Annotated in this window: 50 protein-coding genes (1 of these 50 only partly in view); 41 read left to right on the plus strand and 9 right to left on the minus strand. The window is 66.6% G+C overall.

The annotated features are described in order from the left end of the window. Positions 1-113 precede the first annotated feature (113 nt). Genes AC1RQG_RS21495 through AC1RQG_RS21505 form a run of 3 tightly spaced genes read left to right on the plus strand, consistent with a single transcriptional unit; the run spans position 114 to position 1,623 of the window. Positions 114-452, plus strand: a complete 339-nt coding sequence (locus tag AC1RQG_RS21495) for a type II toxin-antitoxin system CcdA family antitoxin (RefSeq protein WP_493134399.1) — start codon at positions 114-116, stop codon at positions 450-452. Beyond that, the gene (locus AC1RQG_RS21500; protein ID WP_493134400.1) at positions 439-747 is read left to right on the plus strand and encodes a CcdB family protein; all 309 of its coding nucleotides are present in this window, start codon (positions 439-441) and stop codon (positions 745-747) included. The genes AC1RQG_RS21495 and AC1RQG_RS21500 overlap by 14 nt, the downstream gene beginning before the upstream one ends. A gap of 51 nt (positions 748-798) precedes the next feature. Further along, positions 799-1,623 (plus strand): AraC family transcriptional regulator, encoded by an 825-nt coding sequence (locus AC1RQG_RS21505; RefSeq protein ID WP_493134401.1) that lies wholly within the window; start codon positions 799-801, stop codon positions 1,621-1,623. On the opposite strand, the gene AC1RQG_RS21510 is transcribed toward AC1RQG_RS21505, so the two are convergent. Both AC1RQG_RS21510 and AC1RQG_RS21515 read right to left on the minus strand, forming a co-directional pair. Then, positions 1,580-2,203 (minus strand): LysE family translocator, encoded by a 624-nt coding sequence (locus AC1RQG_RS21510; protein ID WP_493134403.1) that lies wholly within the window; start codon positions 2,201-2,203, stop codon positions 1,580-1,582. The genes AC1RQG_RS21505 and AC1RQG_RS21510 overlap by 44 nt on opposite strands. A 163-nt stretch (positions 2,204-2,366) precedes the next feature. Next, complete coding sequence (locus AC1RQG_RS21515) at positions 2,367-4,715, minus strand: Tex family protein (protein WP_493134404.1); 2,349 nt, start codon at positions 4,713-4,715, stop codon at positions 2,367-2,369. 197 nt (positions 4,716-4,912) lie between these two features. Here AC1RQG_RS21515 and AC1RQG_RS21520 point away from each other — a divergent pair, with 197 nt between their 5' ends. From AC1RQG_RS21520 to tatC, 31 genes are all read left to right on the plus strand, one after another. After that, positions 4,913-8,029: a DEAD/DEAH box helicase gene (locus tag AC1RQG_RS21520; protein WP_493134405.1), complete on the plus strand. Its 3,117-nt coding sequence runs from the start codon at positions 4,913-4,915 to the stop codon at positions 8,027-8,029. A gap of 50 nt (positions 8,030-8,079) precedes the next feature. Continuing rightward, complete coding sequence (locus tag AC1RQG_RS21525; protein ID WP_493134406.1) at positions 8,080-9,234, plus strand: PAS domain-containing sensor histidine kinase; 1,155 nt, start codon at positions 8,080-8,082, stop codon at positions 9,232-9,234. 37 nt (positions 9,235-9,271) lie between these two features. Then, on the plus strand, positions 9,272-9,952 hold the full coding sequence (locus tag AC1RQG_RS21530) for a response regulator transcription factor (protein ID WP_493134408.1): 681 nt from the start codon (positions 9,272-9,274) through the stop codon (positions 9,950-9,952). 154 nt (positions 9,953-10,106) lie between these two features. After that, positions 10,107-11,753, plus strand: coding sequence for a methyl-accepting chemotaxis protein (locus AC1RQG_RS21535; protein ID WP_493134410.1), 1,647 nt, complete (start codon positions 10,107-10,109; stop codon positions 11,751-11,753). Positions 11,754-11,878: 125 nt separating this feature from the next. Next, a complete protein-coding gene (locus AC1RQG_RS21540) occupies positions 11,879-12,610 on the plus strand; it encodes a transposase (RefSeq protein ID WP_493134412.1) in 732 nt (243 codons plus the stop codon). A gap of 227 nt (positions 12,611-12,837) precedes the next feature. After that, positions 12,838-17,562 (plus strand): glutamate synthase-related protein, encoded by a 4,725-nt coding sequence (locus AC1RQG_RS21545; RefSeq protein WP_493134414.1) that lies wholly within the window; start codon positions 12,838-12,840, stop codon positions 17,560-17,562. A 72-nt stretch (positions 17,563-17,634) separates the two neighbouring features. Beyond that, positions 17,635-19,098: a glutamate synthase subunit beta gene (locus tag AC1RQG_RS21550; RefSeq protein ID WP_493134416.1), complete on the plus strand. Its 1,464-nt coding sequence runs from the start codon at positions 17,635-17,637 to the stop codon at positions 19,096-19,098. 238 nt (positions 19,099-19,336) lie between these two features. Continuing rightward, entirely contained in the window at positions 19,337-20,140 is an 804-nt protein-coding gene (locus tag AC1RQG_RS21555) for an ABC transporter ATP-binding protein (RefSeq protein WP_493134418.1), read from the plus strand. Further along, complete coding sequence (gene mlaE, locus AC1RQG_RS21560) at positions 20,137-20,922, plus strand: lipid asymmetry maintenance ABC transporter permease subunit MlaE (protein ID WP_493134420.1); 786 nt, start codon at positions 20,137-20,139, stop codon at positions 20,920-20,922. Before AC1RQG_RS21555 ends, mlaE begins: the two co-directional genes overlap by 4 nt. Positions 20,923-21,002: 80 nt before the next feature. After that, entirely contained in the window at positions 21,003-21,473 is a 471-nt protein-coding gene (gene mlaD / locus AC1RQG_RS21565; RefSeq protein ID WP_493134422.1) for an outer membrane lipid asymmetry maintenance protein MlaD, read from the plus strand. After that, positions 21,470-22,306 (plus strand): MlaA family lipoprotein, encoded by an 837-nt coding sequence (locus AC1RQG_RS21570; RefSeq protein ID WP_493134424.1) that lies wholly within the window; start codon positions 21,470-21,472, stop codon positions 22,304-22,306. Before mlaD ends, AC1RQG_RS21570 begins: the two co-directional genes overlap by 4 nt. Before the next feature lie 33 nt (positions 22,307-22,339). Next, positions 22,340-22,999: an MlaC/ttg2D family ABC transporter substrate-binding protein gene (locus AC1RQG_RS21575; RefSeq protein ID WP_493134426.1), complete on the plus strand. Its 660-nt coding sequence runs from the start codon at positions 22,340-22,342 to the stop codon at positions 22,997-22,999. Positions 23,000-23,013: 14 nt separating this feature from the next. Then, positions 23,014-23,376 carry an STAS domain-containing protein gene (locus tag AC1RQG_RS21580; RefSeq protein WP_493134427.1) on the plus strand — a complete coding sequence of 121 codons (363 nt, stop codon included), beginning with the start codon at positions 23,014-23,016 and terminating at the stop codon, positions 23,374-23,376. 168 nt (positions 23,377-23,544) lie between these two features. Next, positions 23,545-24,453 carry an ABC transporter ATP-binding protein gene (locus AC1RQG_RS21585; protein ID WP_493134429.1) on the plus strand — a complete coding sequence of 303 codons (909 nt, stop codon included), beginning with the start codon at positions 23,545-23,547 and terminating at the stop codon, positions 24,451-24,453. Continuing rightward, positions 24,450-25,217, plus strand: a complete 768-nt coding sequence (locus AC1RQG_RS21590; RefSeq protein WP_493134430.1) for an ABC transporter permease — start codon at positions 24,450-24,452, stop codon at positions 25,215-25,217. Before AC1RQG_RS21585 ends, AC1RQG_RS21590 begins: the two co-directional genes overlap by 4 nt. A gap of 46 nt (positions 25,218-25,263) precedes the next feature. Then, entirely contained in the window at positions 25,264-25,500 is a 237-nt protein-coding gene (locus AC1RQG_RS21595; protein ID WP_493134431.1) for a BolA family protein, read from the plus strand. A gap of 2 nt (positions 25,501-25,502) precedes the next feature. Then, complete coding sequence (gene murA, locus AC1RQG_RS21600; RefSeq protein ID WP_493134433.1) at positions 25,503-26,753, plus strand: UDP-N-acetylglucosamine 1-carboxyvinyltransferase; 1,251 nt, start codon at positions 25,503-25,505, stop codon at positions 26,751-26,753. Positions 26,754-26,764: 11 nt separating this feature from the next. Further along, the gene (gene hisG, locus AC1RQG_RS21605; protein ID WP_182160946.1) at positions 26,765-27,442 is read left to right on the plus strand and encodes an ATP phosphoribosyltransferase; all 678 of its coding nucleotides are present in this window, start codon (positions 26,765-26,767) and stop codon (positions 27,440-27,442) included. A 22-nt stretch (positions 27,443-27,464) separates the two neighbouring features. Then, complete coding sequence (hisD, locus tag AC1RQG_RS21610; RefSeq protein ID WP_493134434.1) at positions 27,465-28,790, plus strand: histidinol dehydrogenase; 1,326 nt, start codon at positions 27,465-27,467, stop codon at positions 28,788-28,790. A 1-nt stretch (position 28,791) separates the two neighbouring features. Further along, positions 28,792-29,565 (plus strand): DNA-methyltransferase, encoded by a 774-nt coding sequence (locus AC1RQG_RS21615; RefSeq protein WP_493134436.1) that lies wholly within the window; start codon positions 28,792-28,794, stop codon positions 29,563-29,565. A 29-nt stretch (positions 29,566-29,594) separates the two neighbouring features. Further along, a complete protein-coding gene (gene hisC, locus AC1RQG_RS21620; protein ID WP_493134437.1) occupies positions 29,595-30,689 on the plus strand; it encodes a histidinol-phosphate transaminase in 1,095 nt (364 codons plus the stop codon). 19 nt (positions 30,690-30,708) lie between these two features. Then, positions 30,709-31,299 carry an imidazoleglycerol-phosphate dehydratase HisB gene (hisB, locus tag AC1RQG_RS21625; protein WP_493134438.1) on the plus strand — a complete coding sequence of 197 codons (591 nt, stop codon included), beginning with the start codon at positions 30,709-30,711 and terminating at the stop codon, positions 31,297-31,299. Between the two features lie 51 nt (positions 31,300-31,350). Then, on the plus strand, positions 31,351-31,989 hold the full coding sequence (gene hisH / locus AC1RQG_RS21630) for an imidazole glycerol phosphate synthase subunit HisH (RefSeq protein ID WP_493134440.1): 639 nt from the start codon (positions 31,351-31,353) through the stop codon (positions 31,987-31,989). Positions 31,990-32,025: 36 nt separating this feature from the next. Further along, positions 32,026-32,802: a 1-(5-phosphoribosyl)-5-[(5-phosphoribosylamino)methylideneamino]imidazole-4-carboxamide isomerase gene (gene hisA / locus AC1RQG_RS21635; protein WP_493134441.1), complete on the plus strand. Its 777-nt coding sequence runs from the start codon at positions 32,026-32,028 to the stop codon at positions 32,800-32,802. Between the two features lie 47 nt (positions 32,803-32,849). Continuing rightward, on the plus strand, positions 32,850-33,611 hold the full coding sequence (gene hisF / locus AC1RQG_RS21640; protein ID WP_493134443.1) for an imidazole glycerol phosphate synthase subunit HisF: 762 nt from the start codon (positions 32,850-32,852) through the stop codon (positions 33,609-33,611). Positions 33,612-33,625: 14 nt separating this feature from the next. Further along, on the plus strand, positions 33,626-34,108 hold the full coding sequence (gene hisI, locus AC1RQG_RS21645; protein WP_493134445.1) for a phosphoribosyl-AMP cyclohydrolase: 483 nt from the start codon (positions 33,626-33,628) through the stop codon (positions 34,106-34,108). Continuing rightward, complete coding sequence (locus AC1RQG_RS21650) at positions 34,105-34,461, plus strand: phosphoribosyl-ATP diphosphatase (protein WP_493134447.1); 357 nt, start codon at positions 34,105-34,107, stop codon at positions 34,459-34,461. The genes hisI and AC1RQG_RS21650 overlap by 4 nt, the downstream gene beginning before the upstream one ends. A 36-nt stretch (positions 34,462-34,497) precedes the next feature. Then, the gene (locus AC1RQG_RS21655; protein WP_493134449.1) at positions 34,498-34,869 is read left to right on the plus strand and encodes a histidine triad nucleotide-binding protein; all 372 of its coding nucleotides are present in this window, start codon (positions 34,498-34,500) and stop codon (positions 34,867-34,869) included. A gap of 143 nt (positions 34,870-35,012) precedes the next feature. Continuing rightward, positions 35,013-35,219 (plus strand): Sec-independent protein translocase subunit TatA, encoded by a 207-nt coding sequence (gene tatA / locus AC1RQG_RS21660; protein WP_493134450.1) that lies wholly within the window; start codon positions 35,013-35,015, stop codon positions 35,217-35,219. Positions 35,220-35,261: 42 nt separating this feature from the next. Beyond that, on the plus strand, positions 35,262-35,756 hold the full coding sequence (gene tatB / locus AC1RQG_RS21665) for a Sec-independent protein translocase protein TatB (protein ID WP_493134451.1): 495 nt from the start codon (positions 35,262-35,264) through the stop codon (positions 35,754-35,756). Beyond that, the gene (gene tatC, locus AC1RQG_RS21670; protein WP_493134453.1) at positions 35,757-36,512 is read left to right on the plus strand and encodes a twin-arginine translocase subunit TatC; all 756 of its coding nucleotides are present in this window, start codon (positions 35,757-35,759) and stop codon (positions 36,510-36,512) included. A gap of 47 nt (positions 36,513-36,559) precedes the next feature. Here the strand turns inward: tatC and AC1RQG_RS21675 are convergent, their stop codons facing one another. The 4 genes from AC1RQG_RS21675 to AC1RQG_RS21690 form a co-directional block, all read right to left on the minus strand. Next, a complete protein-coding gene (locus AC1RQG_RS21675) occupies positions 36,560-36,718 on the minus strand; it encodes a hypothetical protein (RefSeq protein ID WP_493134455.1) in 159 nt (52 codons plus the stop codon). A 287-nt stretch (positions 36,719-37,005) separates the two neighbouring features. Then, positions 37,006-38,973, minus strand: a complete 1,968-nt coding sequence (locus AC1RQG_RS21680; protein WP_493134457.1) for a DUF885 domain-containing protein — start codon at positions 38,971-38,973, stop codon at positions 37,006-37,008. Positions 38,974-39,120: 147 nt separating this feature from the next. Then, positions 39,121-43,284 carry an SNF2-related protein gene (locus AC1RQG_RS21685; protein WP_493134459.1) on the minus strand — a complete coding sequence of 1,388 codons (4,164 nt, stop codon included), beginning with the start codon at positions 43,282-43,284 and terminating at the stop codon, positions 39,121-39,123. Further along, positions 43,281-45,230: a dipeptidyl-peptidase 5 gene (locus AC1RQG_RS21690; protein WP_493134460.1), complete on the minus strand. Its 1,950-nt coding sequence runs from the start codon at positions 45,228-45,230 to the stop codon at positions 43,281-43,283. The genes AC1RQG_RS21685 and AC1RQG_RS21690 overlap by 4 nt, the downstream gene beginning before the upstream one ends. Positions 45,231-45,435: 205 nt before the next feature. Between AC1RQG_RS21690 and hemE the strand changes: the two genes are divergently transcribed. After that, positions 45,436-46,515: a uroporphyrinogen decarboxylase gene (gene hemE / locus AC1RQG_RS21695; protein WP_493134461.1), complete on the plus strand. Its 1,080-nt coding sequence runs from the start codon at positions 45,436-45,438 to the stop codon at positions 46,513-46,515. Between the two features lie 798 nt (positions 46,516-47,313). After that, the gene (locus tag AC1RQG_RS21700) at positions 47,314-49,353 is read left to right on the plus strand and encodes a primosomal protein N' (protein WP_493134463.1); all 2,040 of its coding nucleotides are present in this window, start codon (positions 47,314-47,316) and stop codon (positions 49,351-49,353) included. 19 nt (positions 49,354-49,372) lie between these two features. Here the strand turns inward: AC1RQG_RS21700 and AC1RQG_RS21705 are convergent, their stop codons facing one another. Continuing rightward, on the minus strand, positions 49,373-50,272 hold the full coding sequence (locus AC1RQG_RS21705) for an ArgP/LysG family DNA-binding transcriptional regulator (protein ID WP_493134464.1): 900 nt from the start codon (positions 50,270-50,272) through the stop codon (positions 49,373-49,375). A 155-nt stretch (positions 50,273-50,427) separates the two neighbouring features. Here AC1RQG_RS21705 and AC1RQG_RS21710 point away from each other — a divergent pair, with 155 nt between their 5' ends. Next, positions 50,428-51,870, plus strand: coding sequence for a dihydrolipoyl dehydrogenase (locus AC1RQG_RS21710; protein WP_493134498.1), 1,443 nt, complete (start codon positions 50,428-50,430; stop codon positions 51,868-51,870). Between the two features lie 221 nt (positions 51,871-52,091). Further along, positions 52,092-53,228 (plus strand): HD-GYP domain-containing protein, encoded by a 1,137-nt coding sequence (locus AC1RQG_RS21715; protein ID WP_493134466.1) that lies wholly within the window; start codon positions 52,092-52,094, stop codon positions 53,226-53,228. Positions 53,229-53,282: 54 nt separating this feature from the next. Here the strand turns inward: AC1RQG_RS21715 and AC1RQG_RS21720 are convergent, their stop codons facing one another. Continuing rightward, positions 53,283-53,765: an SRPBCC family protein gene (locus AC1RQG_RS21720; protein ID WP_493134468.1), complete on the minus strand. Its 483-nt coding sequence runs from the start codon at positions 53,763-53,765 to the stop codon at positions 53,283-53,285. Positions 53,766-53,909: 144 nt separating this feature from the next. Here AC1RQG_RS21720 and AC1RQG_RS21725 point away from each other — a divergent pair, with 144 nt between their 5' ends. From AC1RQG_RS21725 to AC1RQG_RS21735, 3 genes are all read left to right on the plus strand, one after another. After that, positions 53,910-55,970, plus strand: a complete 2,061-nt coding sequence (locus tag AC1RQG_RS21725; protein ID WP_493134469.1) for a UvrD-helicase domain-containing protein — start codon at positions 53,910-53,912, stop codon at positions 55,968-55,970. Positions 55,971-56,093: 123 nt separating this feature from the next. After that, on the plus strand, positions 56,094-56,558 hold the full coding sequence (locus AC1RQG_RS21730) for a cache domain-containing protein (protein WP_493134470.1): 465 nt from the start codon (positions 56,094-56,096) through the stop codon (positions 56,556-56,558). A 43-nt stretch (positions 56,559-56,601) separates the two neighbouring features. Next, complete coding sequence (locus tag AC1RQG_RS21735) at positions 56,602-56,808, plus strand: SlyX family protein (protein ID WP_493134471.1); 207 nt, start codon at positions 56,602-56,604, stop codon at positions 56,806-56,808. Positions 56,809-56,866: 58 nt separating this feature from the next. On the opposite strand, the gene AC1RQG_RS21740 is transcribed toward AC1RQG_RS21735, so the two are convergent. Further along, positions 56,867-57,347: the 3' portion of an NADP-dependent isocitrate dehydrogenase gene (locus AC1RQG_RS21740; RefSeq protein WP_493134473.1), read on the minus strand. 1,751 nt of this gene lie beyond the right edge of the window; the window shows 481 of its 2,232 coding nt (coding positions 1,752-2,232); its start codon lies off the right edge, out of view; the stop codon is at positions 56,867-56,869.

Below are 57,347 nucleotides of genomic sequence, written 5' to 3' on the forward strand. Positions count from 1 at the left end.
GTTGGCATCAGGCAGCTGGATCCGAAGGATAAGCAGGTTCCTGGGGTAACGGGGGGCATGGGTTGACACCCGTTTAATCGTGCAGCATGATCGCATGAAGATGTGGAGGCTGTATGTTGAAGGAAGTCGGCGCCAGCGGCCAAATATCGCTGGGCAAGAAATTCGCCGGACGGCTGTTCGACGTCATTCATCATCCTGGCGACAGGTTCGAGCTGATCCCAGTTCGCGTCGTTGCGACCGCGCCCCCCCAGGCGCCGCAAATCGTTCAGGCGCCTGACGGATGGGTACCGCCCGGTGGTTACGACGGGTGCACGCAATGGGCGCTGGACAACCGCGATGCGCTGGAACATTACGCACGTCAGGTCGAGGAAGCGGGAACTGCCGCCGAACAACTGCAGCGGTTTCTGGCTGAGCATCCGGAACTGACGACGGATGACCATGGCGAGATTTGATATTTTCGTTAATCCGAACCAGGCCGCCACGCATCGCCTGTATGTCGATGTTCAAAGTGATTTTGTTCGCCTCAGCACCAGGTGGTGTATCCCACTATCCCGCTACTTACCGCCCAGGCCTGTCGTGCAGGGGGCGCAAGCTCTGATTGAAGTCGATCAGCAACAATATGTCATGGACACGCCCAACCTTCTGGCTGTGCCGGCGAGCCTGCTGCGCCAGCGGGCCGGCCGACTGTCGTCGGGCGACCAGCTGGTCGCGGAGTCGTGCATGGAATTTATGTTGCGCGGCTATTGAACGTCGTGGTGTGCCTGCTTGCCCGTTGCCGCTTTCGGGTATCCTAGCCGTATGTCGCCTCCCCATTCCCACACCGGTCACCAGTTCTGGCGCGATGCCAGCCTGCCGTTCATCGAGGCGCGCGCCATCATTGACGGGCGCAAGGTGCGCTACGCCAAGCATTCGCACGACACGTTTTCAATCGGCGTCATCCGTTCCGGACGGGCCGACTATATCAACCAGGCCACGCGCCAGTGCGCCGGCCCCGGCAGCGTCGTCGTGATGAACCCCGGCGATGTGCACGGCTGCAATCCGATCGCCGACGAGCCTTGGTCGTACCGGATGTTGTATGTCGATCACGCCTGGCTGGGCCGGCTGCAGCAATCGTGGGGCGCCGGTGCCGATCAGGCATTCCGCCCCTTTGCGGCGACCATGAGCACGTCGCCGGCGCTGTACGCGGGCTTCAACCGTTTTTTCGACGTGTTGACGGACGCTACGGCCGACCCGTTATTGAAGCAGTGCGCGTCGGTGGCGTTTTTCGAGCAAGTGCAGTCCAGTTTCGCTCCCGCGACGCGCATTGAGCCTGACGCCAACCACAAGCTCGCCCGGGCGGCCGAGTACATCAGCGACAACTGCACCGCCGCGCTGAAGCTGGACGACATTTGCGCCGCCGCCGACCTGTCGCCGTCCTACCTGATCCGTGCTTTCCGCAAGCACTATGGCATGACGCCGCACACTTACCTGTTGAACCGCCGCGTGCAGCGCGCGCGTGGCTTGCTCCAGGGTGGCGCGGCGATCGCCGATGTGGCGCTGGCGACGGGATTCGCCGACCAGGCCCATTTCCAGCGCATCTTCAAACACTTCCTGGCCGCGACGCCGGGCCAATATCGCCGCTGAGCAGCAGGTAGATCGCGCTGGCCGCCAGCAGCAGCGCCATCGCGCGGTTGAACAGCCGCAGGCCAGCCGGATCGGCCAGCCGGCGCTGCAGGAAGGTGCCGGCCCAGGCCCAGCAGGCGATCGACACATAGCACACCACGCCATACAAGGCGGCGAAGCGCCATACGAGCGCCGCGTCGCCGTTGGCGGCGAACGCGCCCACGCCGGCCACGGCCGCCACCCAGGCTTTGGGATTGAGCCATTGCATCGCCGCGCCCGCCAGCAGTGACGGGCCCTTGCCGTCGCTGGTGAGCGCGAGCTTGCCGTCGTCGCTGGCGAGTTTCCACGCCATCCACAGCAGGAAGGCGGCGCCGGCCAGCTGGGTCGCCCGAGTCAGGGCCGGCGCGCGCCCCAGCAGGGCTTGCAGGCCCGCGCCGGTCAGCAGCAACAGCAGGGTGAAACCGACCGTGGCGCCGGTGACATGGCGCATGCTGGCCCGCAGGCCATGGCGCGCGCCGCTGCTGAGCGCGACGATGTTGACCGGGCCGGGGGAAATCGAGGAGGCCAGCGCGAAGGCGGCCATGGAAAGGACGATGCTCATAGATAGTCTCCGATGTCATAACGCTACCGGAGCGGACGATACGCGGGGCGGGCCAGGCTGTATTGAAGAAAATGATCCTGGCGCAAAGGGCCGTCGCCTGGCGGGAAAAGCAAAAAAGCCACCCCCAGGTGGCTTTTTTGCTTGTTGCGCGCCCGCCTGGCGCCTAGCCGCGCAGCTTGGCGAACGCCGCCGCCATGCTGCCGCCGATCGGCTCCGCGCGGGCCGTTTGCTTCTGGTGCTGGCCCAGGCTCTTGCGGTCGTTGCGGTCGCCGCGCTGCTGCGGGTTGGCGCCGGCCTGCGGCGCGCTGTCGGTCAGGCGCATGGTGAGGGCGATGCGCTTGCGCTTCTCGTCCACCTCCAGCACCTTCACCTTCACCACCTGGCCCGCCTTGACCACCGTGTGCGGGTCCTTGACGTAGTTGCTGGACAAGGCCGAGATGTGCACCAGCCCATCCTGGTGCACGCCGATGTCGACGAAGGCGCCGAACGCGGCCACGTTGGTGACCACGCCCTCCAGGATCATGTCCGGGCGCAGGTCGCGGATGTCCTCCACGCCCTCCTTGAAGGTGGCGGTGCTGAATTCGGGCCGCGGGTCGCGCCCCGGCTTCTCCAGCTCCTTCAGGATGTCGGTCACGGTCGGCACGCCGAACTTGTCGTCGGCGTACTTGGCCGGGCTCAGCGTCTTGATCAGGGCCGTCTCGCCGATCACGGCGCGGATGTCCTTTTTGATATCGCCGAGGATCTTCTCCACCAGCGGGTACGATTCCGGGTGCACGGCCGAGGCGTCGAGCGGGTTCTCGCCGCCCATCACGCGCAGGAAGCCGGCCGCCTGCTCGAAGGTCTTGTCGCCCAGGCGCGGCACGGCTTTGAGCGCCGCGCGCGACGGGAACGCGCCCTTCAGGTCGCGGTAGCTGACGATGGACTGGGCCACCGAGGCCGACAGGCCCGACACGCGCGCCAGCAGCGGCGCCGAGGCCGTGTTCACGTCCACCCCGACCGCGTTCACGCAATCCTCGACCACCGCGTCGAGCGAGCGGGCCAGCTGGGTTTGCGACACGTCGTGCTGGTACTGGCCCACGCCGATCGATTTGGGGTCGATCTTGACCAGTTCGGCCAGCGGGTCCTGCAGCCGGCGCGCGATCGAGACGGCGCCGCGCAGCGACACGTCCATGTCGGGCAGCTCGCGCGAGGCGAACTCGGAGGCCGAGTACACCGACGCGCCCGCCTCGGAGACGACGATCTTGGTCAGCTTCTGCTCCGGATGGCGCTTGATCAGGTCCTGGGCCAGCTTGTCCGTCTCGCGCGAGCCGGTGCCGTTGCCGATCGAGATCAGCGACACGTTGTGCTGGGCGGCCAGCCGGCCCAGCGTGTGCAGCGCGCCGTCCCAGTCGTTCTTGGGCTGGTGCGGGTAGATGACGGCCGTGTCGACCACCTTGCCGGTGGCGTCCACCACGGCCACCTTGACGCCCGTGCGCAGGCCGGGGTCCAGGCCCATGGTGGCGCGCTGGCCGGCCGGCGCGGCCAGCAGCAGCGCCTTCAGGTTGGTGGCGAAGATGTTGATCGCGTCCTGCTCGGCCCGCTCGCGCAGCGCGCCCATCAGTTCCGTCTCCAGGTGCATGAAGCTCTTCACGCGCCAGGTCCAGCGCGCCGTGTCGGCCAGCCACTTGTCGGCCGCGCGGCCGGCCTGCCGGATGCCGAAGCGGGCCGCGATGCGGCTCTCGCACGGGTTGTGGGGCGCGTCCCACTTCGGCTTTTCCGCCTCCGTGTCGAGCCGCAGCGTCACGTCCAGGATGCCTTCGCGGCGTCCGCGCAACAGGGCCAGCGCGCGGTGCGACGGCACCGTGCCCAGGGTTTCCGAATAATCGAAGTAGTCGGCGAACTTTTCGCCTTCTTCTTGCTTTCCTTCAACGACCTTCGATTCCACCACGCCATGATCGAGCACGTATTCGCGCAGCGATTGCAGCAGCGTGGCGTCCTCGGCGAAGCGTTCCATCAGGATCTGGCGCGCACCGTCGAGGGCGGCCTTGGTGTCGGGCACGCCGGCATTGTTGCCGTCGGCCGTGGTGAACGGTTCGCGCAGGAACTTGTTGGCTTCCATCTCGGGCGTCAGGTCCGGGTTGGCCAGCAGGGCGTCGGCCAGCGGCGCCAGGCCGGCCTCGATGGCGATCTGGGCCTTGGTGCGGCGTTTTTGCTTGTAGGGAAGATACAAGTCTTCCAGCCGGGTCTTGTCTTCCGCGTGCATGACTGCATCTAATAACTCGGGCGTCATCTTGTTCTGCTCGGTGATCGAGGCGACGATGGCGGCGCGGCGCTCTTCCAGCTCGCGCAGGTAGCGCAGCCGTTCCTCGAGCAGGCGCAACTGGATGTCGTCCAGCCCGCCGGTGGCTTCCTTGCGGTAGCGGGCGATGAAGGGCACGGTGGCGCCTTCGTCCAGCAGGGCGATGGCGGCGGCGACCTGGACGGGCTTGGCGGCCAGTTCCAGGGCAAGACGTTGTTCGATGGAAGGCAACATGGGAGGTGGTTCCTAAGCGGTCAAGCCCGGAATGATACGCAATCGTGGCGAATGCGCCAGTCTTGACAGTCCAATTGGACTGTGCCCGCCCCGCGCGCCGTGAAGCTTGCTGAAGATTGCGCAAACACGAAGCCGCGTATCGCGGATAATATTGCCTGTTGCCGTTTTTGAACCGTCTCTGACCAACAATGCGCCCTATGGATATCACCCGCGACGACGCCACCGATGCCCCAGCCGTACCGGCACGCCCCGCGCCGCCCGCGACCCAATTGTCGTACGCTGTCGCCACCTGGCTGCAGCGGGTGGATGCCGCCGCGCATCCCAAGGCCAAGCTGCCGGCCGTCCCGGTCGACGCCGATCCCAAGCAGCCGCAGTTCCGTTTGATCTATGTGATGGCGCCCACCAGCGGCGGGCGCCACGTGGCGCTGTGCCTGTACAAGGCGCGCCTGCGCCCCAACGGCGACGTGGCCGCCGCCAGCCCGGTGAGCGAGATCTTCTCGCTGCTGTCGGCCCCGCCGACCTTCCTGGCGCCCGGCGACGAGGACCTGATCCGCTTCTTCGTGGCCATGCGCAGCGGCGCCGCCTCGCAGACGGGCAGCGCCACCGAGCCGCGCGGCAAGATCGGCGCGGCCCTGCTGCAGATGCTGTCCGACCAGGAGAAATTGCTGTGGGCAAACTCCTGGGCCGACGTCGGCAACGGCCTGGTCTATCCGCTCAAGGCCGGGCCGTTGCGTCCGGCCAACCTCGTGTGGCGCGAGGAAGGCAAGGGCCTGCGCCTGGGCTGGCAGGTGGAGGCGCCCGAAGGCGCGCGCCACCACGGCGCCGACCAGATCGACTACATGCTGCCGACCGACCCGCCGTGGTATATCGACAACCTGTCGTGCGGCGTGTTGCAGCTGAACCAGGGCGGCGCCGCCATCCCGCTGGCCGAGTTGCAGGCGCTGGTGGCCCAGGCGCCGTTGCTGACGGCCAACGACAAGGTGCGCGTGTCGCAGCTGCTGCTGGCCCATGGCCTGCAGCAGCTGATGCCGCTGCCCCAGCCGCTGCCCCAGCGCGTGCGCGACGACGTGCGGCCGCGCCCCGTGCTGCTGCTGGACGCGGCCATGCTGGCCGATGGCAGCGTGCAGCGCTGGCATGACTTCGCCGTGCTGTCCTTCGATTACGACGGCGAGCGCGTGTCGTTCGACCCGTCCCAGCGCGTGGTGCGCCAGCGCGGCGAGGTGACGGAAATCATCCAGCGCGACATGGCGGCCGAGACGGCCGCGCTGGAATTGCTGCAGTCGATGGAATTCCGCAAGCCGGCGGCCCTGCCGTTGAGCAGCGTGAAGGGCGGCCAGCTGCTGCCCGGCCAGGCCGACTGGATCCGCTTCGCCGGCGACGGCCTGGCCGCGCTGCTGGCGCAGGGCTGGAAGGTGGAGAAAAGCCCGCGTTACCGCTACGACATGACGGCCGTGGACGACTGGTACGCGGACGTGACGCCCGACAGCGCCGACGGCGGCCACGCCTGGTTCGAACTGGAACTGGGCATCGTCGTCAACCAGCAGCGCGTGCCGCTGCTGCCGGTGCTGGTGCAGCTGATCCGCAACGCGCCGAACGATTTCAACCCGAAGACCATGGCCGCCTACGCCGCCCACGACCAGATGCTGGCCACGCTGCCCGACGGCGGCCGGGTGGCGCTGCCCTGGGGCCGGGTCCAGCCCATCCTCAACACCCTGGGCGAGTTGTATTTCAGCGACAAAATCAAGACCTCGCTGCGCATGGCCACGCTGGACGCGGCCCGCCTCGACGAACTGGCGCGCAACGTGGAACTGCGCTGGACGGGCGGCGAGGAATTGCGCCGGATGGGGGCGCGCCTGAACCAGTTCGGCGCCGTCAAGCGGGTGGCCACCCCGGCCGGCCTGCGGGCGACGCTGCGCGACTACCAGGCCGACGGCCTGGCCTGGATGCAATTCCTGCGCGAATACGATCTGGCCGGCATCCTGGCCGACGACATGGGCCTGGGCAAGACGGTGCAGACGCTGGCCCACATCCTGGTCGAGAAGGAGGCGGGCCGGCTGACGGCCCCCACGCTGGTGATCGCGCCCACCAGCCTGATGGGCAACTGGCAGGACGAGGCGGCCCGCTTCGCGCCCGGCCTGCGCGTGCTGTTGTTGCAAGGCAAGGACCGCATGGCCCAGTTCGACCAGATCGCCCAGGCCGACCTGGTGCTGACCACCTACGCGCTGCTGCCGCGCGACGAGGAGAAACTGCGCGAGCATGATTTCCACCTGGTCATCCTGGACGAGTCGCACTACATCAAGAACACGCGCAGCAAGGCGGCCCAGAGCGCCGGCCTGCTGCGCGCGCGGCACCGCCTGTGCCTGTCGGGCACGCCGCTCGAGAACCACCTGGGCGAGCTGTGGTCGCAATTCCACTTCCTGCTGCCCGGCCTGCTGGGCGACGAGAAGAGCTTCAACTCCCTGTTCCGCCACCCGATCGAACGCCAGGACGATCCGCTGCGGCGCGCCCTGCTGAACCGCCGCATCAAGCCGTTCCTGTTGCGCCGCACCAAGGACAGCGTGGCCAAGGAGCTGCCGCCCAAGACGGAGATGGTGCGCAAGGTGGAACTGACGGGCGCCCAGCGCGACCTGTACGAGACCGTGCGGCTGGCCATGGACCAGAAGGTGCGCGAGGAGATCGACCGCAAGGGCGTGGCGCGCAGCCAGATCGTGATCCTGGAGGCGCTGCTCAAGCTGCGCCAGGTGTGCTGCGACCCGCGCCTGGTCAAGTCGCTGCCGGCCAAGAAGCAGACGGCCGGCTCGGCCAAGCTGGCCGACCTGATGCAGATGGTCGAGGATCTGCTGGAGGAGGACCGCAAGATCCTCGTGTTCTCGCAGTTCACCTCGATGCTGGAGCTGATCGAGCAGGAACTGGAGGCGCGCGACATCCCGTACGCCCTGTTGACCGGCGACACCAAGGACCGCGGCGCCCAGGTGGCCGCGTTCCAGCAGGGCGCCGTGCCGGTCTTCCTGATCAGCCTGAAGGCCGGCGGCGTGGGCCTGAACCTGACGGCGGCCGACACGGTCATCCATTACGACCCGTGGTGGAACCCGGCGGCCGAGAACCAGGCCACCGACCGCGCCTGGCGCATCGGCCAGGACAAGCCCGTGTTCGTCTACAAGCTGATCGCCAAGGGCACGCTGGAGGAGAAGATCCAGGTCTTGCAGCAGAAGAAATCGGATCTGGCGCAATCGATCCTGGCCGAGGGCGAATCGCAGAAGATGGCGCTAACTCAAGAAGACCTGCAGCAGATCTTCGCCCCGCTGGTCGATTAGGACCGAGGGGGCTATACTCGCCATGTTGCTTTATAAATGTAGTTTCATCCATGCAAACAGCTCAGGAATGCGAAACAGCGCTGCGCGAGGCCCGTCTGAACGAGGCCCGCTACCGGCTGCTGCTCGACCATAGCAGCGAAGTGAGCTGGATGGTCGACTGCGCCAGCGGTCGGCTGACCTATCTGAGCCCGGCGGCCGAGCGCCAGTTCGGCTACCGGCTCGACACGGCGCAAGCGCTGGCGGCCCGTCTGCTGGCCGATTTGCCGGCCCGGCTGGCCCGGCTGGCGGCCGGCGACCTCGGCCGCATGCGCGTGCTGCGCCAGTCCGAGCAGCCGCACGCCGACGGCCACCTGGTGCCGGTCGAGATCGAATCGACGGTGGTGCTGGACGGCGACGGCCGGCCCGCCACGCTGGTGGGCGTGGTGCGCGACCTGAGCGCGCAGCGCGCGCTGGCCGAGCAGCAAAAGAAATTCGCCTCCATGGTGTCGCACGAATTCCGCACCCCGCTGGCCACCATCGACGGCGCCATCCAGCGCCTGGAGATGACGGGCGGCCACCACGACGAGGCCACGCGCAAGCGCTACCGCAAGATCCAGACGGCCGTGGACCGCCTGCTGGCCATGGTCGACGACTACCTGTCGCCCGAGCGGCTGGCCAGCATCGGCCGCGTCCGCCAACCCAATGAACTGTCGCCGCAGGCGTTGCTGGAGACGGCCGCCGCCCAGGCCCGCGCCCGGCGCGCCGCCATCACCGTGCAGTGCGGCGGCCTGCCGCAGTGGATACGGTGCGACCCGGATGGCTTGCGGCTGGCAATAGAAGTGTTGCTCGACAATGCAATTAAGTACACAAAGCCCGATACCGCGATAGAATTGATAGGTAAAAAGGCAATGGACGGCGGCATCGAGTTCGTGGTGCGCGACCATGGCGACGGCATCGCGGCGGCCGACCTGGCGCGCGTGTGCGACAAGTCGTTCCGTGGCGCCAACGCGGCCGGCATAGCCGGCTCGGGCCTGGGCCTGTACATGGCGCGGGCCGTGGTCGACGTGCACGGCGGCACCCTGGAGCTGAAGAATCTTCCTGAAAGCGGCGTGGAATGTCGGATTTGGTTGCCGGCCGCCGCCGCCGCCGGGAAAAACCTTGCACAAGCACTAGGCAGCAGTGATAATTCCCCGACGCAAGTTCACTCTGCCACGGGGCAGAACTGAGCACGATTGCTCACTCATCGGACCGAATGGCGCATCAATGACGCAAATACTCATCGTGGAAGACAATCTGGACTATGCCGAGGAAATGGCAGAGTTTTTGACTGAGCTTGAACACGAGGTGCACATCACCAACAACGCCAGCGAGATGTGGTCGGCCCTCAGCCAGGGCAAGGTGGGGGTGGTGGTGCTCGACCTGGGCTTGCCCGATGAGGATGGCTTCAATGTGATCCCGCGCATGCGCCAGCTCTATCCGCAGATCGGCCTGCTGGTGCTGACGGGCCGGGTGGCGTTCGACAACCGCATCCTGGGCCTGCGCCTGGGCGCCGACCATTATCTGACCAAGCCCATCAAATTCCCCGAGCTGGCCGCCCACATCGAGGCGCTGGACCGGCGCGTGGGGCCGCAGGATCCGGTGCCCGTGCCCAGCAAGTGGACGTTGCGGGTGTCGGCCCGTCAACTTGAACTGGCGGGCCTGGCCATCACGCTGACGGAAAAGGAATGCAACTTCCTGCACCTGCTCACCATTAACACCCGGCCCGTGCCGCGCCAGGTGATCGTGGCCGGCATCGGCGGCGACGACCCCGACGCCGGCCGCCGCGTCGACATGCTGGTGTATCGTTTGCGCAAGAAGGCGCGCACCGGCCTGGGCCAGGATCTGCCGCTGCGCAGCGCCTACGGCGAAGGCTACAGCCTGTCGGCCAGCTTCAACCTCTCTTGACTTTTAGTCAATAAAACCAACGATATTTTTGTTGCTTGTGGGAATATGTGAGTTTTCTCCCGCTATTCATCACGTAGTATGAACTTTCCACGCGCCATCTAGCCGGTTCACCGGACAACAGATGGGCGCCTTGTCCACGGCTGGGGAGTTCGCGATGAAGATTTCCGATTTGAAGATAGGGGTACGGCTAGGGGGCGGCTTCGGCCTGATCCTGGTATTGATGATGGCGATGGCGGCGGCCGGCATCTGGCGCCTGCAGGAGGTGGGGCGGCTGACCGAGAAGATGGTCAGCGAAGCCATGCTCAAGGAGCGTCTGACGGCCGAATGGCATAACCTGATCAGCATTTCCGGCATCCGCGTGATCGCGTTCGCGCGCAACTCGGACCAGGCCGAGTCGCCCACCGAGGCGCAGCAGGCGGCCGCCACCCGCGCCCGCGTGAACGCCATCCAGAAGCAGCTCGAACCCATGCTCGACAGTGCCGAGGAGAAGGTCCTGCTGGAGGGCGTGGCCAGCGTGCGCAAGGATTACGCCGCCACCCGCGACGCCGTGTTCAAACTCAAAAAGACCGACCAGGAGGCGACCCGCCAGCTGGTCGACACCAAGCTGGAAGGCCAGTTCGCCGCCTACCTGAACAATGTGGAGAAGATCGGCGCCTACGAGGCCGACGTCGGCCGCACGCTGGCCGCGCAAGTCCAGCAGCAGTACCGCGACGGCCAGCGCTTCCTGCTGGCGCTGGTGGCCGGCGGGCTGGTGCTGGGCAGCTGGTTCGCCTACCTGATCGCCGTGTCCATCACGCGGCCGCTGCACAAGGCCGTGCAGGTGGCGCAGACGGTGGCGGCCGGCAACCTCAACAGCAAGATCGACGTGCGCAGCGCCGACGAGACCGGCCTGCTGCTGCAGGCGCTGAAGGACATGAACGCCAGCCTGGTCAACATCGTCGGCCAGGTGCGCCAGGGCACGGAGACCATCGCCACCGCCTCCAGCCAGATCGCCAGCGGCAACCTCGACCTGTCGGCCCGCACCGAGCAGCAGGCCAGCTCGCTGCAACAGACGGCCTCGTCGATGGAACAGCTGACGGCCACCGTCAAGCAGAACGGCGACAGCTCGCGCCAGGCCCATACGCTGGCCCTGTCGGCGTCGGAAGTGGCCGTCAAGGGCGGCACCGTGGTCGAGGAAGTGGTCGGCACCATGGGCATGATCAACGAATCGGCCCGCAAGATCGTCGACATCATCGCCGTGATCGACGGCATCGCCTTCCAGACCAACATCCTCGCGCTGAACGCGGCCGTGGAAGCGGCCCGGGCCGGCGAGCAGGGGCGCGGCTTCGCCGTCGTCGCCTCGGAGGTGCGCAACCTGGCCCAGCGCAGCGCCGCCGCCGCCAAGGAGATCAAGGAATTGATCGGCGATTCCGTCGACAAGGTCGAGGCCGGCGCCCGCCTGGTGGACCAGGCCGGCAGCACGATGAAGGAAATCGTCGTCAACGTGCGCCGCGTGACCGACATCATCGGCGACATCACGGCCGCCAGCACGGAACAGACGCTGGGCATCGAGCAGATCAACCGCGCCATCTCCCAGATGGACCAGGTGACCCAGCAGAACGCGGCCCTGGTGGAGGAGGCGGCGGCGGCCGCCGCCTCGCTGCAGGGGCAGAGCTCGGCGCTGGCCGAGGTGGTGAGCGTGTTCCAGCTGACGGGGCACGCCGGGACGCGCGCGCTGCCGTCGGGCGCGCCGCGCACCGCCCTGCCCGCCGTCCGCCCCGGCAAGAAAACGGCGCCGGCGCCCGAATGGGAAGAATTCTGATTTAATGGGGACAGAGCGGGGCTGGGTTGTCCACGGGGAGAAATAATCGGGGACGGAGTGGCGGCGAGCGGGTAAGATAAGCGTTTCCGCCGCCCCCGCCGGCTTCACTTTTCCCCGTTCGCACCATGGCCCGTCTGCCCCGCCTCATCATTCCCAACCAGCCGCACCACGTCATCCAGCGCGGCAACAATGGCCAGCCCGTGTTCCTGGACACGGCCGACTACCTGGCCTTCCTCGGCTGGCTGCGCACGGCCGCCCGCAACGACAAGGTCGCCGTCCACGCCTACGTGCTCATGCCCAACCACGTGCACCTGCTGGTCACGCCGTCCGACGCGGACGGGCTGGGCCACATGATGCAATGGATAGGCCGCCATTACGTGCCCTACTTCAACCAGAAATACGGCCGCAGCGGCACGCTGTGGAATGGCCGCTATAAAACGTCGGTGGTCGATGCCGAGCATTTCTTCCTGCCCTGCAGCCGCTACATCGAATTCAACCCGGTGCGGGCCGGGCTGGTGGCGGCGGCGGCCGACTATCCGTGGTCCAGCTACGCCCACCACGCGGGCCTGCAGGTCGATCCGCTGATCACCGACCATCCGCAATACTGGGCGTTGGGCAACACGCCATTCCAGCGCGAGGCGGCCTACATCGCGCTGGGCGAGGCGGCGCTGACGGCGGAACAGGTCGACACCATCAACCGCGCCGTACTCAAGGGCTGGCCGCTGGGATCGGACGAGTACAAGCGGGCGCTGGAGCAGAAGCTGCAGCGCCAGGTGCTGCCGGCCAAGCGCGGACGGCCGTTCAAGCAGGCGCCCGCCGACGCGGCAGTGACCGCCGGGACAGACCCCGGGGCTTGACCCCTGGCGGCCAAAACCAGGGTCAGACCCCCTAGGGGTCAGACCCTTTTGTGTCGTTGACCGCCTGATCGTCGCTTTTTGCGCTTGCATTCACTCTGTCCCCAATTAATTTTCATGGCATCGTTTAAAAAATTAATTCGACTCCGACCCTAATTGTTATTGTTGAAGTTTCTGCTGCATTGCACTACTCTAGGGCTTCGATATTCCAAATTGCAGCGGAGAACTCCATGAAAGCCCAAGGTCTGTACGATCCGTCCAATGAACACGACGCCTGCGGCGTCGGTTTCGTCGCCCACATCAAGGGCAACAAGAGCCACTCGATCATTGAACAGGGTCTGCTGATCCTGAAGAACCTCGATCACCGGGGCGCCGTGGGCGCCGACGCGCTGATGGGCGATGGCGCCGGCATCCTGATCCAGATCCCGGACCAGTACTACCGCGACGAGATGGCCAAGCAGGGCATCGAACTGCCGCCGCCCGGCGAATACGGCGTCGGCATGGTGTTCCTGCCGAAGGAAAACGCGTCGCGCATCGCCTGCGAACAGGAAATCGAACGCGCCGTGCGCGCCGAAGGCCAGGTCGTGCTGGGCTGGCGCAACGTGCCGGTCGACTGCGACATGCCGATGTCGCCCACCGTGCGCGCCAAGGAACCGGTGATCCGCCAGATCTTCATCGGCCGCGGCGCCGACATCATGGTGACCGACGCGCTCGAGCGCAAACTGTACGTGATCCGCAAATCGTCGGGCCACGCGATCCAGGCCCTGAAGCTGATCCACGGCAAGGAATTCTTCGTGGCCTCGATGTCGGCCCGCACCATCGTCTACAAGGGCCTGCTGCTGGCCGACCAGGTGGGCGTGTACTACAAGGACCTGCAGGACGCGCGCTGCGTGTCGGCCCTGGCCCTGGTGCACCAGCGCTTCTCCACCAACACCTTCCCCGAGTGGCCGCTGGCCCACCCGTACCGCCTGATCGCCCACAACGGCGAGATCAACACCGTCAAGGGCAACTTCAACTGGATGCGCGCGCGCGAAGGCGTGATGAAGTCGGCCGTGCTGGGCGACGACCTGAACAAGCTGTTCCCGCTGATCTACGAGGGCCAGTCCGACACGGCTTGCTTCGACAACGCGCTGGAACTGCTGCTGATGGCCGGCTACCCGATCGCCCAGGCCATGATGATGATGATCCCGGAGGCGTGGGAAAACCACGGCCTGATGGACGACAACCGCCGCGCCTTCTACGAATACCACGCCGCCATGATGGAACCATGGGACGGCCCGGCCGCCATGGCCTTCACCGACGGCCGCTACATCGGCGGCACGCTGGACCGCAACGGCCTGCGTCCGGCCCGCTACATCGTGACCGACGACGACCTGGTGGTGATGGCCTCGGAATCGGGCGTGCTGCCGATCCCCGAATCGAAGATCATCCAGAAATGGCGCCTGCAACCGGGCAAGATGTTCCTGATCGACCTGGAAGCGGGCCGCATCATCGGCGACAAGGAGCTGAAGGACACCTACGCCAACGCCAAGCCGTACAAGGCGTGGATCAACGCCGTGCGCATCAAGCTCAACGAGATCAAGCTGAGCGAAAGCCAGCTCGGCCACAACCGCGCCAAGTACACGGCCGCGCCCGGCGAGAAGGCCGTGCCGTCGCTGCTGGACCGCCAGCAGGCGTTCGGCTACACCCAGGAAGACCTGAAGTTCCTGATGGCGCCGATGGCCGTGGCCGGCGAGGAAGCCACCGGCTCGATGGGCAACGACTCGCCGCTGGCCGTCATGTCCAACAAGCTCAAGCCGCTGTACAACTACTTCAAGCAGCTGTTCGCGCAGGTGACCAACCCGCCGATCGACCCGATCCGCGAAGCGATGGTGATGTCGCTGGTGTCGTTCATCGGCCCGAAACCGAACCTGCTCGACACCAACAACGTCAACCCGCCGATGCGCCTCGAAGTGTCGCAGCCCATCCTCGGCTTCGACGACATGGCCCGCCTGCGCGGCATCAGCGGCCACACGGGCGGCAAGTTCAAGTCGTATGAGCTGAACATCTGCTACCCGCTGGCCTGGGGCAAGGACGGTGTGGAAGCCTGCCTGGCCTCGCTGTGCGCGGAAGCCGTGGACGCCGTCAAATCGGGCCACAACATCCTGATCGTGTCGGACCGCTCGGTGTGCGCCGACCGCGTCGCCATCCCGGCCCTGCTGGCCACCTCCACCATTCACCAGCACCTGGTGAGCAAGGGCCTGCGCGCCTCCACCGGCCTGGTGGTGGAAACCGGCTCGGCCCGCGAGACGCACCACTTCGCGCTGCTGGCCGGCTACGGCGCGGAAGCCGTCCACCCCTACCTGGCGATGGAGACCCTGATCGAACTGGCGCACGACATGCCGGGCGAACTGTCGGGCGAAACGGCGATCTACAACTACACCAAGGCCATCGGCAAGGGCCTGATGAAGGTGATGTCCAAGATGGGCATCTCGACCTACATGTCGTACTGCGGCGCCCAGATCTTCGAGGCCATCGGCCTCAACAAGTCGCTGGTCGACAAGTACTTCAAGGGCACGGCCTCCAACGTGGAAGGCATCGGCGTGTTCGAAGTGGCCGAGGAGGCGCTGCGCCTGCACCACCTGGCGTTCGGCGACGATCCGCTGCTGGCCAACCACCTGGACGCGGGCGGCGAATACGCGTTCCGCGTGCGCGGCGAGGACCACCTGTGGACCCCGGACGCGATCGCCAAGCTGCAACACTCGACCCGCGCCAACAACTTCTCCAGCTACAAGGAGTACGCGCAGATCATCAACGACCAGAGCAAGCGCCACCTGACGCTGCGCGGCCTGTTCGAGTTCAAGCTGGACCCGGCCAAGGCGATCCCGCTGGAGCAGGTGGAACCGGCCAAGGAGATCGTCAAGCGCTTCGCCACCGGCGCCATGTCGCTCGGCTCGATCTCGACCGAGGCGCACGCCACGCTGGCGGTGGCCATGAACCGCATCGGCGGCAAGTCCAACACCGGCGAGGGCGGCGAGGATCCGGCCCGCTACGCGATGGAGCTGAAGGGCATCAAGATCAAGCAGGGCGAGACCATGTCGTCGGTGGTCGGCAAGGACCGCGTGGTGGTCGACATCCCGCTGCAGGAAGGCGATTCGATGCGCTCGCGCATCAAGCAGGTGGCGTCGGGCCGCTTCGGCGTCACCGCCGAGTACCTGAACTCGGCCGACCAGATCCAGATCAAGATGGCGCAGGGCGCCAAGCCGGGCGAAGGCGGCCAGCTGCCGGGCCACAAGGTGTCCGAATACATCGCCCAGTTGCGCTTCTCGGTGCCGGGCGTGGGTCTGATCTCGCCGCCGCCGCACCACGACATCTACTCGATCGAAGACCTGGCCCAGCTGATCCACGACCTGAAGAACGCCAACCCGCGCGCCTCGATCTCGGTCAAGCTGGTGTCGGAAGTGGGCATCGGCACCGTGGCCGCCGGCGTCACCAAGGCCAAGGCCGACCACGTGGTGGTGGCCGGCCATGACGGCGGCACGGGCGCTTCGCCGCTGTCGTCGGTCAAGCACGCCGGCACGCCGTGGGAACTGGGTCTGGCGGAAACGCAGCAGACGCTGGTGCTGAACGGCCTGCGCAGCCGCATCCGGGTCCAGGCCGACGGCCAGATGCGCACCGGCCGCGACGTCGTGATCGCCGCCATGCTGGGCGCCGACGAGATCGGCTTCGCCACGGCGCCGCTGGTGGTCGAAGGCTGCATCATGATGCGCAAGTGCCACCTGAACACCTGCCCGGTGGGCGTGGCCACCCAGGATCCGGTGCTGCGCGCCAAGTTCTCGGGCAAGCCCGAGTACGTGGTCAACTACTTCTTCTTCGTGGCCGAGGAAGCCCGCCAGCTGATGGCGCAACTGGGCATCCGCACCTTCGACGAGCTGATCGGCCGCGCCGACCTGCTCGACAAGTCGAAGGCCGTGGCCCACTGGAAGGCCAAGGGCCTGGACTTCAGCTCCGTGTTCTACCAGCCGGAAGTGATCAACGGCCAGTCCGTGTACCACACCGAGGAGCAGGATCACGGTCTGGACAAGGCGCTCGACCACAAGCTGATCGCGCAAGCCAAGGCCGCGCTGGAGAAGGGCGAGCGCGTCTCGTTCATCTCGCCGGTGCGCAACGTCAACCGCACGGTCGGCACCATGCTGTCGGGCGAAGTGGCCAAGCGCTACGGCCACGCCGGCCTGCCGGACGACACCATCCACATCCAGCTGCAGGGCACGGCGGGCCAGTCGGCCTGCGCCTTCCTGGCGCACGGCATCACCATCGACCTGGTGGGCGAAGGCAACGACTACGTGGGCAAGGGCTTGTCGGGCGGCCGCATCATCGTGCGTCCGAACACGGAATTCCGTGGCTGGGCGGTCGATAACATCATCATCGGCAACACCGTGCTGTACGGCGCGATCGCCGGCGAAGCCTTCTTCAACGGCGTGGCCGGCGAGCGTTTCGCGGTGCGCAACTCCGGCGCCACGGCCGTGGTGGAAGGCCTGGGCGACCACGGTTGCGAATACATGACCGGCGGCACGGTGGTGGTGCTGGGCGCCACGGGCCGCAACTTCGCGGCCGGCATGTCGGGCGGCATCGCCTATGTGTACGACCCGGACGGCGATTTCGCCGGCAAGTGCAACACCGCCATGGTGCGCCTGGAATCGGTGCTGACGGCGAGCGAGCAGCAAGTGGACCGCGCCACCTGGCACAGCCAGCACCGCGACGGCGAGCCGGAAGCGGACGAAGTGATCCTCAAGCGCCTGATCGAGCGTCACTTCAAGCACACCGGCAGCACCCGCGCCCGCTACCTGCTCGACAACTGGGCCGAGGGCCGCGGCAAGTTCGTCAAGGTGTTCCCGAGCGAGTACAAGCGCGCGCTGGCCGAACTGGCCGAGGACATGGCGAACGAAGCGTCCGTCGTGCAGCCAAAGGCCGCCTGAGCCAACCAGCACATTACGACCGAGGGCAGGCCACGGCCTGCCCCCCGCCAGCACATTATTTGAGGATTTATCGTGGGTAAAATCACCGGCTTCATGGAATTTCAGCGTCAGGAAGAAGGCTATCTGCCGCCTGCCGCCCGTCTCAAGAACTATGCGGAATTCGTCATCCCGCTGACCAACGAGCAGGCCAAGATCCAGGGCGCGCGCTGCATGGATTGCGGCATCCCGTTCTGCAACAACGGCTGCCCGGTCAACAACATCATCCCCGACTGGAACGACCTGGTGTATCGCGGCAACTACCGCGAGGCGCTCGACGTGCTGCACTCGACCAACAACTTCCCCGAGTTCACGGGCCGCATCTGCCCCGCGCCGTGCGAGGCCGCCTGCACGCTGGGCATCAGCGAGGACCCGGTCGGCATCAAGTCGATCGAGCACAAGATCATCGACGAAGGCTGGGAACATGGCTGGGTGGTGCCGCAACCGGCGGCCCAGCAGACCGGCAAGAAAGTGGCCGTGGTCGGTTCCGGCCCCGCCGGCTTGGCGGCGGCCCAGCAGCTGGCCCGCGCCGGCCACGCCGTGACCGTGTTCGAGAAGAGCGACCGCGTGGGCGGCCTGCTGCGCTACGGCATCCCCGACTTCAAGATGGAGAAGTCGCACATCGACCGCCGCATCAAGCAGATGGAAGCCGAAGGCGTGGTGTTCCGCACCAGCGTGCTGGTGGGCAAGGACTTCCCGGCCAACGTCAACAACTGGGCCAAGGAAACCATCTTCCCCGAAGACCTGGCCAAGGACTTCGATGCCGTGGTGCTGGCCGGCGGCGCCGAGCAGCCGCGCGACCTGCCCGTGCCGGGCCGCGAACTGAAGGGCGTGCATTTCGCCATGGACTTCCTGCCGCTGCAGAACAAGGTCAACGCCGGCGACAAGGTCAAGGACCAGATCAAGGCCACCGGCAAGCACGTGGTGGTGATCGGCGGCGGCGACACCGGTTCCGACTGCGTGGGCACCTCGAACCGCCACGGCGCCGCGTCCGTGACCCAGTTCGAACTGATGCCGATGCCACCCGAGCAGGAGAACAAACCGCTGGTGTGGCCGTACTGGCCGACCAAGCTGCGCACCTCGTCCTCGCACGACGAGGGTTGCTCGCGCGACTGGGCCGTGGCCACCAAGCGCCTGGAAGGCAAGGGCGGCAAGGTTGAAAAGCTGATCGCCTGCCGCGTCGAGTGGAAAGACGGCAAGATGACGGAAGTGCCGGATTCGGAATTCGAAATGAAGGCCGACCTGGTGCTGCTGGCCATGGGCTTCGTCTCGCCCGTGCAGCAGATCCTCGACGCCTTCGGCGTGGAGAAGGATGGCCGCGGCAACGCCAAGGCCACCACGGACGGCGACGGCTGCTACCAGACCTCGGCGCCGAAAGTGTTCGCGGCCGGCGACGTGCGTCGTGGCCAGTCGCTGGTGGTGTGGGCGATCCGCGAAGGCCGCCAGTGCGCGCGCGCCGTCGATGAATTCCTGATGGGTTCGTCCGTGCTGCCACGCTAAGGCGCAGTCACGCTCCATCAGGCCGGAAGCCGGCGGGTGCCCCCACCCGCCGCTTCCGGCTTTTTTCGTGGCGGATTGGTGCAACGCAACAAATTAAACTGGTTTCCAATTGTAACTTGCTGACTTTTCGTTCATTAGTGTTGTATTATCTGCCATTTGCCCCCTCGAATCGGGGCGGCGCCAGCAGAGTTGTGTCTTTCTGCACTACAATACGGCATCCCAAAAAATGAGTACCGATGTGCCCAATCTAGTCGAAATCCGCGATTTACATTTCTCCTATGGAAAGCGCCCCATCCTGTCGGGCCTCCAGATGGACTTCCCGCGCGGAAAAGTCGTGGCCGTCATGGGCGGTTCGGGCAGCGGCAAGACCACCGTCCTGCGCCTGATCGGCGGCCAGTTGCGGCCCAACAAGGGCCAGGTGACCGTGCACGGCGAGGTGGTGCACCAGCTCAAGACCGAGGACCTGTATCTGCTGCGCCGCAAAATGGGCATGTTGTTCCAGCACGGCGCGCTGTTCACGGACTTGACCGTGTTCGAGAACGTGGCATTCCCCCTGCGCGAGCACACGGATTTGCCGGAGGAACTGATCCGCAACCTGGTGCTGATGAAGCTGCACGCGGTCGGCCTGCGCAACGCCGCCAAGCTCAAGCCGGCCGAGATCTCGGGCGGCATGGCGCGCCGCGTGGCGCTGGCCCGCTCGATCGCGCTGGACCCGGAACTGATCATGTACGACGAGCCGTTCGCCGGCCTCGACCCCATCTCCATGGGCGTGACGGCCAACCTGATCCGCAACCTCAACACGGCGCTCGGCTCCACCACCATCCTCGTGTCGCACGACGTCAAGGAGTGTTTCGCCATCGCTGATTACGTGTATTTCCTGTCGCAGGGCAAGATCGTCGCCCACGGCACGCCGGACGACATGCTAGTGTCGACCGATCCCTATGTGAAACAGTTTGTCCACGCGGAGGCGGACGGCCCGGTGCCGTTCCACTACCCGGGCAAATCGCTGGCCGACGACCTGGGCCTGGGAGGCCGGCCATGATCGCCGAGAACCTGCTGGCCCGGCTGGGCGCCACGGTGCGCGAGCAGATCGCCAGCGTCGGCTATGGCGCGCGCATGTTCGGCGCCATGCTGGGCCTGTCGCCGGGCATGCTCAAGCGGCCGCGCCTCGTGGTCGAGCAACTGCATTTCATCGGCAACTACTCGCTGCTCATCATCACCCTGTCCGGCCTGTTCGTGGGCATGGTGCTGGGCCTGCAGGGTTATTACACGCTCAACAAATACGGTGCCGAGCAGTCGCTGGGCCTGCTGGTGGCGCTGGGTTTGACGCGCGAACTGGGCCCCGTCATCACGGCCCTGCTGTTCGCCGGCCGCGCCGGCACCTCGCTCACGGCCGAGATCGGCCTGATGAAGGCGGGCGAGCAACTGTCGGCCATGGAGATGATGGCCGTCAACCCCATCCAGCGCGTGCTGGCGCCGCGCTTCTGGGCCGGCGTGGTGGCCGTGCCGCTGCTGGCGTCGATCTTCAGCGCCGTCGGCGTGTTCGGCGGCTATCTGGTCGGCGTCAAGCTGATCGGCGTGGACGACGGCGCCTTCTGGTCGCAGATGCAGGGCGGCGTCGACATCTGGAAAGACATCTTCAACGGCTTCTTCAAGAGCGTGGTGTTCGGCATCGCCATCACCTTCATCGCCTTGTACCAGGGTTACGAGTCGCAGCCCACGCCGGAAGACGTGGCGCGCGCCACCACCCGCACCGTGGTGCTGTCGTCGCTGGCCATCTGGTGGCTGGACTTCATGCTGACGGCCTTGATGTTCAGCAAATAGGCGCCGTTTGAGCGCCGGAAAACGCAACATAGTGGCTGGCGGCACGCGCCGCCGCCCGGAAAATTCTTTAGGATGATGTTATGCAACGTAAATCTCTGGATGTGTGGGTGGGTCTGTTCATCGTGATCGGCGCGGCGGCGTTGATGTTCCTGGCACTCAAGGCCGGCAACATGAGCTCGCTGTCGTTCGGCAAGACCTATACTATCGTGGCCAAGTTCGACAACATCGGCAGCCTGCGTCCCCAGGCGCCCGTCAAGGCGGCCGGGGTGGTGGTGGGCCGGGTGGGCCAGATCCAGTTCGACGACAAGAGTTACCAGGCGCTGGTCAAGCTGGACATGGACGAAGGCTACAAGTTCCCCAAGGATAGCTCGGCCAAGATCCTCACGGCCGGCCTGCTGGGCGAGCAGTACGTGGGCATCGAGGCCGGCGGCGACACCAACAACCTGGTGGGCGGCGACAAGATCGCCCGCACCCAGTCGGCCGCCGTGCTGGAGGACTTGATCAACCAGTTCATCTACAGCAAGGCAGCGGAAGGAAAGGACAGCAAATGACCCCTATTCCCGGCAAATGGCGCGTGCGCTCACTGACGCTGGCGCTGGGCGCGGCCACCCTGCTCAGCGGTTGCGCCGGCCCCAACCCGCGCGACCCGTACGAGGGTTTCAACCGCGCCATGTTCAAGTTCAACGACACGGTCGACCAGGTGGCCCTGAAACCGGCCGCCACCGCCTACCGCGCCGTGCTGCCGTCGTTCGTGCAGACCGGCGTCGACAACTTCTTCGGCAACCTGGCCGACGCCTGGAGCGCCGTCAACAACCTGCTGCAAGGCAAGGGCGAGGCCGGCATGTCGGACGTGACGCGCGTCGCGCTGAACACCACCTTCGGCCTGCTGGGCGTGATCGACTTCGCCTCCCAGGCCGGCTTGCCCAAGCACAACGAGGACTTCGGCCAGACCCTCGGTCACTGGGGCGTGCCGTCCGGCCCCTACCTGATGCTGCCGCTGTTCGGCGCCTCCACCGTGCGCGACACGGCCGCCCTGCCGCTGGACTTCAACGGCGACATCTGGCGCTACAAGGAACCGATCTACCTGCGCAACATCGGCACGGCCACGCGCGCCGTGGACCAGCGCGCCAACCTGCTGGACGCCTCCTCGCTGCTCGAGGATGCGGCGCTGGACCGCTATCAATTCGTGCGCGACGGCTTCCTGCAACGGCGCGAAAGCAAGGTCTACGACGGCGACCCGCCACCGCACAAGCAGCCGCCCAGGGACGACGACGACGGCGTGAAAAAAGTTGACGACGGAGAAACTTCCGCACCGGTGTCATCCGAACCGGCGCCAAAAGAGTTAAACTCGGAAGCGCCGGCTGCAAAAAAAGACAGCCTGTGACCCTGTCGAGAACCAAACATAGGTAAGCACAACATGAAATTCATCAAACAACTGATCGCATTAGCAACCGTCGCGCTGGCAGGTTATGCCGGCGCCGCCACCGCCACCCCGGCCGCCGTCGAGGCGCCGGACGTGCTCGTCAAACGCATCTCCCAGGACGTGATCGACACGGCCAAGGCCGACAAGGCCATCCAGGCCGGCGACCAGAAAAAGGTCATGGACCTGGTGGAATCGAAGATCCTGCCGTACGTGGACTTCCAGCGCATGACGCAACTGGCCTCGGGCCGTTTCTGGCGCGACGCCACGCCCGAGCAGCAAAAGGCCCTGTCGGCCGAGTTCCGCACGCTGCTGATCTACACCTACTCGGGCGCCCTGTCGCAGATCAAGAACGAGACGGTGGAGTTCAAGCCGCTGCGCGCCGACCCGTCGGACACCGAGGTGGAGGTGCGCTCGCAGGTCAACGTGCCGCGCGGCGAACCGATTCCGCTCAACTACCGCGTGGCCAAGTCGCCCACCAACGGCTGGAAGATCTATGACATCAACGTGCTCGGCGCCTGGCTGGTGGAGACCTACAAGGGCACCTTCGCCTCCGAGATCAGCAAGGGCGGCATCGACGGCCTGATCAAGGCCCTGTCCGACAAGAACAAGAAGCTGGCCAGCAAGCCCATCAAGGCCGCCGCCAACACGAAATAAGACCACCGACGACCATGGCCGAAACGTTAGACAATCTGCAATCGCTGTCGTCGCTGACCGTGCTCAACGCCACCGCGGCGCTTGAGCGCGGCCTGGCGGCCATCCGCGCCGGGCAGAAGGAATTCGACCTGTGCCACGTGCTGACGGTCGATTCGGTGGCCGTGGCCGTCATGCTGGCGTGGCAGCGGGCCGCGCGCGAGGCCGGCTTCTCGCTGGCCCTGCGCAACCTGCCGCCGGCCCTGCAAAGCCTGACCAAGCTGTACGGCGTGTGCACGCTGCTGTTCCCCGACGCGGCCCCGGCCGAGTCGCTCCCCGTGGCTGGCGCGCCCGCGTCCGCCGCCATCGGCCTGACGGCGGCCGATCTGCATCACCATTGACCGTTCCCCGTCTCCCAAGAATCACCGGGTCCGGCTCTGCCGGATCAAAATTCCCCTATAATTGAACGTTGCCGCCGCCCAAATCGTGCCGCGGCGCCAAGCACCACCTTCCGCCAACGAGCATCCCTGCCGTGTCCTTGCGCTGCGGCAACAACTGACAAGTCCAGCATGACAGCTATCCAAATCAACCAGGTCCAGAAGCGCTACCAGTCGCTGCAGGCACTGGGCGGCGTTTCCCTGGCGATCGAGGAGGGCGAGTTCTTCGGCCTGCTCGGCCCGAACGGCGCCGGCAAGACCACCCTGATCTCCATCATCGCCGGCCTGATCCGGCCCGACGCCGGCAGCGTCACCATCCACGGCCACGACGTGCAGAGCGATTTCCGCGCCGCCCGCCGCAAGCTCGGCGTGGTGCCGCAGGAACTGGTGTTCGACCCCTTCTTCACCGTGCGCGAGACGCTGCGGCTGCAGTCCGGCTATTTCGGCCTGTCGCGCAACGACGACTGGATCGACGAGGTGATGTTCAACCTGGACCTGACCAACAAGGCCGACACCAACATGCGCGCGCTGTCGGGCGGCATGAAGCGGCGCGTGCTGGTGGCCCAGGCGCTGGTGCACAAGCCGCCCGTGATCGTGCTCGACGAGCCGACGGCCGGCGTGGACGTGGAACTGCGCCAGACGCTGTGGAAGTTCATCTCGCGCCTGAACCGCGCGGGCCACACGGTGGTGCTGACCACCCACTACCTGGAGGAGGCGCAGGCCATGTGCAAGCGCGTGGCCATGCTCAAGGCCGGCAAGATCGTGGCGCTCGACACCATGAGCGCGCTGATCCGCCGCATCTCCGGCTCCCAGCTCAACCTGCACCTGAAGGGCGCGCTGCCGCCGCAGTTGCAGCACCTGATCACCCACGCCGAGCTGGCCGTGCCCGGCGAATACAACCTGCGCATCAACGATTACGCCGAGGTCGAAGCCATCCTCGCGCGCGTGCGCGAGAGCGGCGCCGTGATCGACGAGATGCAGCTGCAGCAGGCCGACCTGGAAGACATCTTCCTGCAAATCATGGAAAAGGGGACCGTATGAGCCTGATCTCGACCGGCTTCCGCACCCTGGTCTACAAGGAGACCCTGCGCTTCTGGAAGGTGGCGACCCAGACCGTGGCCGCGCCCATCCTGACGGCCATGCTGTACCTGCTGATCTTCGGCCACGTGCTCGAAGGCCGGGTGCAGGTGTACGCGGGCGTCAACTACACGGCCTTCCTGATCCCCGGCCTGGTGATGATGAGCGTGCTGCAGAACGCGTTCGCCAATTCCTCGTCCTCGCTGATCCAGTCCAAGATCACGGGCAACCTCGTGTTCGTGCTGCTGACCCCGTTGTCGCACTGGGAAATCTTCTCGGCCTACGTGCTGGCGTCCATGGTGCGCGGCCTGGTCGTCGGCCTCGGCGTGTTCATCGTCACGGCCTGGTTCGCCCACCTGTCGTTCACCGCGCCCCTGTGGATCGCCGTGTTCGCGCTGCTGGGCGCCGCCATCCTCGGCACCATGGGCCTGATCGCCGGCGTGTGGGCAGAAAAATTCGACCAGCTGGCCGCGTTCCAGAACTTCCTCATCATGCCGCTGACCTTCCTGTCCGGCGTGTTCTACTCGATCCACTCGCTGCCCACGTTCTGGCTGACCGTGTCGCACCTGAACCCGTTCTTCTACATGATCGACGGCTTCCGCTACGGCTTCTTCGGCCAGTCCGACGTCAACCCGGTGGTCAGCCTGGTCATCGTGTCGGCCTTCCTGGTGGTGCTGGCGCTGGCGGCGATCCGCCTGCTGCGCAGCGGCTACCGGCTGCGCCACTGATCACAATTCATACCGTTTATACCGAATTCAATATCAAGGAATCATCGTGTCCACTACTCCAGAACTGATCCACAGCTACATCGCCGCCGGCCTCGAATGCACCCATCTCGAAGTGGAAGGCGACGGCCACCACTTCCAGGCCGTGATCGTGTCGCCGGCGTTCGCCGGCAAGCGCCCGATCCAGCGCCACCAGCTGGTGTACGCGGCGCTGGGCGACCGCATGCGCGAGGAAATCCACGCGCTGTCGATGAAGACCCTGACCCCAGAAGAATACCAAGGCTAAGCATGGACAAGCTCCTCATTCAAGGCGGCAAGCGCCTGTCCGGCGAGATCTCCATCTCGGGGGCCAAGAACGCGGCCCTGCCCATCCTGTGCGCCGGCCTGCTGACGGCGGGCGACCTGGAACTGTCGAACGTGCCGCACCTGCACGACGTGGCCACCATGCTCAAGCTGCTGGGCCAGACCGGCCTCAAGGTGGAACAGGACGGCGAGCGCGTCACCCTCAACGGCGGCGCCATCACCAAGCTGGAAGCGCCGTACGAGATGGTGAAGACCATGCGCGCCTCGATCCTGGTGCTGGGCCCCCTGCTGGCGCGCTTCGGCGAAGCCAAGGTGTCGCTGCCGGGCGGCTGCGCCATCGGTTCGCGCCCCGTGGACCAGCACATCAAGGGCTTGCAGGCGCTGGGCGCCGAGATCTCCATCGAAGGCGGCTACATCTACGCCAAGTGCAAGAAGCTCAAGGGCACCCGCATCGTCACCGACATGATCACCGTCACCGGCACCGAGAACCTGCTGATGGCGGCCACCCTGGCCGAAGGCGAGACCATCCTCGAAAACGCGGCGCGCGAGCCGGAAGTGACCGACCTGGCCCACCTGCTGGTGGCCATGGGCGCGAAGATCGAAGGCATCGGCACCGACCGCCTGGTGATCCAGGGCGTGCCCGAGCTGCATGGCGCCAAGCACGCCGTGATCTCGGACCGCATCGAGGCGGCCACCTTCCTGTGCGCCGTGGCGGCGGCCGGCGGCGACATCACGCTGCGCAACACCCGCACCGACATCATGGACGCGGCGCTCGACAAGCTGCGCGAAATGGGCCTGGAGATGACGATCGGCGCGGACTCGATCCGCGCGCAGATGCACCGCCGCCCCACCCCGGTCAGCTTCCGCACCACCGAATACCCGGGCTTCCCGACCGACATGCAGGCGCAGTTCATGGCCGTCAACACCGTGGCCGACGGCGCCAGCCGCGTCACCGAGACGATCTTCGAGAACCGCTTCATGCACGTGCAGGAGATGAACCGCCTGGGCGCGGCCATCGAGACCGACGGCAACACGGCCTTCATCAAGGGCGTGGAGCAGCTGGTCGGCGCGCCCGTGATGGCGACCGACCTGCGCGCCTCGGCCTCGCTGGTGATCGCCGCGCTGGCGGCCCGCGGCGAGACGCTGGTGGACCGCATCTACCACCTCGACCGCGGCTACGACCGCATGGAAGTGAAGCTGTCGGCCGTGGGCGCCGACATCCGCCGCATCAAATAACGGGAACCACCATGAGTGCATTTAACGGCCAGTCCAACTCGCAACTGATCCTGGCGCTGTCGAAAGGCCGCATCTTCGAAGACACCCTGCCGCTGCTGGAGGCGGCCGGCATCACCGTGACCGAGAATCCGGAAACGTCGCGCAAGCTGATCCTGAACACCAACGATCCCAACGTGCGCGTGATCATCGTGCGCGCCACCGACGTGCCGACCTACGTGCAGCACGGCGCGGCCGATTTCGGCGTGGCCGGCAAGGACGTGCTGCTCGAGCACGGCGGCGAGGGCCTGTACCAGCCGATCGACCTGAACATCGCCACCTGCCGCATGTCGGTCGCCGTCAAGAACGGCTTCGACTACGAGACGGCCGTGCGCCAGGGCGCGCGCCTGCGCGTGGCCACCAAGTTCGTGCAGACGGCGCGCGAGCACTTCGCCGCCAAGGGCGTGCACGTGGACCTGATCAAGCTGTACGGCTCGATGGAGCTGGCGCCGCTGGTGGGCCTGTCGGACGCCATCGTCGACGTGGTCAGCACCGGCAACACGCTGCGCGCCAACGACCTGGTGGAAGTGGAGGCGATCATGCCGATCTCGTCGCGCCTGATCGTGAACCAGGCCGCGCTGAAGCTCAAGCGCGAGCGTCTGCAACCGATCATCGAAGCGTTCGAACGCGCTTCCCAGCCCAAGAGCCAATAAAGAACAGCCGGAACCGCCCATCATGCCGATTCAGATCACCAAGCTCGACTCCAGCCAAGCCGATTTCCAGTCCGCCCTGTCCGCCCTGCTGGCGTTCGAGGCCAGCACCGACGACGCCATCGAGACGGCCGTCACGGCCATCCTGGCCGACGTCAAGGCGCGCGGCGACGCCGCCGTGCTGGAATACACCAACCGTTTCGACCGCATCCCCTACGGCGGCGCCACCAGCATGGCCGCCTTCGAGGTGTCGCAGCAGGAATTGCAGGCCGCGCTGGCCGCGTTGCCGGACGCCCAGCGCCAGGCGCTGCAGACGGCGGCCGACCGCGTGCGCGCCTTCCACCAGCGCCAGAAGCAGGAACTGAACGGCTTCACCTACACCGAAGCCGATGGCACGGTGCTGGGCCAGAAGGTCACGCCGCTCGACCGCGTGGGCATCTACGTCCCCGGCGGCAAGGCCGCTTATCCATCGTCGGTGCTGATGAACGCGATCCCGGCCCACGTGGCCGGTGTGGGCGAGATCATCATGGTGGTGCCGACCCCGGACGGCGTGAAGAACCAGATGGTGCTGGCCGCCGCCGCCATCGCCGGCGTGACGCGCGTGATCACCATCGGCGGCGCCCAGGCCGTGGCCGCGCTGGCCTACGGCACCGAGACCATCACGCCCGTCGACAAGATCGTCGGCCCCGGCAACGCCTACGTGGCCGCCGCCAAGCGCCGCGTGTTCGGCGTGGTGGGCATCGACATGATCGCCGGCCCGTCGGAGATCCTGGTGGTGTGCGACGGCACCACGGACCCGGACTGGGTGGCCATGGACCTGTTCTCGCAGGCCGAGCACGACGAGCTGGCCCAGGCCATCCTGCTGTGCCCGGACGCGGCCTACATCGCCCGCGTGGAAGCGAGCCTGAACAAGCTGCTGCCGGCCATGCCGCGCGCGGCCACCATCCGCACCTCGCTGACGGACCGTGGCGCCCTGGTCAAGGTGCGCGACATGGACGAGGCCTGCGCCATCGCCAACGCCATCGCGGCCGAGCACCTGGAAATCTCGGCCGAACAACCGCAGCAGTGGGCAGACAAGATCCGCCACGCCGGCGCCATGTTCCTGGGCCGCTTCTCGTCCGAATCGCTGGGCGACTATTGCTGCGGTCCCAACCACGTGCTGCCCACCTCGCGCACGGCGCGCTTCTCGTCGCCGCTGGGCGTGTACGATTTCCAGAAGCGCTCGTCCATCATCCACGTGAGCGAGGCGGGCGCCCAGACCCTGGGCAAGGTGGCGGCCGAACTGGCCTACGGCGAAGGCTTGCAGGCGCACGCCCGCAGCGCGGAACTGCGCCTCAAGTCGGCCATCTGAGATGGATGCTTGGCTGAACCAGGTTTTTTGCGAGGATGCGCTGACCGGACTGGCGCGCATCCCCGATGGTTCCGTCGATCTGATCCTCACCGACCCGCCCTACAACCTCGGCAAGGACTACGGCAACGCGTCGGACAAGCAAAGCGTGGATGACTACCTGCGCTGGACCGAACAGTGGATCGACCTGGCCCTGCCCAAGCTCAAGCCCAACGGCAGCCTGTACATCTTCCTCACGTGGCGCTTCTCGCCCGAGATCTTCGTCATGCTCAAGCAACGCATGACGATGATGAACGAGATCATCTGGGACCGCCGCGTGCCGTCCATGGGCGGCAGCGTGCGCAGCTTCTCGTCGGTGCATGACACCATCGGCTTTTTCGTGCGCCGCAAGGATTACTATTTCGACCTGGACGCGGTGCGCATCCCGTACGACGCGGCCACCAAGAAGGCCCGCTCGCGCTCCATCTTCGTCGGTGCCAAGTGGCTGGAGGTGGGCTACAACCCGAAGGATCTGTGGAGCGTGTCGCGCCTGCACCGCGAGCACCCGGAGCGGGCCGACCATCCGACCCAGAAGCCGCTGGAGATCATCGAACGCATGGTCAAGGCATCGTGCCCGCCGGACGGCGTGGTGCTGGACCTGTTCATGGGCAGCGGCACCACGGCCATCGCGGCCCGCCGCTGCGGCCGTCAGTTCGTCGGCTTTGAATTGAACCCCGATTACTGCGCCATCATCAACGAGCGGCTGGCGCAGCTGGACGACGACGCAGTCGCCGCCTAGCCCGCCCACCCCACCAGGAGCTTTGCCAGATGTCCGCCGTATCCAACCTCATCGCCGCCACCATCCGTGCCGACGTGCGCGCCATCGGCAGCTACCATGTGCCCGATGCGAGCGGCTACATCAAGCTCGACGCGATGGAGAACCCGTATGCCCTGCCCGAGCCGCTGCTGCGCGAGCTGGGCCGGCGCCTGGCCGACGCCACGCTGAACCGCTATCCGGTGGCCTCGTACAGCGCGCTCAAGCAGCGCATCTGCGCGCGGCTGGGCGTGCCGGCCGGTTACGACGTCATGCTCGGCAATGGTTCGGACGAGCTGATCTCCATCCTCGACATGGCCTGCGCGCTGCAGGAGCGGCGCGCCGTGGTGCTGGCGCCCACGCCGTCGTTCGTCATGTACCAGCGCTCGGCCCAGTTCGCGGGCATGGATTTCGTCGGCGTGCCGCTCAAGGATGATCTGACGCTGGACTTGCCGGCCATGCTGGCCGCCATCGCCCAACACCGGCCGTCGCTGGTCTACCTGTCCTACCCGAACAACCCGACCGGCAACCTGTTCGAGGCCGACGCCATCGTCGCCATCATCGAGGCATTGGGCGAGACCGGCATCGCCGTGGTGGACGAGGCCTACGAGCCGTTCGCCCAGGCCAGCTTCATGGACCGCCTGCCCGCGTTCCCCAACCTGGTCGTGATGCGCACCGTGTCCAAGCTGGGCCTGGCCGGCATCCGCCTCGGCTACATGTCGGCCGCGCCCGAATTGCTGGCCCAGTTCGACAAAGTGCGGCCTCCTTACAACATCAACGTGCTGACCCAGGCGGCGGCCGAATTCGCGCTCGACCACGTGGACGTGCTGAACCAGCAGGCGGCGCAGTTGCGGGCCGCGCGCACCGATTTGGCGGCCGCCATGGCGGCCCTGCCCGGGGTGACGGTGTTCCCGTCGGCGGCGAATTTTATCTTGATTCGGGTGCCAAACGCCGATGATGCCTACGCGAAACTCCTTGATCGCAAGGTATTAGTCAAAAATGTGAGTAAAATGCACGCTGTGCTGTCCAATTGTTTGCGCATCACGGTCAGCACCCCGGAAGAAAACGCCGCCTTCCTCGATGCCCTGCAAGCATCGTTGGCAGCCTGATACCATCGTAGAGCCCTTCATGAACCGCACCGCAGAAATCACGCGCAACACCAACGAGACGCAGGTCCGCGTCGCCATCAACCTGGACGGCACCGGCCAGCAAAAGCTAAACACCGGCGTGCCCTTCCTCGACCACATGCTGGATCAGATCGCCCGCCACGGGCTGATCGACCTGGAGGTGGAAGCGACGGGCGACATTCACATCGACAACCACCACACGGTGGAGGACGTGGGCATCACGCTGGGCATGGCGGTGGCCAAGGCCGTCGGCGACCGCAAGGGCATCCGCCGCTACGGCCACGCTTATGTGCCGCTGGACGAGGCGCTGTCGCGCGTGGTGCTCGATTTCTCGGGCCGTCCCGGCATCGAATACCATATCCCGTTCACGCGCGCCATGATCGGCACCTTCGACGTCGACCTGACGCTGGAATTCTTCCGCGGCTTCGTCAACCACGCGCTGGTGACGCTGCACATCGACAACCTGCGCGGCACCAACGCCCACCACCAATGCGAAACCGTGTTCAAGGCCTTCGGCCGCGCGCTGCGCATGGCGGCGGAACTGGACGAGCGGGCCGCCGGCACCATCCCTTCGACCAAAGGCAGCCTGTAAGCACGCCCCCGCCGGGCGGGCGGCTCCGGTCACTCTTAGCATGCATGGAATATGAATAAAATTGTTGTAGTGGATTACGGCATGGGCAACCTGCGCTCGGTGGCGCAGGCGCTGCGCGCCGTGGCGCCGGAAGCGGACGTGAAAATTTCCGGCGACGTGGCCGACATCGAGAACGCGCACCGCATCGTGCTGCCGGGCCAGGGCGCCATGCCCGACTGCATGCGCAGCCTGCGCGAGTCGGGCGTGCAGGAGGCGCTGATGCGCGCGGCCGAGTCCAAGCCGCTGATGGGCGTGTGCATCGGCGAGCAGATGCTGTTCGACGTGAGCGAGGAAGGCAACGCGGCCGGCCTGGGCTTGTTGCCCGGCAAGGTGGTGCGCTTCCAGCTCGACGGCATGCTGCAGGACGACGGCTCGCGCTACAAGGTGCCGCAGATGGGATGGAACCAAGTGCGCCAGACGGCGTCTCACCCGTTGTGGCAGGGTATTCCGGACAACAGCTATTTTTATTTCGTGCACAGCTATTACGTCGAACCGGCGCAGGCGGCCCACGTGGTGGGCGAGACCGTGTACGGCAAGCCGTTCGCCTGCGCCGTGGCGCGCGACAACATCTTCGCCACCCAGTTCCACCCGGAGAAGAGCGCGGCCATGGGCCTGCAACTGTACAAGAACTTCGTTCACTGGCAACCTTGAGTTCCTCCCCCTTTTACTCTTACTTCTGACACCATCATGCTGCTCATTCCTGCCATCGACCTCAAAGACGGTCACTGCGTGCGCCTGAAACAAGGCGATATGGAACTTGCCACCGTATTTTCCGAAGAACCGGCCGACATGGCGCTGCACTGGCTCAAGCAGGGCGCCCGCCGCCTGCACCTGGTGGATCTGAACGGCGCGTTCGCCGGCAAGCCGAAGAACGAGGGCGCCATCAAGGCCATCCTCAAGGTGGTGCAGGACTTCGCGCTGGAAAACGACATCGATGAGATCCCCGTCCAGCTGGGCGGCGGCATCCGCGACCTCGACACCATCGAGCGCTACCTGGACGCCGGCATCAGCTACGTGATCATCGGCACGGCCGCCGTCAAGAGCCCAGGCTTCCTGCACGACGCCTGCGGCGCCTTCCCCGGCCACATCATCGTCGGCCTGGACGCCAAGGATGGCAAGGTGGCCACGGACGGCTGGAGCAAGATGTCGGGCCACGAGGTGATCGACCTGGCGCAGAAATTCGAAGCCTATGGCGTGGAGTCCATCATTTACACCGACATCGGCCGCGACGGCATGATGGGCGGCGTGAACATCGAGGCCACCGTCAAGCTGGCCCAGGCCGTGAAGATCCCCGTGATCGCCTCGGGCGGCCTGCACAACCTGGGCGACGTGGAAGCGCTGTGCGCGGTGCAGGACGAAGGCATCGAAGGCGTGATCTGCGGCCGTTCCATCTACGAGGGCACGCTGGACCTGGCTGCGGCCCAGGTGCGCGCGGACGAGCTGACCGACGGCGCCGCTGAGTAAGCGCGCCAGATTCTTTGATTATGGCCTGCGGGCCGACGGGTTCCAACATGCTTGCAAAACGTATCATCCCCTGCCTGGACGTGACCGATGGCCGCGTCGTCAAGGGCGTCAATTTCACCGAGCTGCGCGACGCCGGCGACCCGGTCGAGATCGCGCGCCGCTATGACGAACAGGGCGCCGACGAACTGACCTTCCTCGACATCACGGCCACCAGCGACAACCGCGGCCTGATCCTGCACATCATCGAGGCGGTGGCCTCGCAGGTGTTCATTCCGCTGACGGTGGGCGGCGGCGTGCGCGAGGTGGCCGATGTGCGCCGCCTGCTCAACGCGGGCGCCGACAAGATCAGCATGAATTCCTCGGCCGTGGCCAACCCGCAGCTGGTGTACGACGCCTCGCAGAAGCACGGTTCGCAGTGCATCGTGGTGGCGATCGACGCCAAGCAGGTGTCGCCCGGCAAGTGGGAGGTGTTCACCCATGGCGGACGCAAGGCCACCGGCCTGGACGCGATCGAATGGGCGCGCAAGATGGAGCAGCTGGGCGCGGGCGAGATCCTGCTCACCAGCATGGACCGCGACGGCACCAAGTCCGGCTTCGACCTGGCGCTGACGCGCGGCGTGTCCGACGCCGTCGGCATCCCCGTGATCGCCTCGGGTGGCGTGGGTGGCCTGCAGGACTTGGCAGACGGCATCAAGCTGGGCCGCGCCGACGCCGTGCTGGCGGCCAGCATCTTCCACTACGGCCAGCACACGGTGCAGGAAGCCAAGCAGTTCATGGCGGCCCAGGGCATCCCGATGCGGCTGGCATGAGCGGAGGAACGAACATGGCCACGCCACCCAACAACGGCCTCGCCAAGGCCAAATGGCTGAAGAAAGTGCAATGGGACGAGAACGGGCTGGTGCCCGTGATCGCCCAGGAAGCGGGCAGCAACGACGTGCTGATGTTCGCCTGGATGAACCGCGAGGCGCTGGCGCGCACGGTGGAGCTGGGCGAGGCCGTGTACTGGAGCCGTTCGCGCAAGAAACTGTGGCACAAGGGCGAGGAGTCCGGCCACGTGCAGAAGGTGCTGGAGATCCGCCTCGATTGCGACGAGGACGTGGTGCTGCTCAAGATCGAGCAGGCCGGCGGCATCGCCTGCCACACGGGGCGCCATTCCTGCTTCTTCCAGAAATTCGAGGGCGACGCGCTGGAAGGCGACTGGCAGGTCGCCGAGCCGGTGTTGAAAGACCCGGCCATCATCTATCCCGAACCCGCCAAGCCGGCGCCCAAGGCCGTGGCCAAACCGAACAAGACTAAACCGACATGAGTGCAATCCTGGACCGCGTAGCGGACATCATCGAATCGCGCAAGCTGGCCAACGGCGGCGACCCGGCCACCTCCTACGTCTCGCGCCTGTTCGCCAAGGGCGACGACGCCATCCTCAAGAAGATCGGCGAGGAGGCCACCGAGACGGTGATGGCGGCCAAGGACGCGCGCGCCGGCGGCGACGCCTCCAAGGTGCTGTACGAGTGCGCCGACCTGTGGTTCCATACGCTGGTGCTGCTGGCCCAGTTCGACCTGACCCCGCAGCAGGTGCTCGACGAGCTGGCGCGGCGCGAGGGCGTGTCCGGCATCGTGGAGAAGGCGTCCCGCCCGGACGCGCCGGGCGACGGCGCCTGACCCTGACCGTAACAACCCGACTTTTTAGGAGTGTTTGTGGACAACTGTATTTTTTGCAAGATCGCGGCCAAGCAGATCCCGTCGACCATCGTCTACGAGGACGAGGACTTGCTGGCGTTCAAGGACATCAACCCGGCCGCGCCCGTGCATCTGCTGCTGATCCCCAAGCAGCATTTCGCCACCCTCTCCGACTGCACGGCCAGCCAGGCCGCGCTGCTGGGCAAGATGCTGGCCCTGGTGCCGCGCCTGGCCGAGGAATTCGGCTGCGCCGTCCGCTACGACGCCGACGGCATGCCGACGGGCGGCTACAAAACCATCATCAATAGCGGCCCCGACGGCGGGCAAGAGGTGTACCATCTGCACCTGCACCTGGTGGGCGGCCCGCATCCGTGGCGTCGCCTGCATTGAACGGGGCGCCGCGCAGCTAAGCATTCCGGACGAGATCATGTTAGTCCATGTGACAAATACATGACGGGCCGCGCTTCGCTTATACTGTGGATATTGGTTATCATTGGGTTCTTTGGGCGTAACCGCCTTGCAAGGGGAATAAGATGGGTTCTATGAGTATTTGGCACTGGCTGATCGTGCTGGTGGTCGTGATGCTGGTGTTCGGTACCAAAAAGCTGGGCAACATGGGTTCCGACATCGGCAAGGCCGTCAAGGGCTTCAAGGATGGCGTGCGCGGCGAGGAAGACAAGCCGGCGGCCACCACCCCGCCCACGATCGACGTCGACGCGAAAGAGAAGAACAAGCAGTAAGCGGCGCGGGGCCCCGGCCCCGACCGCGATAGCTTGCGCCTTATGATCGATCTCGGTCTTTCCAAACTAGCCATCATCGGCGTCGTCGCCCTGGTCGTCATCGGTCCCGAAAAGCTGCCCAAGGTGGCGCGGATGGCCGGGTCCCTGTACGGCCGGGCCCAGCGTTATCTGAACGAAGTCAAATCCGAAGTCTCGCGCGAGATCGAGATGGAGGAATTGAAGAACCTGCAAAAGGAAGTGCAGCAGGCGGCCCAGAACGTCAAGCAGGACGTGGAAAAGGCGGTCTCGGACAACCTGGGCGACCTGCAAGGCGCCTGGGACGGCACCCCGCTGCCGGTGACCGAGCGCCTGATCAGCGCCACGCCGGACGACCTGTCCCGCAAGGCACGCGAGTTCCGCCGCAAGAAGCTGGTGCGCAATTCGGCCATTCCCGGCTGGTACAAGCAGCGCCACGGCGGCAAGATGCATGTCACATCGGGCGCGGCGCGCGTGGCCCGTTTCCGCCCGCGCGGCAATTCCTCCTCCTCGTTTTACTAAATGACTACTTCTGAGCAGGGCGAAGAGACCTTTATCTCTCACCTGATCGAGCTGCGCGACCGGCTGGTCAAGGCCTCGATCGGCATCGTGCTTGTGTGCATCGGGCTGCTCGTGTGGCCCGGCCCCTCGCACATCTACGACATCATCGCGCGTCCCATGATCGCCTCGCTGCCGGTCGGCTCGAAGATGATCGCCACCGGCGTCATCTCGCCGTTCCTGGTGCCGATGAAGGTGACGCTGGTGATCGCCTTCATCCTGGCCCTGCCGTGGGTGCTGTACCAGCTGTGGGCCTTCATCGCGCCCGGCCTGTACGCGCACGAGAAACGGCTGATCGCGCCGCTGGTGGTCTCGTCGTCGTTGCTGTTCATGATGGGGGTGGCGTTCTGCTACTTCTTCGTGTTCGGCCGCGTGTTCAAGTTCATCAGCGAGTTCTCGCCGCAGTCGATCGCCGTCACGCCCGATATCGAAAACTATCTCGATTTCGTCATGTCGATGTGTCTGGCGTTCGGCGCCACGTTCGAAGTGCCGGTGGTGGTGGTGATCCTGGTGCGCATGGGCCTGGTGAGCGTGGAGAAGCTCAAGGAAGTGCGGCCCTACGCCATCGTGGGCGCCTTCGTGGTGGCGGCCGTCGTTACGCCGCCCGACATCGTCAGCCAGTTCTCGCTGGCCCTGCCCATGTGCCTGCTATTCGAGCTGGGCTTGCTGGTCGCGCCCATCTTCGTGCGCGTGACCCAGGCGCCGGAAGAGACGTCGTGACTGCAGGGACGGCTTTGAGGCGTCGCAATTGATGGCGACTCGCCGCCTCAGGCGAACAGTTTGATGAGGATGAGGGCGTTGGCGGCGAGGTTGAGGTAGAGTAGCCAGCGCAGTCCGGCACACTGCCCGGCCGTCCGGTCGACCTTGACGTCGAGCGCTTGAAGCTTGACGTCGAGCGATTGAATCTTGATGTCGAGCGCTTTCATGCACCTCGGCCTGCGGCTGGGGGACGCCCCCTTCCGCCAGCTTTCTGGCGTACTCAAGCGTGCCGAATTGTATGGGCATGGTCATTGTCGCTCCCGGATTTCATCGTAGCAGAAACGACATCGCGACGCCGTCACTGCGGCAATCGTCGCGGACCCCATTTTCTGGCGCTTGCGGACCCGCAAACGGACGCCATACGCGCGGCCCGCGCAAGCCCGCGCGCGGGTGCTGCAAAGCAAACGGGACGCTCACCGCGTCCCGTCGTGCCACTGCCTGCGCGCAAGGCCGCTTACTGGGTCATCAGCTCGCGGATCATGGGTACCGGCGCGCTGCCGTAGCTGAGGAATTGCTCATGGAATTGCTTGAGCGAGAACTTGCTGCCCAGCGCCTGCTTGCGCTGCTCGCGCAATTCCATGATGGCGCTGTAGCCGCTGAAATAACTGGTCAGCTGCACCGACGTCACCTGCACCCGGTGCCATTTCTCCTCCGCCTCGCTGCGGGTCTGGAACGCCTGGCGCGTCAGCAGGTCCATGGCCTGTTCCTGCGTCATGCCCAGCACGTGCACGCTGTAGTCGAGGATGGTGTTGGTCACGCTGCGCAGATTCCATTTCGACCACATCAGCCACATCTCGGGCGCGTTGTCGCCGTAGCCCGATTCGAGCATCATGCGCTCGCCGTACACGGCCCAGCCCTCCACCATGGCGCCATTGCCGAAGATGGACTTGACGATGGACGGCGAACGGTTGGCGTACACGAGCTGCGCGTAGTGGCCGGGTATGGCTTCGTGGATGTTGAGGATCTGCAGGATCCAGTCGTTGTATTCGCGCAGGCTGCTTTCGGCCGCCTCCGGGGTGGCGCCGTCGAGCGGGGTCACGTTGTAGTAGGTGCGGTCCTGCGGCCGGTACGGGCCGGGCGCGTCGATGCTGGCGCCGGCCACGCCGCTCTGGTAGGCCGGGGTGGCGCGCACCTCGAGCTGCTTGCTGGGGTCGAGCGTCAGCAGGTCATGGCTGATCACCCAGTCCTGCAGCAGCGGCACCTGGCGCCGGATCTCGCTGAAGAAATTCTCGCGCGCCACGTGGTGGCTCGACAGCTTGTCGATCACCATGCTGATCTTGGCGTAGCGGTCGTCGGGCTTGGCGGCGTCGCCCATGGTCTTGGTCCACAGCTCGTCGGACAGCTTGTCCATATTGGCCAGCAATTCCTCGCGGGCGGCCAGCGCCTTGTTGTACGTCTGCTCGGCCGTGCCGCCGGACTGGATGTCGAACGCGAATTTCTGCTCGTACAAGTCCTTGCCGATGCGGAACGAGCGGCCGGTGCCGTTCTTGGCCATGGTCTGGTCCAGGTCCTTCAGGAAGGCCACGTAGCCGTCGACGGCCGTCAGCGCCGCGTTGATGCGCTGGGTGAACAGCTGCTTTTCCACCGGCGTGAGGATGGACGCCTGGGCTTCCTTGTCGAGCTGGGTCAGCACGGTGAGCACGCCGGGCGCCTGCGCGATGGCCAGCCTGGTGTGCTCGGGCGTGGGGTCGGTCAGGTTGGCGCGGGCCGCGTCGTAATAGGCGGGGATGCTGGCGATGCGCTTGAGCAGCGTGCGCAGCCGCTGCGGCTTGGCCGCGTATTTCGTGCTGAGGATCAGGTCGATCGGCCCGGCCGGGTTGTACAGCGCCGGATTCCACTGGAATTCGCGGAACGTGGTGAGGTTGAAGCGGTCCGAGTTCAGCTTGTTGATGAGCAGCGCCAGGTCGGTGCGCCGGCTGGCCGACAGCTGGCGCGTGTCGACCTTGGCGAAGCGGCCCAGCCAGTCGTCCGTGAACGCCTGCTGTTTGGCCAGCGTGGCCGGGTCGTAGACGGTCATGCTGGCGGCCGTGTCGTACTTGCCGGCGTAGATCGCGCTTTCCGGGTCGATGCGCCACAGCGCGTTCAGGAATTGCACGCTGAGCGCGTCGAGCGCCTTGTCCTGGCGCCGCTCGGGCGACACGGGGTGGGCGTTGTGCACGGCGGCGGCCACGGTGGCCGCCGCCACCGGCGCGGCCGCGTGGCCCTTGCCGTGCTTGCCGCTGCTTTTACTACCGCTTTTGCCGCCACTCTTGCCGCTGGATTTGCTGTCGCCCTTGGCATGTTTGCCGTGGGACGAACTCTTGGTCCCCGCTTTGGCCGTGCTGGCGGCCGCCTTGGCATGGTGTTGGTGGGTGCTGGCGCTGGCCGGCGCCAGCGCGATCGACGTCAGCAGCGCAGCCAGCGCGATGGGGGTCTTCATCATAGAAAAGCAGCCTCGTGTAGGTTGGGGCAAGACGCGCATATTCGCAGGTTTGGGGCGGCGCGCCAAGGTCAAGCGTGGGAGATTATCACTAAACGGGGCCCGCGAGGGCGCCCGTTACATGCCGCTACATGTCCTGCGGGGGCGCCATCAGCGCTGCATGCCCTCGGCCAGCATGGCCAGCATGTCGGCCGCCGACATGCGCGCCGCCAGGTCGCTGCCGTCGAGCAGGCTGTCGGCCAGGTCGCGCTTGTGCTGGTGCAGCGCCACGATGCCCTCCTCGATCGTGTGGCGTGCCACCAGCCGGTAGATGGTGACGGGCCGCTGCTGGCCCATGCGGTGCGCGCGGTCCGAGGCCTGGTCCTCCACGGCCGGATTCCACCACGGGTCCATGTGGATCACGTAGTCGGCCGCCGTCAGGTTGATGCCCATGCCGCCCGCCTTCAGGCTGATCAGGAACACGTCGCCGTCGCCGGCCTGGAACGCGTCGACCCGCTTCTTGCGTTCCTGCATGGGCGTGGCGCCGTCCAGGTACTGGTAGCGGATGCCGTTGGCGTCCAGGTGGTCGCGGATCAGCTTCAAGTGGTCGACGAACTGGCTGAACACCAGCACCTTGTGGCGGTTGTCGAGCAAGCCTTCCAGCAGGTCGGCGAAGGCGGCCAGCTTGCTGCTGGCCAGCCCCAGGGCCGGCGCCACCAGCTGCGGATTGCAGCAGGCGCGGCGCAGCTTCATGATCTCGGCCAGGATCTGGATGGTCTTGCGGTCGACCGGGCCTTCCGCCTGCTCCAGTTTTTCCAGCGCGGCGCGGCGCAGCGATTCGTACAGCGCCGTCTCCTCCTTCGACAGCTCCACCTCCAGCGTGATCTCGGTGCGCGACGGCAGCTCGGCCAGCACCTGGGCCTTGGTGCGGCGCAGGATGAAGGGCTGGATCAGCCGCCGCAGGCGCTGGCGCGCGCCCACCTCCGCCTTGTGGTTCTGGGCCTTCTCGATCGGCCCCGCGAAGCGCAGGTTGAACTGCTCGATGCTGCCCAGCAGGCCCGGATTGATGAAGCGGAACAGGTTCCACAGTTCGCCCAGGTGGTTCTCCAGCGGCGTGCCGGTGGCCACCATCTTGAAGTCGCCCTGCAAGGCCATCACGGCCTGCGAGCGCTTGGTGGCGCCGTTCTTGATCGCCTGCGCCTCGTCGAGCACGATGGTGTGCCAGCGCACGCCGGCGAACAGCTTGGCCTCCAGCTGCAGCAGGCCGTAGCTGGCCACCACCATGTCGTAAGGCTGCAGCGTGGCCAGGGTGTCGGCGCGGTCGCCCGCGCCGAACACTTTGACGTTGAGCGTGGGCGCGAAGCGGGCCGCCTCGCTGACCCAGTTCAGGCACACGGAGGTGGGCGCCACCACCAGCGTGGGGCCATGCGGCGCGCGCGCCAGGATCAGGGCCAGCGCCTGCAGCGTCTTGCCGAGGCCCATGTCGTCGGCCAGGCAGGCGCCCACGCCCCAGTGGGCCAGCCGCGCCAGCCAGTCGTAGCCTTCGCGCTGGTAGTCGCGCAGCTCGGCCTGCAAGGTGCTCGGTAGTTGCGGCACGAATTCCGTGCGCGCCTGCATGCGTGCCAGGTGTTCCTTCCACAGCTTGTCCGCCTTCAGCCCGCCCGCGTCGTCGGCCAGCTCCTCCAGCGCGAACGCGGCCAGCGGATGCAGGCGCACGCCATCCTCGGTCAGCTCGCCGTAGGCCGACACTTCGCGCAGGCGGCGGTGCAGTTCCTCCGTCAGCGCCAGGAAGCGGTTGCCGCCCAGCTCCACGAAGCGCCCCTGGCTGTTGTGCATCAGCTCCAGCAGGGTGCGCAGGTCCAGCACCTGGCCCTCGTCCACCTGGACTTCGCCGCTGGCCGCGAACCAGTCCTTGTGGCTCTTGATGGCCAGCCGCAGCTGGCCGCTGCCCACCTTGGGCGTGACGCGGAAGCTCTCGCCTTCCGGCCAGGCCAGCACGATGCTGTCCCGTTCTAGCGCCTGCAGCTCCACCAGCAGTTGCAGACACAGGGCCGGTTGGCCCAGCAGCCATTCGCCGTGTTCCTGCTCGGCCGATTCGAGGATCGGGCAGCGCGCCACCAGCGCCCGTTCCGCCTCGCGTTCGCCGTTCAGGTCGCGCCGCGCCTGCACCGGCTTGCCGCCGGCGTCCGCGATCACGCTGTCGGCGCCGGTGCCGGGCGGGTAGTAGGCGCCGCCGGCCAGCGGCCGCACCAGCAGCTGCATCTTCAGGCCATGCTGGTAGGGCAGCAGGTGCACGTGCAGGCGCGCGTCGGCCGCCACCTGCTCCATGTCTGCGCCGGCGCCGCCGATTTCCGACTGCACCGTCACCAGCGACGAAATCGAACCGATCGCCTGCAGCACCTGCTGCTCCGCGTGGCGCGGCACGGTCAGGCCGTCGCCGACGATGGCGGCGATGCGGCGGTGTTCGTCGAGGATCTGGATCACGCGCAGCCGGGTCGGCGTTTCCTTGTTGATGATGACGGTGCTGCCATCGTCGGGGATGGCCGGTTGCAGCGCGATCGTCAGGTTGTCGCCCTCCTTGCGGATCAGCAGTTCCGGCGCGCCGGCCAGCAGTTCGACCCGCGTGTCGGGCGCGTCGTGCCAGAACAGCAGCGGGTGGCCCACCAGCGCCGCGGCCGCGCGCTGCGGGTCGATCTCGTAGCTGAGGCCCGAGGAATGGTAGTGGCGGTGCGCCACGCCGATCGCCTCTGCCGCGCGCATATCCTGCGGCGTGAGGAAATCGAACTGCTCGGGCTCGAAGCGCAGCCGCTTCAAGGCCACGGCGCGGCCCTTGCCCCAGATGCCGCGCGCGTCGCGCTTCTGCTCGCGCGGCTCGACGGCCGTCAAGCCATGGCGCGGATGAAAATCGAGCACCCAGGCCAGCCGCGCGTTGCCGCCGGCCGTGGGCGCGGCCGGCTGCTGCAGATTGATCAGGGCGGCCAGCTGGCGCTGCCATGCTTCCTGCCGCTCGAACCACGCGGTCAGGTCGGCGTAGCCATGCTGGCGGCGCAGCGCCGCGCCATGGCGCGCCTGTTCCGCGTCGCCCAGGTGGCCCAGCAGGCTGGCGGCCTGGCCGGCGATGAAGTGGTAGCCGGCGCGCTCGGCCAGCTGCACCAGCTCCTCCAGCTGCGGACGGTAATCGGCCAGCTGCGGCTGCGACAGCCAGAAGTACAGCAAGCCCTGGAACATCGGCGCCTGCAGTCCCGTCTCCCACGCCCGTTTGGTCACGGTGTCCGGCGTCAGCGTGCCGGCGCGCACCTGGCGCAGCAGGTCCAGCAGCTGGTAGACGGCGCTGTCGTGGTTGTGCGGCGCGCGCAGCGCCGCTTCCAGATAGGCTTCGGCGGCCTTGTCCAGTTTGGGGTCGCCCTGGCGCAGCATGGCCAGCACGTACAGGTGGCCGCCCATGCCCGCGAACAGTTGCTTGCGCTTGCCCGACTCGCGCCGCAGCATCTTGAGCGCGGCGTCGAAGCCGGTGATGGCGGCCGAGGCGGCGCCGCGCAGCAGCACGATCGCGCTCGCCAGGAACTGGCTTTGCGCGCCGGCCGTGCCCTCCAGGTAGCGGCCCGCGTCGTCCAGCCGGCCGCACAGGATGGCGTCTTCCGCCAGCGCCAGGCGCAGCGCGGGCGCCACGTCGTCGCCAGCGGCGCGGCGGCGCTGGAAGTGCTGCTCGGTGAAGTCGCGCAGCACGGGCGCGCTGGCGATGTCGCGCTGCGCGTTGTGCAGCAGCAGCGTCAGGATGTCGTCCTGCAGCAGCGGATGGACGCGGGCGATCATGCCCGCTTCGAATGGCCGGCCGAAGATCTCGATGAGGGGATGGAGCTGGGCCGCCTCGTAGCAGTTCTGGCAGAACGCCAGCAGCGGCAGCACGCGCTGCGGGTCCTGGCCGCGCAGCAGCGCCATGCGCAACCGCGCCACGCCGGCCCGGTAGCTGCGCGGCTCCACCGTGTTCCAGGTCTGGCGCAGCGGCACCAGTAAATCGTGCGCCTGGCTGATGTCGTCGAGCGCATGGGTGCCGATGGCGGCGCGGATGGCCGGCCAGCGCAGGCCGGGGTTGCAGCTGTGGCCACGGCCCGTCACCACGTTGGTGAAGGCCAGCCGTTCGAGTTTGCGCAACGCGTCGTCCAGCGAGGCGACGGTGAGCTTGTCGCCGCTCGCATCCTCGATGCGGGCCGCCTTCAGATGGTCGAGGATGGCGGTGCGGCCCATCGGCTCGCCGACCAGCGCGAGCAGGGCCAGCGTCATTTTCTCGTGGTAGGCCAGCGCGTCGAATTCGGCCTGCAGCTGCGTTTCGTTCATGCGGGCAGGTTATCGATGTGGACGGCGCCGGGCGCGTCGCCCGGGTGCAGGCCGAACAGGCGCTGGTAGAAGTACAGCTCCGCCTCCAGCGTACGCACGATGTTCTCGGCCTTGCGGAAGCCGTGGCCTTCACCCTCCAGCGGCACGTAGGCCACCGGCACGCCGCGCGCGCGCAGCGCCGCCACCATGGTTTCCGATTGCTGCGGCGGCACCACCTTGTCGTCCAGACCCTGGAAGAAGATCATGGGCCGCGCCAGCCGGTCCGTGTGGTTGATCGGCGAGCGCGCCTGGTACAGCGCCTCGGCCGCCGGCTGCGGCGCGATCAGGTATTCGTTGTAGTGCGATTCGAACTTGTGCGAGTCCTGGTCCAGCCCCTTGAGGTCGGACACGCCATAGTAGCTGGCGCCCAGCTTGAACACGTCGTGGAAGGTCAGCGCGCACAGCGTGGTCAGGCCGCCGGCGCTGCCGCCACGGATGATCAGCCGCTCGCCGTCGGCCAGGCCGCGCGCCACCAGCGCGCGCGCGCCGGCGATGCAGTCCTCGACGTCGACGATGCCCCACTGGCCCTTGAGCGCGTCGCGGTAGGCGCGGCCGAAGCCGGCGCTGCCGCCGTAGTTCACGTCCAGCACCCCGAAGCCGCGGCTGGTCCAGTACTGGGTGGCCAGCTTGAGCGTGCTGGTGGTCATGCTGGTGGGGCCGCCGTGGCTGATGACGATCACGGGCGGCAGGCTGTCGGCCGGCGCCTGCACGGCCGGATTGCACGGTGGGTAGAAGAAGGCGTGCGCCGTGCGCCCGTTGGCGCTGGGGTAGCTGATGGACTGCGGCACCGACAGCTCGGCCACGGCCGGCAGCGTCTCGATGGAGTGGGCCAGCACTTCGATCTCGTCGCTCGTGTATTCGATGCGGGCCAGTTCCAGCGCGATCGTGGGGCTGCCGCCCATCAGCGCGATGAAGCCGGGGCCCACCTTCAGTTCGCGGATCTCCTGGTAGGGATTGGCGATTTCCTCCAGCCGTCCGCTATCGGCATGCAGGCGCGCCAGCTTGCTCACGCCCTGCACGATGTAGGTGCAGATGATGTCGTCGGCCGCGCGGAAGCCGTACATGGAAGCGCCGAACACCCAGTGCGGGGTGGCGAATTCGGCCTCCATCGGGCACAGGGCCTGGACCTGATCGCCGGCCAGCCGGTACAGATTCCACCAGCCGCTGCGGTCGGACACGAAGTGCAGCACGCCGGCCGGCGACCATTCGGGCTGGCACACGGCTTCCTCCGGGCCGCCGGCCACGCGCCGCGCCGGGCCCAGGCTGCCGTCGTCCAGCACCGGCGCCAGCCACAGCTCCGTGCCCTGCCACGGCATGCGCGGATGGTCCCAGCTCAGCCAGGCCAGCTGGCGGCCATCGGGCGACAGGCGCGGCGCGGCGTAGAAGTCGGCGCCCTGCGCCAGCACCGTCTCGGCGCCGTCCGCGCTGATCGCGCACACGGTGTTGACGGGCTGCGTGTGCGGATCGTCGCCGTGCAGCTCGCGCACGCTGATCAGGCGCGCGCGGGCGCGGTCGGCCACGAAGTCGGCGTGGCGCTGCTTGCCGGGCCGGGTCACGGCCACGGCCGGCGTGTCGCCGTCCTGGCGGTACAGCAGGTTGTCGGCGTGGTGCGAGAAGTAGACGGTGTCGCCATCGACCAGGTAGGCGCCGCCGCCATATTCATGCACGCGGCTGCGCACGTTGAACGGCAACGGGGTCAGTTCGGCCGTCGTCGCGCCGCGATGGCGCAGCAGCGTGTTGCGGCCCGCCTCGGCCGCGCGGCCGGCCAGCCAATAGATGTCGCTGCCATCGGCCCCGCCCACGGCCAGTTGCGACAGCGGCGTGGCGCCGGCCGCCACGCGCGCGGCGCTGATGGTCGATGGCCAGGCGCCGAACGGCGCGGTGGGTAGTGGGGTGGCAGGGGTCATGGTCGCTCCAAAAGTGGTCGGGATCGGGGTGCAGGCATCATAGTGAAAGCGCGGCCAATGTTCCAGCCTTAGTTGCGGCGCAAGTCCGGCCTGGGCCGGCGTCGCGCCGGGCCTACGTTTCGTCATGCGGGGCGCAGGGCAAAGCGTAAAAACGGGGCGCGGGATGCGATAATAGCTTTTTTATTCCCGCCATCGATTGCCTTCCATGCCACAATTCGCCCCGCTCCAGAACGACACCTTCTTGCGCGCGTTGCTGCGCCAGCCCACCGACTACACGCCTGTGTGGCTGATGCGCCAGGCGGGGCGCTATTTGCCGGAATACCGCGCCACGCGCCAGAAGGCCGGCTCCTTCATGGGCCTGGCCACCAATCCCGACTACGCCACCGAGGTGACGATCCAGCCGCTGGACCGCTTCCCGCTGGACGCGGCCATCCTGTTCTCCGACATCCTGACCGTGCCCGACGCGATGGGCCTGGGCCTGCACTTCGTGGAAGGCGAAGGGCCGAAGTTCGAGCGTCCGCTGAAGACGGAGCAGGACGTGCTGGCCCTGCGCCAGCCGGAACCGGGTTCGCTCGACTACGTGTTCAAGGCCGTGACCCAGATCCGCACCGAGCTCAATGGCCGCGTGCCGCTGATCGGCTTTTCCGGCAGCCCGTGGACGCTGGCCTGCTACATGGTGGAAGGCCAGGGCTCGCGCGAGTTCCACACCATCAAGAAGATGCTGTACAACCGCCCGGACCTGATGCACCACGTGCTGGCCACCAACGCCAAGGCCGTGGCCGAATACCTGAACGCCCAGATCGACGCCGGCGCCCAGGCCGTGATGATCTTCGATTCCTGGGGCGGCGCGCTGGCCGACGGCGCCTACCAGGAATTCTCGCTGGCCTACATGCGGCAGGTGGTGGCCCAGCTCAAGCTTGAAAAGGATGGCGTGCGCATCCCCGCCATCGTGTTCACCAAGGGCGGCGGCCAATGGATCGAGGACATCGCCGGCATCGGCGCCGACGCCGTGGGCCTGGACTGGACCGTCAACCTGCGCCAGGCGCGCGCGCTGGTGGGCGACAAGGTGGCCCTGCAGGGCAATCTGGACCCGGCCATCCTGTTCGCCAGCCCGGACCAGATCCGCGCCGAAGTGCACAAGGTGCTGGACGCGTTCGGCAAGCCCGGCGCCAACAGCGGCCACGTGTTCAACCTCGGCCATGGCATTTCCCAGTTCACCGATCCGGACCACGTGGCGGCCATGGTGGAAGCCGTCCACAGCCACAGCCGCGCCCTGCGCGCCTGAGGCGCCGTCCGCTAAAAGGGGGCGTTTCGCCGGAAACGCGCCCTTTTTTCATGCTGTCTTCGTTCGTCCGATACCGACTTATACACAATTTTATTTGCTGCCGAAATAACAGGCAGCGGCTTTTCCCCCGCTGGGAGCGGTGTTGTAAGTGTTTGATTATGATAGGTTTATTTTTACCTCCCCAGAGGCAAGATTAGCGTTAGGTAAACCTTATCCCAGCGGTGCAACGGGCTTGTGCGTCCATTGTCCACAAAGTTATCCACTAAAACTGTGGATAAAAAAGAAAAGACCTTAGTAAACCGCCACTTAGCCGTTTTGTTAGCATTTTGGTTCAAGAGCATGTTGCGCTGCACGAAACCGATGCAATGTTTTTGCCGTGATAACGGCCTTGTTTCGGCGCAAACGTTGCCGCTGCAGTATGTGTAGAATGCGCTGCTTCGGTCCGCCTGCCGCAAATGGATGGTGCTCTGCGGCAAACGTGATCTGGATGGCATCCGGTGCAAAAAAGTGCTTGATTTCGGGCCGAAAAGTCCTCTAAATACTTCACTTATGCACAGCGGCGCGGATCTGGCGCGATTTTTTCCTCCCCTAGGGAGCATTTTTCAAGTTATTGATTTATAAGGGAATTAATTTTGGCTTTTTGCCCGGCTTATGACACTGGCAAGGCGGAAGTCGCCGGTTTCCATGAATTAATTTTCCCTTGTCCACAAAGTTATCCACAAAAACTGTGGATACTTTCCGGCGCCACGCAGCGGGCGCCATCGTCGGGGAAAACCGCGTGAATTGTGCGGCCACATCATGACCACGACGGGCCACGCCTCCCCTTGCATCCTGCACATCGTGCTCGATACCCCGCTCAACGCCGTGTTCGATTACCGCTGGACTTGCGATCCCGCAAATCCGCCGCGGATCGGCCAGCTGGCGCTGGTGCCGTTCGCCCGGCGCGAGGTGATGGGCTTGATCGTCGGCATCAGCGAGCGCAGCGACGTGCCCGAGGAAAAGCTCAAGGATGCGCTGGCCGTGCGCAGCCAGTTGTCGCCGCTGTCGCCGCAATGGCTGGCGCTGGCCGGCTTCGCGGCCGATTACTACCAGCGCCCGCTCGGTGAGGTGGCGCTGCCCGGCCTGCCCAAGAATCTGCGGGTGCTGACCACGGTGGCGCTGGACCGGGCGCTGAAGAAGCTGGCCAAGCACGACACGCCGCACGACGGCACGCCGTTCGCCATGCCGCGCCTCAACCCGGCCCAGCAGGAGGCGGCCGACGCCATCGGCGGCGCCCGGGGCTACGCGCCCACGCTGCTGTACGGCGTCACGGGCAGCGGCAAGACCGAGGTCTACCTGCAGGCGTGCGCGCAGGTGCTGGCGCGCGAACCGGAGGGCCAGATCCTGATCCTGGTGCCCGAGATCAACCTCACGCCCCAGCTCGAAGGCAACATCCGCGCGCGCTTTCCCGGCGTGATGCTGGCCACCTTGCACAGCAGCCTGTCCGAAGGCGAGCGCATGCTGCACTGGCTGGCGGCGCACCAGGGCAAGGCCCGCATCGTGCTGGGCACGCGGCTGGCCATCCTGGCCTCGCTGCCCGAGCTCAAACTGATCGTGATCGACGAGGAGCACGACCCGTCGTACAAGCAGCAGGAAGGCTTGCGCTACTCGGCGCGCGACCTGGCCGTGTGGCGCGCCTGGCAGCTGGGCATACCCATCGTGCTCGGTTCGGCCACGCCGTCGCTGGAGAGCTGGCACCACGCCCAGTGCGGCCGCTACCGCAAGCTGGAGCTGCGCGAGCGCGCCGTGGCGAACGCCACGCTGCCGCAGGTGAAGCTGCTCGACATGGAGCGCGACAAACCCAAGGATGGCCTGACGTCGCAACTGGTGGCCGCGCTGCGCCTGCGCCTGGAGCGCGGCGAACAGTCGCTGCTGTTCCTGAACCGGCGCGGTTACGCGCCCGTGATCTGCTGCGAATCGTGCGGCTGGATCAGCGACTGCAAGCGCTGCACCTCGTTCATGGTGCTGCACAAGCCCGAGCACCGGCTGCGCTGCCACCACTGCAGCCTGGAGATGCGCATCCCGCGCCACTGCCCGACCTGCGGCAACGTCGACCTGCAGCCGCTGGGACGGGGCACGCAGCGCGTGGAGGAAGGCTTGCAGCAGCTGTTCCCGGAAGCGCGCATCCTGCGCATCGACGCCGATTCCACGCGCAAGAAGGGCAGCGCGCAGGAAGCGTTCGACACCGTGCACCGGGGCGAGGTCGACATCCTGATCGGCACCCAGATGGTGGCCAAGGGGCACGACTTCAAAAAGCTGACGCTGGTCGGCATCCTCAATCCGGACACGGCCCTGTTCTCGCAGGACTACCGGGCCAGCGAGCGCCTGTTCGCGCAGCTGATGCAGGTGGCCGGGCGCGCCGGACGGGCCGGCCGCGCGGAGGGCGGCAGCGCCAGCGAGGTGCTGATCCAGACCCGCTATCCGCAGCATCCGCTGTACGGGGCGGTGGTGAACCACGATTACGACCATTTCGCCACGGCGTTGCTGGAGGAGCGCGAGCAGGCCGCGCTGCCGCCCTACCTGTTCCAGGCGCTGCTGCGGGCCGAGGCGCCGGAGCTGGCCACGGCCATCGCCTTCCTGCAGACGGCGCGCGATTGCGTCGAGCATGGCGGCATCACCATCAACGACCCCATCCCCATGAGCATGACGCGCGTGCACAACGTGGACCGCGCCCAGCTGCTGGTGGAGTCGCCGTCGCGGCCGGCGTTGCAGGCCTTCCTCAAGCACTGGATGGCCACGCTGCGCGACCTGAAAAGCCGCGTCAAATGGTCGCTGGAAGTGGACCCGCTCGATATCTGAGGCGCGTCCCGACGGGCCGTTAGCCCGGCTGCAGCAGATAGCGCCGCGCCGTCGCCACCACCTGTTCCGACAGCGCGCGCGTGAACGGCGTGTCGAGGTTCCACGCGTGCCAGGCCAGCGCCACGTCCACATGCTGGCCCGGCGCCAGGTCCACCAGCCGTTCCTGCGCCAGCGCGGCGCCCGCTTGCGGCAGCGGCAGCAAGCCGTACGCGAGGCCGCCATGGATGCATTCGCTGTAGGCCGGCGACAGCGGCAGCGTGTGGTGCGGATAGCCGCCCTGCACCTGCACGGCGCCGCCCAGGTAGCGCGCCATCAGCTCGCGGTCGCAGACGACGGCCGGCGCCAGCGCCACCGCCTCGGCGGAGAAGCCGTCGCCGAACCAGTGGCCGGCGAACACGGGCGTGGCCACGCACACATAGCGCATCAGGCCCAGCTGGGTGACGTTGGGGCCGTTGGGCTGGTCGGCGCCGGCGGCGGCGCTGGCCGCCACGCAGCCGAACACGCTGCCCTCGTGCACCAGGTGCAGCGCCAGCTCGGGCGCCGCCGCCTGCACCTGCAACTGGCAGCGCGGCGGCGACAGCAGCGGTTGCAGGCTCAGGGGGAACCACGTGGCCAGGCTGGCCGCGTCCACGGCCAGCGCGATCTCCGGCATGCTGACCGGGTTGCCCAGGTCGATGTCGAGCGCCGCCTCCATCAGCTTGACGTTGCGGTGGTGGGACACCAGGCGCTGCCCGAGCCCGGTGGGCACGGCCGGCTGGCCGCGCACGATCAGCAGGCGCCCGCTGGCGTCCTCCAGTGCCTTGATCCGCTGCGACACGGCCGACTGGCTGATGCCCAGGGCCAGCGCGGCTTTTTCAAAGCTGCCATGGCTGGCGACGGCGTCGAGCACGGCCAGGGCGCGGTAGTCGAGGTTTCCCATAAGCTGCACTTATAAAAGTTGGAAGGGATAAGTAATACTAATGCGGTTTTGCCGCAAAGTAAAACTGAAAGTCGGCGCGACGAAGTGGAAACCGCGTGCGCGCGGACCGGCGTAACATCGGCCCCATGCCGGCCTTCGCCGGGCGGGAGCACATCATGCGCATCATCGAGACGGAAGTGGCCGTGATCGGCGCCGGCACGGCCGGGCTGAACGCGTACCGGGCCGCGCGCGCGGCCGGCAGCCGGGCCGTGCTGATCGAGGGCGGCCCCTACGGCACCACCTGCGCGCGCGTGGGCTGCATGCCCAGCAAGCTGCTGATCGCGGCGGCCGAGGCGGCCCACGCGCTGGCGGCGGCGCCGCGGTTCGGCGTCCACCCGGGCGCCGTGCGCGTGGACGGCGCGGCCGTCATGGCCCGCGTGCGCGCCGAGCGCGACCGCTTCGTCGGCTTCGTGCTCGACACGGTGGACCGGATCCCGGCCACCGACAAGCTGCGCGGCCACGCCCGCTTCGTCGCGCCCGACCGGCTGCAGGTGGACCAGCACACGCAAGTGCGGGCGGCGCGCATCGTGATCGCCACCGGCTCGGCCCCCATCCTGCCGCCGGCCTGGCTGGCGGCCGGGCCGCGCGTGACCGGCAGCGACGCCGTGTTCGACTGGACCGGCCTGCCCGGCTCGGTGGCCGTGATCGGCACCGGCATCATCGGCCTCGAGCTGGGCCAGGCCCTGCACCGGCTGGGCGTGCGGGTGGCCCTGTACGCGCGCGGCGACAGCATGGCCCAGCTCGGCGACCCGGCCGTGCGCATGGCCGCCGCGCAGGCGTTGGGGCGCGAGCTCGATCTGCGTTTCCACACGGTGGTCAAGGCGATCGGGGCCGATGGCCCGCGGTTGCTGGTGCGCAGCCGCGACGGCGATGGCCGCCTGCGCGAGGAGCGCTACGATCACGTGTTGTGCGCCATCGGCCGCCAGCCCAATGTGCACCAGCTGGGGCTGGAGACGACGGGCCTGACGCTGGACCGCCACGGCATCCCGCTGTACGACCGGCGCACCATGCAATGCGGCGACAGCGCCATCTTCATCGCCGGCGACGCGAACGACGAGCGCCCGCTGCTGCCGGAAGCGACCGACCAGGGCCGCATCGCCGGCCACAACGCGGCCCGCCATCCGCAGCTGACGCCGGGCTTGCGCCGCACCCCGCTGGCGGTGGCCTTCACCGAGCCGCAGATCGCCACCGCCGGCGCCAGCCACCGCACGCTGTGCGACACGCATGCCGGCCGCTTCGCCACCGGCCAGGCCGGTTTCGAGGACCAGGGCCGCAGCCGCGTGATGCTGCAGAACGCGGGGCTGCTGCGCGTGTACGGCGAATACGGCACCGGCCGCTTTCTCGGCGCGGAAATGGTGGCGCCGCGCGCCGAGCACCTGGCCCATCTGCTGGCCTGGGCCTGCCAGGCGGGCCTGACGGTGGCGGCCATGCTGGACATGCCGTTCTACCATCCGGTGGTCGAGGAGGGCGTGCGCACGGCCTTGCGCGATCTGGCCCGCCAATTGGCGCAGGGGCCGGCGCCGGATGCCGACAGCGTGCCCTGCTGCCCCGGCGAATGAGCCGGGCATGGCGCGTCGCGGCGCGTGCGATGATTTCAATTGAGAAAACAATGATGCGTTAAAGCAAAAATACAACAGTCGGAGCCACAATTTACCCGCCCGGGGCCGGAATCGCTACGGCCCAGCCCGGCAAAACCGTTATGCTGCTGTCCGGTGGTTTTTTAATTAACAAACGAAGACGGGGCGGTGGCCGGCCAGGCCGGCCGCGCACGGGGGAATGCGTGGGGATTAGCAAGGTCAGCCGGGCGGACTTGAAGCTGGGGATGCTGGTGCCGTGGGACGTGTATGCCAGCAATGGCATGCTGCTGGTGCGCAAGGGGCACCTGATCGCCAACGTCAACCAGATCGATTACCTGGTCGAGCGCGGCAGCTACGAGGACCGCAGCGACGTGGCGGCGCCCGCGCCGGCGCCGCAATCGGTGCTGCGCAAGCTCAACACGGCGTGCGTGGAGTTGCAGCAGGTGCTGGAACTGGTGGCGGCCCGGCTGGCGCCGCACGACATCGTGCGCCGGCTGGAGGAGGTGGCGCTGCTGGTGACGCAGGCCGTGGACCTGAGCGCCGACGTGGCCGTGGCCAGCATCCTGCACAACCAGCAGGCCGCGCCGTACGCGGTGCGCCACAGCGTGGACACGGCCGTGCTGGCCCAGCTGGCCGCGCGCGCCCTGCGCCACGACGCGCGCGCCATCTTCACCACCACGCTGGCGGCGCTGACCATGAACGTGGGCATGCAGGAACAATATCTGCGTCTGCATGAGAGCCGGGGCAAGCTGAGCGAACAGGACGTGGAACGGGTGCGCCAGCATCCGCAGCGCGGCGCCGCCCTGCTGCGCCACGCGGGCGTGACCGACCCCGTGTGGCTGGCCTGTGTGCTGCACCACCATGAGAACGAGGATGGCAGCGGCTATCCGGCCGGCAAAAAGGGCGAGGACATTCCCGTCGGCGCCAAGCTGATCGCGCTGGCCGACCGTTATTGCGCGCGCGTGGTGACGCGCAACTATCTGCAACCGCTGCTGCCGAACGCGGCGCTGCGCGACATTCTGCTCGAAGGGCGCAGCGTGCTGGACGGGCAACTGGCGGCCGTCATGATCCGCGAGCTCGGCATTTATCCGGTCGGAACCTGGGTCAAGCTGTTGAACGGCGAGGTGGGGGTGGTGTCGCGCAAGGGCTTGCGCTCGACCATGCCCCATGTGGAATCGGTGATCGGGCCGCGCGGCGCGCCGTTGTCCGTGTTCCTGCAACGCGATACGCGCGGCGATCTGCACACCATCCGCGAAGTGCTGGCCACCGAGCAGGTGCTGGCGCTGGGCGGCCAACCGTTGCGCATGGAACAGGTGTGGGGCCGGCTGGCCCGTCCCTGAGCGAGGTCGTTACAACCAGCCCGTGGCGTCGTGGTGCCGCCGCGCCGCGCAGGCCTAGTTCAGCACGGCGTCCAGGCGGCCGCTGGCGGCCAGGTCGCGCAGCACGCGGATGGTGTCGATGTCCGATTCCTGGTAGGCCGAGCGGCGGAACTCGTCGTACATGGCGTTGGCCGCGTCGGTGGCCGCGTCGTGCGCGTCCACGTATTCGAAGCGCACGAACAGCACGTGCTGCTCGGGCCGCTCGATGGTCATGGTCAGGCTGGAGGCGGCGATGTCCTGCTGCGGCGCCACGTCGTAGCGGATCTGGTGCATGGGGGTGAGCAGCACCTGGTCCTCGATCACCAGCTCGCCATAGCGCAGGCGGCGGCGGAACGTGTGCTCGCTGCGCTCGACGATCACGCATTCGTCCAGATGGGGCACGAACAGCTTGGGCGACTCGGCGCGCAGCACCAGGCCGCGCCACAGCTGGTCCACGGTCAGCGTATCGATCAGCGGATTGAGCGGATCGTTGATTTCAATTAAGTGTTCGAATTTCATAGTAGTACAGCCAATCAAGTTCGGGCGCGTGGTGCGCCGCCATCTGTGCATGGTAACGCAAATGACCGCCGCCAACATGCGCCGCGTCAGGCGCGCGCGAGGCTGCTACAATGGCCGGCTCACCCCAGCCAGTCCGCCCATCCGATGTCCAAAGCACCACAATTCGGCCTCAACGTCCCGCAAAGCGCCGCCGTCACCTATCTCGACGGTCCGTGCCTGGTGCTGGCCGGCGCCGGCTCCGGCAAGACGCGGGTGATCACGCAGAAGATCGCCCACCTGATCGAGGACCGCGGCTACGATCCGCGCACCATCGCCGCGCTCACCTTCACCAACAAGGCGGCGCTGGAGATGCAGGAGCGCATCGCCAAGCTGCTCAAGCAGCCGCGCCAGGCCAAGCAGCTGACCGTGTCCACCTTCCACTCGCTGGGGGTGAAGATCCTGCGCCAGGAGGCGCACGGCCTGGGCCTGAAGGACCGCTTCTCCATCATGGACAGCGACGATTGCGCCTCGCTGGTGCAGGACCTGGCCATCACCACCGACAAGCAGCTGATCCGCCGCATCCAGACCGACATTTCACTGTGGAAGAACGGCCTGGTCGACCCCGAGCTGGCGCTGCAGAACGCGAAGGACGAGGACGAGGCCCAGTCGGCCCGCATCTACCGCAGCTACGTGGCCACGCTGTCGGCCTACCAGGCGGTCGACTTCGACGACCTGATCCGCCTGCCGGTGGAACTGTTCCGCAACAACGAGCCGATCCGCGACAAGTGGCAGCGCCGCCTGCGCTACCTGCTGATGGACGAGTACCAGGACACCAACACCTGCCAGTACGAGCTGGTCAAGCTGCTGGTGACGGGCATCGGCAAGAAGCCCATGTTCACGGCCGTGGGCGACGACGACCAGGCCATCTACGCCTGGCGCGGCGCGTCGGTCGAGAACCTGAAGACGCTGCAGACCGACTTCCCCAACCTGGAGGTGATCAAGCTGGAACAGAACTACCGCTCCACCACGCGCATCCTGCAGGCGGCCAACGCCGTGATCGGCAACAACCCCAAGCTGTTCGAGAAGTCGCTGTGGTCCGAGCACGGGCTGGGCGAGCCGATCAAGGTGCTGGGCATGGCCAACGACGACCAGGAGGCCGAGCAGGTGGCCATCATGATCTCGGCCGACCGTTTCGAGCGCAAGAACAAGTGGTCCGATTACGCCATCCTGTACCGGGGCAACCACCAGGCGCGCGTGATCGAGCAGGCGCTGCGCAAGGAGCGCATCCCGTACACGATCTCGGGCGGCCAGAGCTTCTTCGACAAGGCCGAGATCAAGGACATCATCAGCTACCTGCGCCTGCTGGCCAACACGGACGACGACCCGGCCTTCATCCGCGCCGTCACCACGCCGCGCCGTGGCGTGGGCCAGTCCACGCTGGAGGTGCTGGGCACGTTCTCGGGCCAGTGGCAGTGTTCGCTGTTCGAGGCCGTGTTCAAGGGCGGCATCGAGGGCAAGCTCAACGAGCGCCAGCTCAAGCCGCTGCGCGACTTCTGCAATTTCATCAACAACCTCGAGGCGCGCGCCAGCCGCCCCGGCCCGTCCGGCAGCGGCGACAACGCGGCCCAGGTGCTGGACGACCTGCTGGAGGCGATCAACTACGAGTCGTACCTGTACGACATGTTCGAGGAGCGCGCGGCGCAGGGCAAGTGGCAGAACGTGCTCGAGTTCACCAACTGGCTCAAGGACCGCGGCCGCGGCGGCAAGGAGCGCGACGGCGAGGAAAAGAACGTGCTGGAGCTGACCCAGATGGTGGCCCTGATGTCGATGCTCGAAGGCCAGGACGAGGACCCGGACGCGGTGCGCATGTCGACCCTGCACGCCTCGAAGGGGCTGGAATACCCGCACGTGTTCCTGGTCGGCTGCGAGGAGGGCATCCTGCCGCACAAGGGCGACGCCGACGCGCCGGCCGAGAGCATCGCGGCCCGTGTGCAGGAGGAGCGGCGGCTGATGTACGTGGGCATCACGCGGGCCCAGCGCACCTTGCAGATCACGTGGTGCAAGAAGCGCAAGCGGGCCGGCGAGCAGGTCCATTGCGACCCGTCGCGCTTCATCAAGGAAATGCAGCTGGACGTGGGCACGGCCGTGCCCACCGAGTCCGAGGTGCTCACGCCCAAGGAGCGGCTGGCGCGCATGAAGGAATTACTGGCCACCCCCAAGATTTGATTTGGCAGCGGTTGGCCGGTTTTTTACCGCGTTTTGTCCAGTGCAAAAAATTCGTACACCTTGATCTGACGCTGGTGTTAGCATCTGGTCATGCCAATTCGGCATCGAGCAAAGGAGGCGAACATGTCACCACGCTGGAAATACTGGGCGGCCGGAGCGCTGGCGCTGGCCGGCATGCTGGGCCAGGCGCAGGCGTCCGAATACGCCACCAAGCCGCAGGCGGAGGCCATGGTGCGCAAGGGCTTGAATTACCTGAAGGCCAACGGCCGCGACAAGACCTACGCCGAGATCGACAAACATGACGGCCAGTTCGTGGACCGCGACCTGTACCTGGTGATCTACGGCATGGACGGCGTGGTGCGCGCGCACGGCGCCAACGCCCGGATGATCGGCAAGAACCTGATGGAAATGAAGGATGTCGACGGCAAGGCCTTCATCCGCGAGCGCGTCGAGCTGGCCAGGAAGAAGGCGCCGTTCTGGCAGGATTACAAGTTCACCAACCCGGTCAGCGGCAAGATCGAACCGAAGTCCATGTACTGCGTGCCCGACGACGATCTGATCATGTGCGGCGGGATTTACCTGCGCTAGGGGCGGCCGGCGGTAGAATGCATGCTTTCATGCAGGAGTAGCCGTGAGCACCGAAGAGCGTTTCATCGATATCGAAATCAAACTGGCGCACCAGGAAGACCTGGTGGAGGCGTTGAACCAGCGCGTCTACGAGCAGCAACAGCAGATCGACAAGCTGCAACTGCTGTGTACCACGCTGGTCCAGCGCCTGCGCGAACAGCCGCAGGGCGGCGGGGCCGCGATGCCCCACGAACGTCCGCCCCACTACTGATCGTTGACCGCGCCGTGCGGCGCCGCCCCGGCGTGGCCGGGGGGCGCCGCGCGCTACATCACACGGTCGCCAGGGCCGCGTTGAAGCTGGCGCTCGGACGCATGGCGGCCGAGGTCTTCTCCGGATCGGGCGCGTAGTAGCCGCCGATGTCGACCGGCTTGCCCTGCACGGCCGCCAGTTCCTCGACGATCTTGGCCTCGTTCGCGGCCAGCGCCTGCGCCAGCGGTGCGAAGTGGGCTTGCAGTTCCTTGTCCTCGGTCTGCGCGGCCAGGGCCTGGGCCCAGTACAGCGACAGGTAGAAGTGGCTGCCACGGTTGTCCAGCTCGCCGGTGCGCGGCGATGGCGACTTGTTGTTGTCGAGCAGCTTGCCGGTCGCCTCGTCCAGCGTCTTGGCCAGGATCTTGGCCTTGGCGTTGCCGGTCTTGATGCCCAGGTCCTCCAGCGACACGGCCAGCGCCAGGAACTCGCCCAGCGAATCCCAGCGCAGGTGGTTTTCCTCGACCAGCTGCTTCACGTGCTTCGGCGCCGAACCGCCGGCG

The sequence above is a fragment of the Rugamonas sp. GW822-FHT03B10 genome, from assembly GCF_058801745.1.

What these genes read in the sequence shown, in the direction of transcription:
- AC1RQG_RS21495 (WP_493134399.1), top strand. Translation starts at nt 114, where the DNA reads ATGTTGAAGGAAGTCGGCGCCAGCGGCCAAATATCGCTGGGCAAGAAA.
- AC1RQG_RS21500 (WP_493134400.1), top strand. Translation starts at nt 439, where the DNA reads ATGGCGAGATTTGATATTTTCGTTAATCCGAACCAGGCCGCCACGCAT.
- AC1RQG_RS21505 (WP_493134401.1), top strand. Translation starts at nt 799, where the DNA reads ATGTCGCCTCCCCATTCCCACACCGGTCACCAGTTCTGGCGCGATGCC.
- AC1RQG_RS21510 (WP_493134403.1), bottom strand. Translation starts at nt 2,203, where the DNA reads ATGAGCATCGTCCTTTCCATGGCCGCCTTCGCGCTGGCCTCCTCGATT.
- AC1RQG_RS21515 (WP_493134404.1), bottom strand. Translation starts at nt 4,715, where the DNA reads ATGTTGCCTTCCATCGAACAACGTCTTGCCCTGGAACTGGCCGCCAAG.
- AC1RQG_RS21520 (WP_493134405.1), top strand. Translation starts at nt 4,913, where the DNA reads ATGGATATCACCCGCGACGACGCCACCGATGCCCCAGCCGTACCGGCA.
- AC1RQG_RS21525 (WP_493134406.1), top strand. Translation starts at nt 8,080, where the DNA reads ATGCAAACAGCTCAGGAATGCGAAACAGCGCTGCGCGAGGCCCGTCTG.
- AC1RQG_RS21530 (WP_493134408.1), top strand. Translation starts at nt 9,272, where the DNA reads ATGACGCAAATACTCATCGTGGAAGACAATCTGGACTATGCCGAGGAA.
- AC1RQG_RS21535 (WP_493134410.1), top strand. Translation starts at nt 10,107, where the DNA reads ATGAAGATTTCCGATTTGAAGATAGGGGTACGGCTAGGGGGCGGCTTC.
- AC1RQG_RS21540 (WP_493134412.1), top strand. Translation starts at nt 11,879, where the DNA reads ATGGCCCGTCTGCCCCGCCTCATCATTCCCAACCAGCCGCACCACGTC.
- AC1RQG_RS21545 (WP_493134414.1), top strand. Translation starts at nt 12,838, where the DNA reads ATGAAAGCCCAAGGTCTGTACGATCCGTCCAATGAACACGACGCCTGC.
- mlaE (WP_493134420.1), top strand. Translation starts at nt 20,137, where the DNA reads ATGATCGCCGAGAACCTGCTGGCCCGGCTGGGCGCCACGGTGCGCGAG.
- mlaD (WP_493134422.1), top strand. Translation starts at nt 21,003, where the DNA reads ATGCAACGTAAATCTCTGGATGTGTGGGTGGGTCTGTTCATCGTGATC.
- AC1RQG_RS21570 (WP_493134424.1), top strand. Translation starts at nt 21,470, where the DNA reads ATGACCCCTATTCCCGGCAAATGGCGCGTGCGCTCACTGACGCTGGCG.
- AC1RQG_RS21575 (WP_493134426.1), top strand. Translation starts at nt 22,340, where the DNA reads ATGAAATTCATCAAACAACTGATCGCATTAGCAACCGTCGCGCTGGCA.
- AC1RQG_RS21580 (WP_493134427.1), top strand. Translation starts at nt 23,014, where the DNA reads ATGGCCGAAACGTTAGACAATCTGCAATCGCTGTCGTCGCTGACCGTG.
- AC1RQG_RS21585 (WP_493134429.1), top strand. Translation starts at nt 23,545, where the DNA reads ATGACAGCTATCCAAATCAACCAGGTCCAGAAGCGCTACCAGTCGCTG.
- AC1RQG_RS21590 (WP_493134430.1), top strand. Translation starts at nt 24,450, where the DNA reads ATGAGCCTGATCTCGACCGGCTTCCGCACCCTGGTCTACAAGGAGACC.
- murA (WP_493134433.1), top strand. Translation starts at nt 25,503, where the DNA reads ATGGACAAGCTCCTCATTCAAGGCGGCAAGCGCCTGTCCGGCGAGATC.
- hisG (WP_182160946.1), top strand. Translation starts at nt 26,765, where the DNA reads ATGAGTGCATTTAACGGCCAGTCCAACTCGCAACTGATCCTGGCGCTG.
- hisD (WP_493134434.1), top strand. Translation starts at nt 27,465, where the DNA reads ATGCCGATTCAGATCACCAAGCTCGACTCCAGCCAAGCCGATTTCCAG.
- AC1RQG_RS21615 (WP_493134436.1), top strand. Translation starts at nt 28,792, where the DNA reads ATGGATGCTTGGCTGAACCAGGTTTTTTGCGAGGATGCGCTGACCGGA.
- hisC (WP_493134437.1), top strand. Translation starts at nt 29,595, where the DNA reads ATGTCCGCCGTATCCAACCTCATCGCCGCCACCATCCGTGCCGACGTG.
- hisB (WP_493134438.1), top strand. Translation starts at nt 30,709, where the DNA reads ATGAACCGCACCGCAGAAATCACGCGCAACACCAACGAGACGCAGGTC.
- hisH (WP_493134440.1), top strand. Translation starts at nt 31,351, where the DNA reads ATGAATAAAATTGTTGTAGTGGATTACGGCATGGGCAACCTGCGCTCG.
- hisA (WP_493134441.1), top strand. Translation starts at nt 32,026, where the DNA reads ATGCTGCTCATTCCTGCCATCGACCTCAAAGACGGTCACTGCGTGCGC.
- hisF (WP_493134443.1), top strand. Translation starts at nt 32,850, where the DNA reads ATGCTTGCAAAACGTATCATCCCCTGCCTGGACGTGACCGATGGCCGC.
- hisI (WP_493134445.1), top strand. Translation starts at nt 33,626, where the DNA reads ATGGCCACGCCACCCAACAACGGCCTCGCCAAGGCCAAATGGCTGAAG.
- AC1RQG_RS21650 (WP_493134447.1), top strand. Translation starts at nt 34,105, where the DNA reads ATGAGTGCAATCCTGGACCGCGTAGCGGACATCATCGAATCGCGCAAG.
- tatA (WP_493134450.1), top strand. Translation starts at nt 35,013, where the DNA reads ATGGGTTCTATGAGTATTTGGCACTGGCTGATCGTGCTGGTGGTCGTG.
- tatB (WP_493134451.1), top strand. Translation starts at nt 35,262, where the DNA reads ATGATCGATCTCGGTCTTTCCAAACTAGCCATCATCGGCGTCGTCGCC.
- tatC (WP_493134453.1), top strand. Translation starts at nt 35,757, where the DNA reads ATGACTACTTCTGAGCAGGGCGAAGAGACCTTTATCTCTCACCTGATC.
- AC1RQG_RS21675 (WP_493134455.1), bottom strand. Translation starts at nt 36,718, where the DNA reads ATGAAAGCGCTCGACATCAAGATTCAATCGCTCGACGTCAAGCTTCAA.
- AC1RQG_RS21680 (WP_493134457.1), bottom strand. Translation starts at nt 38,973, where the DNA reads ATGATGAAGACCCCCATCGCGCTGGCTGCGCTGCTGACGTCGATCGCG.
- AC1RQG_RS21685 (WP_493134459.1), bottom strand. Translation starts at nt 43,284, where the DNA reads ATGAACGAAACGCAGCTGCAGGCCGAATTCGACGCGCTGGCCTACCAC.
- AC1RQG_RS21690 (WP_493134460.1), bottom strand. Translation starts at nt 45,230, where the DNA reads ATGACCCCTGCCACCCCACTACCCACCGCGCCGTTCGGCGCCTGGCCA.
- hemE (WP_493134461.1), top strand. Translation starts at nt 45,436, where the DNA reads ATGCCACAATTCGCCCCGCTCCAGAACGACACCTTCTTGCGCGCGTTG.
- AC1RQG_RS21700 (WP_493134463.1), top strand. Translation starts at nt 47,314, where the DNA reads ATGACCACGACGGGCCACGCCTCCCCTTGCATCCTGCACATCGTGCTC.
- AC1RQG_RS21705 (WP_493134464.1), bottom strand. Translation starts at nt 50,272, where the DNA reads ATGGGAAACCTCGACTACCGCGCCCTGGCCGTGCTCGACGCCGTCGCC.
- AC1RQG_RS21710 (WP_493134498.1), top strand. Translation starts at nt 50,428, where the DNA reads ATGCGCATCATCGAGACGGAAGTGGCCGTGATCGGCGCCGGCACGGCC.
- AC1RQG_RS21720 (WP_493134468.1), bottom strand. Translation starts at nt 53,765, where the DNA reads ATGAAATTCGAACACTTAATTGAAATCAACGATCCGCTCAATCCGCTG.
- AC1RQG_RS21725 (WP_493134469.1), top strand. Translation starts at nt 53,910, where the DNA reads ATGTCCAAAGCACCACAATTCGGCCTCAACGTCCCGCAAAGCGCCGCC.
- AC1RQG_RS21730 (WP_493134470.1), top strand. Translation starts at nt 56,094, where the DNA reads ATGTCACCACGCTGGAAATACTGGGCGGCCGGAGCGCTGGCGCTGGCC.